Consider the following 55,862-nt stretch of genomic DNA (forward strand, 5'->3'; position numbering starts at 1 on the left):
TCAGCGACTCCTGCCGGTCCCGCTCGGCCCGCAGGGCCCCCTCCAGCCGGTCCAGTCCGGCGGCCAGTCCGGCGCCGCCGTCCACCGACACCCGCCAGCAGGCGGCCATGCCGGCCAGCCCCTCCGCGCCCGGCTCCCGCGCCGCCTGGCGCAGCGCCCCGGGCACGTCCCCGCCGAACGCGGCGGCTGCCAGCACCCCTGCCTCCGCCGCTCCGGGGCCGCCCGGGCCGGCGGCCGACCGCCGCATCGCCGCCGTCAGCGCCTGACCGGGCTGGGCTCCCGCCCTGAGCTCTCCCGCCGTCGCCCCGCACAGGGCCACCACCTCGGTGGCCCGCGCGGCCCGGGCCCGCTCCCGCGACCGCACCCGCAGCCACCGCCGCACCAGCGGCATCGCGGCCGCCCCCGCCACCAGCGGGAGCACGGAACCGCCCAGCGCCGCGACCACCAGCCCGGCCACGAGGCAGGCCCACTCCCGCCGCCGCGCCGCCCGCACCCGCACGGCGATGTACAGGCGCTCCCGCTTTCCCGGTCCGTGTGCGATCTGCGGGCCGCCGCCGGCGAGCACCAGGCGGGCCCGCCGGGAGACCCGGTCACCCCCGGCGAGCCCCCACGCGGCCGCGCCGGCGCACAGCACCCCGGCGAACACCGGCACCGGCAGCGCCGCCACGGCGCTCACCGGGCACCCCGCAGCAGCGGCCGCAGCCTCTCCCAGCCCCGCTCCCGTACGAAGCCCCGAGCGGCCCAGCGCAGCGCCGGTACGGTGACCACCAGGCCGGCGGCGTCCCGTTCCAGCACGTGCACCTCGGCCACCCGGCGCCGCCCTTCCCGGTCCCGGACCAGGTGGAGCACCAGCGTCAGCGCGGCCGCCAACTGGCTGTGCAGGGCCGCCCGGTCGAGCCCCGCGGCCGTTCCGAGGGCCTCCAGCCGGGCCGGGACGTGGGCTGCGGCGTTGGCGTGGACGGTGCCGCAGCCGCCCTCATGCCCGGTGTTGAGGGCGGCGAGGAGGTCGGCCACCTCGGCGCCCCGGACCTCGCCGACCACCAGCCGGTCGGGCCGCATCCGCAGTGCCTGGCGGACCAGATCGGCCAGGGTGACCAGGCCCGCGCCCTCCTGATTGGCCGGCCGGGTCTCCAGCCGCACCACATGCGGATGGTCGGGGCGCAGCTCGGCCGAATCCTCGGCCAGCACGATCCGCTCACCCGGTCCGACCAGCCCCAACAGGGCGCTCAGCAGGGTGGTCTTGCCCGTTCCCGTGCCACCGGAGACGAGGAACGACAGCCGGGCCTCCACCATGTCGCGGAGCAGCCGGTGTCCGCCGGGTGGCAGTGTCCCCGCCGCGACGAGCTCCTCCAGCGTGAAGGCCCGCGGCCGCACCACGCGCAGCGAGAGGCAGGCCGATCCGACCGAGACCGGCGGCAGTACGGCGTGCAGCCGGGTGCCGTCCGGCATCCGGGCGTCCACCCAGGGCCGGGCGTCGTCCAGCCGCCGCCCCGCCACGGCCGCCAACCGCTGGGCCAGCCTGCGCACGGCCTCGGCGTCGGCGAAGGTCACCCCGGTCAGCTCCAGCCCGCCGCCGCGGTCCACCCACACCCGGTCGGGCGCCGCCACCAGCACATCGGTGACCTCGGGATCGGCGAGCAGCGCCTCCAGCGGGCCGGCGCCGACCAACTCGGACCGTAACTCGGCGGCCACACCCAGCACTTCCGCGTCCCCCAGCAGCCTGCCCTGGGCCCGCAGGGCCGCCGCCACCCGCGCCGGGGTCGGTTCCGCCCCGCTCTCGGCCAGTCGTCGGCGCACCGCGTCCAGCAGCACCGCGCTCATGCCGGCACCCCTTGGGCGGGTCCGAGCGCCCGCTGCCAGAAGCCGTCGCAGAACCGGGCCAGCGCGCCCCGCCCCTGCGCTCCCGGCGGTTCCCCCTCGGCCACCCGCCCCGGGAGCCCCACCTCGACCGGCACCTCACCGGCGAGCGGCGCTCCCAACAGCCGGGCCACGGCCTCGGGATCCAGTCCGGCCGGGCAGCGGCCCCGTACGACGACACGCACGTCCCGGGCCACCATGCGCACCCCGGCCGCCACCCGGCCGGCCGCGGCCACCGCCCGAAGCTCGCCCGGCACCACCATGAGCACCAGATCGAGCTGCGCCAGCACTTCGGCCACCGCTTCGTCCACCCGCCGCGGGAGGTCGACCACCACGACCCCGCCTCGGCGGCGCGCGGCGGCCACCACCGACCGGATCGCGGCGGGCGGCACCACGACCCGGTCCCCCCGGTCCCAGCTCAGCACCCGCAGGGCGTGCATCTCGGGGAGGGACTCCTCCAGTGCCCCGGCCCCCACCCTTCCCCGCGAGCCCGCGAAGTCCGGCCAGCGCAGGCCCTCGGCGCTCTCGCCCCCGAGCAGTACGTCCATGCCCCCGCCTAGCGGATCGCCGTCGATGAGGATGGTGCGCTCTCCGGCGCGGGCGGCCCGGACGGCGAGTGCGCAAGCCAGGGTGGAGGCTCCCGCCCCGCCGCTGCCGCCGATCACCCCTACGGCGAGGGCGGGCCGTCCGGCTCCCTCGACGACATCGGCGATGCGGTCGACGAGCCGGCTCTCGGCGTCGGGGAGCCGCAACACCTCCTCCGCGCCGATCTCCACGGCGCGCTGCCATACGAGTGGGTCGTCCAGGTCCCGGCCGACGAGGAACACCCCGGCCCTGCGCGGCGCACCGCGCACCCGCCGCGCGGCGTCGTCCCCGACCAGTACGAGCGGCGCGGACTCCCACCCGACTCCCGCGACATCCCCGGAACTTGCGACGGCCGCACCCCCTGCCCCGCTCTGCTCGGGCAGGCCGTGGTGCACGTGCGGCTCGGCGCCCGCGGCCGCGCACAGCCTCAGCAGGTCGTCGAGCAGCAGCGGATCCTCGGTGATGATCAGGGGCCGCCCGCCACCGGGCGCGGATACGGCCGCCGCCCCGGCCCGGGCCCCCGGGCTGCTTCCGGCCGCCCCGGACCCCGGCGTTTCGCACGACTTCGATCGAGCCATGATCTCCGCCTCCCTCTCCCTGCAAATCCAGCGCCACGGACTTCGCGGCTGGAATCACCGTGCAGCGATCAGGAAAAAGAAGCGGATCTTGCTCGATAACTGTGGACAACCGACCGATTGTGAATAACCCGGTCACCCTCACCGGTGAGTTCCGGAGCGCGGCGGAACCACTACGCAGCGTCACGAGTTGGAGGGGGGTGAGGGCCTTCACCGCGTGGGCCCGCACAAGAGGAAGGGCCGGAGAGATGGTCACGTGGGACCGAAGGCAGGGACGCGAACCGCGTCCGGACATGCGACGACCCCCGCCGGGGGGGAGAGCGGGGGTCGTCCCCACGGTCCGACTCGGGGGGGGAGGAGCCAGACCGGGTTAGCACGGTCGCGAACGATCCGTGACTTCCATGGTGTACCCGATAGCCTTCTCAGGCAAACCCACGCGCCACACCTTACGCCGAATGGTGGGCGCATATGCTCGGGACGTGGAAAATCAGCCCTTGCCGCACTCCTCGCCTCGCACCGCAGCCTTCTTCGACCTTGACAAGACGGTCATTGCGAAGTCGAGCACCTTGACGTTCAGCAAGTCCTTCTACCAAGGCGGCCTGATCAACCGGCGAGCCGTCTTGCGCACCGCGTACACGCAGTTCATCTTCCTGGCCGGCGGCGCCGACCACGATCAGATGGAACGCATGCGGGAGTACCTGTCCGCCCTCTGCAAGGGGTGGAACGTGCAGCAGGTGCGGGAGATCGTCGCGGAAACCCTGCACGACCTCATCGACCCGATCATCTACGACGAGGCCGCGTCCCTGATCGAGGCCCACCACATGGCGGGCCGCGACGTGGTCATCGTGTCGACCTCCGGCGCGGAGGTGGTCGAGCCGATCGGGGAGATGCTCGGTGCGGACCGGGTCGTCGCCACCCGCATGGTCGTGGGCGAGGACGGTTGCTTCACCGGCGAGATCGAGTACTACGCCTACGGACCGACCAAGGCGGAGGCCGTGCGCGAGCTCGCGGAGTCCGAGGGCTACGACCTCGCCCGGTGCTACGCCTACAGCGATTCGGCCACCGACGTCCCGATGCTGGAGGCGGTCGGACACCCGCACGCCGTCAACCCCGACCGGGCACTGCGGCGGGAAGCGGTCGCGCGCGAGTGGCCGGTCCTGGTCTTCAGCCGGCCCGTACGGCTGAAGCAGCGCCTGCCCGGACTGTCGATGCCGACGCGTCCGGCGCTGGTCGCCGCGGCGGCCGTCGGTGCGGCCGCCGCCACGGCCGGGCTGGTCTGGTACGCCAGCCGGCGCCGGGCCAGCGCTTTGGCCGCCGCCGCCACCTCCGCCTGAATGTCCCGACCTGCGGAGATACGGGCTGTCCGGTTCGCCGGACTCGCCCCGATAGTAAAAAGTGGAGCCAGGGGTTTCGCATGGCTCCCAAGCGGAGTACAAATAAAGCAACGGCCCGCGAGACCAAAGAACATCCGAGAGGATCATCTTTAAAACGCAGTAAGGCCCACGGACCGAAGCATGAACGCCTGGCACCCACGCGACGTCGACCCGTCGATTACGGGCCAGCCGCACCAGGTAACGGGCAAAGTCCCCGACCTGATGGGCAACCATCGAGGACGCTTGGTAACCAGGCGTAAATGCCAGCGGCGACACCACAGCAATACGGTGTCGCCGCAACCCATGTCCGGGGCGAAAACGGTCGGAGAACCTCAGGCCGCGCCGCGCTGCAGGGCTTCGCAGACCGCCGTCGACTCGCGGACACCGAGCTCGATCGCCCGTCCGCAGTGGGCGATCCAGGCGCCCATCCCCTCCGGAGTACCGGAGACGTAGCCCTCGAACGCCGCCAGGTACGCCTCGCGTCCCTGTTCCGCGTGGCCGACCTCCGCCGGGCAGATCGCCTTCGGGTCCAGACCGCTGTTGATCAGGACGATGCGCTCGGCCGCGCGGGCGACCAGCCCGTTGTATGAGGCGAACGGGCGCAGGGCCAGCAGTTCGCCGTGGACCACCGCCGCCGTGATCAAGGCCGGGGCGGAACCTCCCGCGATGATCAGGCGAGACAGGCCGTCCAGGCGGCCCGCGACTTCCTCGGCGCTGGGCAGCGGGAGATCCACGAGGGGCTCCACCACCGACTCGCCGGCCAGGCGGGGTCGGCCCACGACGTCCCCCTGGGCCGTCGAGCCCGACGCCACCAGGTGCAGGCGCGCGAGCACCCGCAGCGGCGACTGGCGCCAGATGCTCAGCAGCTGCCCGGCCTCCGCCGTGAGCCGCAGGGCGGCGCCCACCGTCAGCGCTTCCGGCTCCGACCCGAAGTCGGTCCGTCGCCGCACCTCCTCCAGCGCCCAGTCCGCACCGGACAGCGCCGCACTTCCTCGCGCCCCGCGCAGGGCGGCCTCCGAGGTGATCTCGCCGCCGCGGCGGCGCATCACCCGGTGTCCGTAGACCCGGTCCACGGCCTTGCGTACGGAATCCACGGACTCGGCGACACCCGGCAGCCCGGCCAGGGCGACCAACGGGTCAGAAGCGCTACTCATAAGTAGGGAGCCTACGCACTGCACACCCCTGGCACCGACCCCTCCTTGGAGTGGTCTTCTTCACTCGCCTTGACAACACCCAGCTACTGACCCACTACCCTTGGTGAACATGAAGATCGCTTTCGTAGGAAAGGGCGGCAGCGGCAAGACCACGCTGTCCTCCCTCTTCATCCGCCACCTGGCCGCCAATGAGGCCCCCGTCGTCGCGGTGGACGCCGACATCAACCAGCACCTGGGCGCCGCGCTCGGCCTCGGCGAGGACGAGGCCTCCGCACTTCCCGCCCTGGGCGCGCACCTGCCGTTGATCAAGGAGTACCTGCGGGGCTCCAATCCGCGCATCGCGTCCGCCGACACGATGATCAAGACCACGCCGCCCGGCCGGGGATCGCGGCTGCTGCGGGTCACCGAGGACAACCCGGTGTACGAGGCGTGCGCGCGCACGGTGCTGCTCGACGGGGAGCCCGTACGGCTCATGGCCACCGGGCCGTTCACCGAGGCCGACCTGGGCGTGGCCTGCTACCACTCCAAGGTCGGCGCGGTCGAGCTCTGCCTGAACCACCTCGTCGACGGCCCGGACGAGTACGTGGTCGTCGACATGACGGCGGGCTCCGACTCCTTCGCCTCGGGCCTGTTCACCCGCTTCGACGTGACCTTCCTGGTCGCCGAACCGACCCGCAAGGGCGTTTCCGTCTACCGCCAGTACAAGGAGTACGCCCGGGACTTCGGGGTCGCGCTCAAGGTCATCGGCAACAAGGTGCAGGGCCCCGAGGACATCGAGTTCCTCCAGGACGAGGTGGGCGAGGACCTGCTGGTCACCGTCGGACACTCCGATTGGGTACGGGCGATGGAGAAGGGCCGCCCGGCTGCGTTCGAGCTGCTGGAGGCGACCAACCGGCTCGCACTCCAGGAGCTCCAGAACGCCGCCGACGACTCCTACGCGCACCGCGACTGGGTCCGTTACACCGAGCAGATGGTGCGCTTCCACCTCAAGAACGCGGAGAGCTGGGGCAACGCGAAGACCGGGGCCGACCTGGCGGGCCAGGTCGACCCCGATTTCATCCTGCGCGAGGACCGCGAGGACCGCGAGGACGCCGAGGGGGTGAAGGCGGAGACTCTCAGCCCTCGTCCGCGCCTTCAGCAGCCGGCTCCGCAGCCGGCTTGACCCCGGCGGGGGCCGTCGGCGGTGCGGGCGGCGGCCCCGCGGTCAGGAACTTCGTCCAGCCCTCCTTCGGCGCCTCGCCGACGTCGAGCGTGCGCATCCACTCCAGAGTCTTCGGGTCCTGGGCGTCCAGCCAGTCCGCCAGCTCGCGGAACGGCACGCAACGGACCTCCTTCTGGGTGCACATGGCCTTGATCGACTCCTCGACGGCGCGCATGTAGGTGCCGCCGTTCCAGGACTCGAAGTGGTTGCCGATGATCAGTGGTGCGCGGTTGCCCTGGTAGACGCGGTCGAAGGCCTGCCGCAGACCGTCGCGCATCTGGTCGCCCCAGTACTTGTGCTGCGCGGGGTCGCCCTGGGAGGTCGTCCCGGACTGGTTCGTCATGAAGTTGTAGTCCATGCTCAGCGTCTCGAAGGCGCGGCCCGGCACAGGCACCAGTTGCAGCGGGATGTCCCACAGACCGTCCGTCTTCTTGGGCCAGATCTGCTTGCTGATGCCGCTGGAGTCGTAGCGGAAGCCCATGTCCTTCGCCGCCAGCATGAAGTTCTTCTGGCCTTCGAGGCAGGGGGTGCGGGCCCCGACGAGCTCCTTGTCGTAGTCGAAGGGGAGCGCTTCCATGCTCTTCAGGCCGGCGTTGGTCTTCCAGTTCTTGACGAACGCCTTGGCCTGGTTGATCTCGCTCTTCCACTCGGCCACGGACCAGGTTCCGACGCCGCCGTCGGGGCCGCAGAAGTGGCCGTTGAAGTGGGTGCCGATCTCATTGCCCTCCAGCCAGGCGCCTCTGACCTGGGTGGCGGTGTCCTTGATGCCCTGGAGGTCGCCGAAGCCGATGTCGGAGCGGCCGGACTCGTGCTGCGGGGCGGTATAGAGGGAACGTTTCTCCTCCGGGAGCATGTACACGCCGCTGAGGAAGTACGTCATCCGGGCGTTGTACTTCTTGCCGACCTCGCGGAAGTGCGAGAAGAGTTTCTGGCTGTCCTCGCCCGCCCCGTCCCACGAGAACACCACGAACTGCGGCGGCTTTTCTCCGGCCTTGAGCTTCTGCGCCTTCTGTACGTTCGGCTGCGGGCCGGTGTACGCGGTCGAGCCGTCTCCGATGGGCCGGTTGACGCTGCCGGGGGCCTCCGGGGCGGCGGCGCCCTCCTTCGCCTTCGGAGCCCCGGGAGCCGGGGACTTGGCGGGCTCCGGGGCGCCGCACCCGGCGGCCCCCAGGATCAGCGCCGTGGCGGCCAGGCCGCCGGCGATCTTCTTCGTGGCGGCGATCATCCGCCCCACCTCTCCCTCGCAGTTCCAACGCAGGACTTCCGCGCCGCAACGTCCCACGGGGTCCGCCGCGAGAAAGGTGTGACAAGCCGGACAAAATGCTTATTCACTCGTGAGTGCTAATTTATAGGCCGTTTGCCCGCATTGTTCACCACGCGCCTTTACTCTCCATTACCATCCATTTACTGAGTGTTGAGACTCCCGCCGCTTCATCCCTCCCCCGAGGAGACGGGAACCGATGACAGACACCTCCCCCAGGCCCACGACCGGAACGCTCCGCAAGGACTTCCACGCAGATCTCTCCGCCTCGATCGCCGTCTTCCTGATCGCCCTGCCCTTCTCGCTCGGCATCGCCCTGGCCACCGGCGCCCCGCTCCAGGCCGGGCTGGTCGCCGCTGCCGTCGGCGGGATCGTCGCCGGACGGCTCGGCGGCGCCCCGCTCATGGTCAGCGGACCCGCTGCCGGACTCACCGTCGTCAGCGCCGAGTTGATCCAGCACTACGGGTGGCGCACCACCTGCGCCGTCACCGTGCTCGCCGGCCTCTGCCAGCTCGGCCTCGCCGCCCTGCGCACCGCCCGGTCGGCGCTCGTGGTCAGCCCCGCCATCGTGCACGGCATGCTCGCCGGCGTCGGCGTGACCATCGCTCTGGCGCAGCTGCACATCGTGCTAGGCGGCACCCCCCAGAGCTCCGCCCTGGCCAACGTCCGCGGCCTGCCCGACCAGTTGGCCGACCTGCACCCGGTCGCGCTCGGCGTCAGCGCGCTGACCCTGCTCGTCCTGTTCAGCTGGCCGAGGCTGCCCGGCCGGACCGGCCAGGCCCTGCGCAAGGTGCCGGCGGCGCTCGCCGCCGTGGCGACGGCCACCGCGGTCGCCGCCGTGGCCGGCCTCAGCCTGCCCCGGGTTGACCTGCCGTCATGGCGCAGCCACGCCCTGCCCGAGCTCCCCGAGGGCCCGGTCCTCGGCATCATCACCGCCGTCCTGACCGTCACCCTGGTCGGCAGCGTCGAGTCCCTGCTCTCCGCGGTGGCGACCGACAAGCTGATCGTCTCCGACCGCGGTACGGGCAACCGTCCGCCGCGCACCGACCTGAACCGGGAACTGAGGGGCCAGGGCGCGGCGAACATCGTCTCCGGCGCCCTGGGCGGCCTGCCCGTCGCGGGCGGGGCCATCCGCAGCGTGGCCAACGTCAAGTCCGGCGCCGTCAGCAGGCGCTCGGTCATGCTGCACGGCCTGTGGGTCCTTCTCGCGGCGGGACTGCTCGTCCCCGCCCTCGACCTGATCCCGCTGGCCTCGCTGGCCGCGCTGGTGATGGCGGTGGGGGTGCGGATGGTGAGCGCCACGCATCTGCGTACCGTCACCCGGCACGGCGAGGCCGTGGTCTACGGCACGACCATCGTGGGAGTGGTCCTCGGCGGCGTCCTGGAAGGCGTGGCCATCGGCATCGCGGTGGCGGTCGCACTCGCCCTGCACCGGCTCGCCCGGACCCGGATCACGGTGGAGCAGCTGGACGACGGCGTCTTCCGGGTCTGTGCGCGCGGCCAGTTGACCTTCCTGGCCGTGCCGCGGCTGAGCCGGGTGCTGAGCCAGATCCCCCCCGACGCGCGCGCCCTGATCGAGCTGGACGGCTCCTTCATGGACCACGCGGCCTACGAGACGCTGCAGGACTGGCAGGATTCCCACCGTGCCCACGGCGGATCCGTGGAGGTCACCGGCCGCCGGACCGACGGGGCGCACCGCTTCGGCGCACCGGCCCCGCGCAGCCAGCAGCGCGGCGGGCACCAGTGCTGCCGCCCCTGGACGCCGTGGAAGAACCACTGCGACCACCGCACCACGGACACCCACCCCCCTGCGGACACGGTCGCCCCGGCACCCAAGGGCGCCGGCCAATTGGCCAACGGGATCAGTGCCTTCCAGCGCGATACCGCACCCCACGTGCGCGAGGAGCTGGCGCGGCTGGCCCGCGAGGGGCAGCGCCCCTCGCAGCTCTTCCTCACCTGCGCGGACTCCCGTCTGGTGACCAGCATGATCACGGCCAGCGGCCCGGGCGACCTGTTCACGGTCCGCAACGTCGGCAATCTGGTCCCGTTGCCCGGAGCGGAGTCCACGGACGACTCGGTCGCGGCGGCCATCGAGTACGCCGTGGACGTGCTGAAGGTGGACAGCATCACCGTGTGCGGGCACTCGGGCTGCGGGGCCATGCAGGCGCTGCTCAACTCGGCGCCCGGAATCCCGATGACCCCGCTGCGCCGCTGGCTGCGGCACGGGCTGCCCAGCCTGGAGCGGATGGCCAGCCGCCACCATGCCTGGGCCAGGATCTCGGGCCGGCTCCCGGCGGACGCGGTGGAGCAGCTGTGCCTGACCAATGTGGTGCAGCAGCTGGAGCACCTGCGGGCCCACGAGTCGGTGGCGCGGCGGCTCGCCGAGGGCACCTTGGAGCTGCACGGGATGTACTTCCACGTGGGCGAGGCCCAGGCGTATCTGCTGTCCGAGGGCGAGGACTTCTTCGACTGCCGGGTCTTCGACACCGTCGGCCAGAGTGCCTGAGGCGCAGCGCCCCTGAACCGGTAGCCTCCCGTATCCGTGCAACCGTGTGGCCTCTTCCCGCCCCCCTTCAGCGGGAAGGGGCCTTCGCACGCCGTTCCCGGCCCGCCCCGGATCGTGATATAGGTCTAAACCAATTCCCGGCTACCTCTTGTCACCCGGGCCGCCGACTGATGAGCTATGCCCGGGGACACAACGGACACCCTGGGATTGGGAGATGTCGTGAGCAATGAAAGCCTGGCCAATCTGCTCAAGGAGGAGCGGCGGTTCGAACCGCCTGCCGATCTGGCCGCCGCCGCCAACGTGACACAGGCTGCGTACGCACAGGCCGACGCGGACCGGCTGGGCTTCTGGGCCGAGCAGGCCCGCCGGCTGACCTGGGTCACGGAGCCGACGCAGACCCTGGACTGGACGAACCCGCCCTTCGCGAAGTGGTTCGCGGACGGCGAGCTCAACGTCGCCTACAACTGCGTGGACCGCCACGTCGAGGCCGGCAACGGCGACCGCGTCGCCATCCACTTCGAGGGTGAGCCCGGCGACAGCCGCGCCATCACCTACGCCGAGCTCAAGGACGAGGTCTGCAAGGCCGCCAACGCCCTGACCGAGCTGGGCGTCCAGGCCGGCGACCGCGTGGCCGTCTACCTGCCGATGATCCCCGAGGCGGTCGTCGCGATGCTCGCGTGCGCCCGCGTCGGCGCCGCGCACTCCGTGGTCTTCGGCGGCTTCTCCGCCGACGCCGTCGCCTCCCGCATCCAGGATGCCGACGCCAAGCTGGTCATCACCGCCGACGGCGGCTACCGCCGCGGCAAGCCGACCGCCCTGAAGCCCGCCATCGACGAGGCCGTCGCCAAGTGCCCTCAGGTCGAGCACGTGCTCGTCGTACGCCGCACCGGCCAGGACACCGCCTTCAGCGAGGGCCGCGACCTGTGGTGGGACGAGGTCGTCGGCCGCCAGTCCGCCGAGCACACCCCGCAGGCCTTCGGCGCCGAGCACCCGCTCTTCATCCTCTACACCTCGGGGACCACGGGTAAGCCCAAGGGCATCCTGCACACCTCGGGCGGCTACCTCACGCAGACGGCGTACACGCACCACGCCGTCTTCGACCTGAAGCCGGAGACCGACGTCTACTGGTGCACCGCCGACATCGGCTGGGTCACCGGGCACTCCTACATCGTCTACGGGCCGCTCGCCAACGGCGCCACCCAGGTGATGTACGAGGGCACGCCGGACACCCCGCACCAGGGCCGGTTCTGGGAGATCGTGCAGAAGTACGGCGTCACCATCCTCTACACGGCGCCCACGGCCATCCGCACGTTCATGAAGTGGGGCGACGACATCCCCGCGAAGTTCGACCTGTCGAGCCTGCGCGTGCTGGGCTCGGTCGGCGAGCCGATCAACCCCGAGGCCTGGATCTGGTACCGCAAGCACATCGGCGGCGACCGCTGCCCGATCGTGGACACCTGGTGGCAGACCGAGACCGGCGCGATGATGATCTCCCCGCTGCCGGGCGTCACGGCCACCAAGCCGGGCTCCGCCCAGCGCGCGCTGCCCGGCATCTCCGCCACCGTCGTGGACGACGAGGCGAACGAGGTCCCGAACGGCGGAGGCGGCTACCTGGTCCTCACCGAGCCGTGGCCGTCGATGCTGCGCACCATCTGGGGCGACGACCAGCGGTTCATCGACACCTACTGGTCGCGCTTCGAGGGCAAGTACTTCGCGGGCGACGGGGCCAAGAAGGACGACGACGGCGACATCTGGCTGCTCGGCCGGGTGGACGACGTGATGCTGGTGTCCGGCCACAACATCTCGACCACCGAGGTCGAGTCGGCGCTCGTCTCGCACCCCTCGGTCGCCGAGGCGGCCGTGGTCGGCGCGGCCGACGAGACCACCGGCCAGGCCATCGTGGCCTTCGTCATCCTGCGCGGCAGCGCCTCCGAGACGGAGAGCCTGGTCGCGGACCTGCGCAACCACGTGGGCGCCACGCTCGGCCCGATCGCCAAGCCGAAGCGGATCCTGCCGGTCCAGGAGCTCCCGAAGACCCGTTCGGGCAAGATCATGCGCCGCCTGCTGCGCGACGTGGCGGAGAACCGGGCGGTCGGTGACGTCACCACGCTGGCCGATTCCTCGGTCATGGACCTCATCCAGAGCAAGCTTCCGGCCGTCGGCAGCGAGGACTGACAGGACCCGGGGCCGGGACCGCGGACCCGCCAGGAAGGGGCATTCGGCGCGCCGCGCCGGGTGCCCTTTTCGCGCATAAAGTGACGATCGCCGGATACGTCCTCGCGTGCGCCCTGTAAAATATTGAAAGCGTCAATAATGACCACAGGGTGCGCCGGGAAGTCTGGTCGGCAACGAGCTTCGCCATGCCGTCCAACCGACCCCGGAGGTCTCCCCTCGTGGCCGCACCCAGCCCCACCGACCGCCAGAGCGGCACGTTCCTCGGACGGCTCTCGCTTCCCGAGCGCCGCTTCGTCGCCGACGCCCTGCGCACCGAGACGGTCGGCGGCGTGCTGTTGCTCGTGGCCGCCGTCGCCGCCCTGTTGTGGGTGAACGTCCCCGCCGTCTCGGACAGCTACGCCAGCGTCCGGTCCTTCCACATCGGCCCCGCCGCCCTCGGCCTGGACCTCTCGCTCCAGCACTGGGCGGCCGACGGACTCCTCGCCGTCTTCTTCTTCGTCGCGGGCATCGAACTCAAGCGCGAGCTCGTCGCGGGCGATCTGCGCGACGCGAAAGCCGCCGCCCTCCCGGTGATCGCCGCCGTGTCGGGCATGGCCGTCCCCGCGCTGGTCTACGTACTGGTCAACACCTTCGGCAGCGGCTCGGTGGACGGCTGGGCAGTCCCGACCGCCACCGACATCGCCTTCGCGCTGGCCGTGCTCGCCGTCATCGGCACCTCCCTGCCGTCGGCCCTGCGCGCCTTCCTGCTGACCCTCGCGGTGGTCGACGACCTCTTCGCCATCCTGATCATCGCGGTGTTCTTCACCAGCGGGATCGACTTCGTGGCGCTCGGCGGCGCGGTCGTGGGCCTGGTCCTGTTCTGGTTCCTGCTCCGCCGGGGCGTCCGCGGCTGGTACGTCTACCTCCCGCTCGCCCTGGCCATCTGGGGCCTGATGTACAACAGCGGCGTCCACGCCACCATCGCCGGTGTCGCCATGGGCCTGATGCTGCGCTGCACCCGCAAGGACGGCGAGAGCCAGTCCCCCGGCGAGCACATCGAGCACCTGGTCCGGCCCGTCTCGGCCGGTCTCGCCGTGCCCCTCTTCGCGCTGTTCGCCGCCGGGGTCTCGCTCTCCGACGAGTCCCTCGGGCAGGTCTTCACCCGGCCCGAGACCCTCGGTGTGGTCCTCGGCCTCGTCGTCGGCAAGACGGTGGGCATCTTCGGCGGGACCTGGCTGGCCGCCCGCTTCACCAAGGCGGAACTGAACGAGGACCTCGCCTGGCCCGACGTACTGGCCGTGGCCTCCCTCGCGGGCATCGGCTTCACCGTCTCCCTGCTCATCGGCGAACTCGCCTTCACCGGCGACGCGGTCCTCACCGACGAGGTCAAGGCCGCCGTCCTGATGGGCTCGCTCATCGCGGCCGTGATCGCGAGCGTCATGCTCAAGCTCCGCAACCGCAGGTACCGGGCGCTCACCGATGCGGAGGAGCGCGACGACGACCTCGACGGGATCCCCGACATCTACGAGGAGCACAACCCCGAGTACCACCTGCGGATGGCGAAGATCTACGAGGACAGGGCCGCGGAACACCGCCGCAAGGCGGAGAACGCGGCGGCGACGGCCCTGGAAAACACGGCCGGGTCCACCGCCCGGGGCGACCGTCCGGCATGATCTGACACAGGACACAGGACATAGGACACAAGACGCAGCACGCAGGCCGCAGCACGCGGGCCACAGCACGCTGGCCGCAGCGCAGCCGCACGGCAGCAGACGACAAAGGGAGAGAGCGATGAGCGCAGTGGACGACGACGCGGCACGGGGAGCCGAGCGCACGCTCGGCCAACTGGTCGCCTCGGCCACCGCCGAGATGTCCGCCCTGGTGCACGACGAGATCGCCCTCGCCAAGGCGGAGCTGCGCCAGGACGTCAAGCGCGTGGGCGCCGGCAGCGCCTCCCTCGGGGCGGCCGCCGCGCTCGCGCTCTTCTCGCTCCCGGCGCTGACCATGGCCGCGGCCTACGGGATCCACAACCTCGGGCTGGGGCTCGCGTGGTCCTTCCTGATCGTCGGCGGCGCGTTCCTGCTCATCGCGGGGCTGCTCGTGCTGATCGCCGTACGGAAGTTCAAGAAGGTCAAGCCGCCGGAGAAGTCCATCGCCTCCGTCAAGCAGACCGCCGCGCTGGTCGGGACCGTCAAGCCGCACCCGCGGCCGGTGAGTGACCAGGCTGTGGGTGTGGCACGCTCGTCCTCATGACAGCGCCCACGCCGGATTCCAGCATTCCCCCCACAGCGGCCACGGCGGTACGGCTCGACCTCCCCGGCGGGCAGGCGGTCACGCACCGGGACGTCGCCGCCAACGGCGCCCGCTTCCACGTCGCCGAGCTCGGTGACGGGCCGCTGGTGCTGCTGCTCCACGGCTTCCCGCAGTTCTGGTGGACCTGGCGGCACCAGATGGTCGCGCTCGCCGACGCCGGATACCGGGCGGTCGCGATGGACCTGCGCGGGGTGGGCGGCAGCGATCGCACCCCGCGCGGCTACGACCCCGCCAATCTGGCGCTCGACATCACCGGGGTCGTACGGTCCCTCGGCGAGCCGGACGCCGCCCTGGTCGGGCACGACCTGGGCGGGTACCTCGCCTGGACGGCGGCGGTGATGCGGCCCAAGCTGGTGCGCCGGCTCGTCGTCTCCTCCATGCCGCACCCGCGCCGCTGGCGCTCGGCGATGCTGTCGGACTTCGGGCAGACGCGCGCCAGTTCGCACATCTGGGGCTTTCAGCGGCCCTTCGTCCCCGAGCGGCAGCTGGTCGCCGACGGCGGGGCGCTCGTAGGGGATCTGATCCGGGACTGGTCGGGGCCGCGGCTGCCCGAGGAGGAGGACCTCGCCGTGTACCGGCGGGCCATGTGCATTCCGTCCACCGCGCACTGCTCGATCGAGCCGTACCGCTGGATGATGCGGTCGATGGCGCGCCCCGACGGACTTCAGTTCAACCGGCGGATGAAGCGGCCGGTGCGGGTACCGACGCTGCATCTGCACGGCTCGCTCGACCCGGTGATGCGGACGCGCAGTGCGGCCGGCTCGGGCGAGTACGTCGAAGCCCCCTACCGGTGGCGGCTGTTCGACGGGCTCGGGCACTTCCCGCACGAGGAGGACCCCGTGGCCTTCTCCACGGAGCTGGTGAACTGGCTGAAGGATCCGGAGCCGGACCGCTGACCAGCTGCTGATACCACCTGCTGACCAGTCCCTGAAGGGCGGGCAGTTGGCTCATCGGATCGTCTTACGGGCATTCAATTGCCCGGCGCATAGGCCAATTGGCCGCCGCTGACGGGATTACCGACCTTGGGGCCCGGGCAGAGCTCGGAGTATGAGCTGGACGCACGACCACGGTGACACCGCGCACGAACGCCGCTCGGCAGCTACGCCGGGCACCCACGAGAGGGCCGGCCGGCACGGCCACGACCTCCGCCTCGGGATTCCGCGCATCCTGCGCCGCCGCGCCCGCTGGGTCTCGGCGCGCCTGCGCCACCAAAGGACGTAGGGACCCGGCGGTGGCCGCCGGCGGCGGCGGGTGGCTCAGAGCGCGCAGCCCTGGCTCTCGACCCGCCGATCGGCGGCCTTGCCGATCCGGATGTCATCGCGGATCTCGTCCACCGTCAGCGCGTAACCGGTGTTCGGGTCGTCGAGGGACTTCGCGAAGACGACCCCGTACACCTTGCCGTCGGGCGTCAGCAGCGGGCCGCCGGAGTTGCCCTGCCGGACCGTCGCGAAGAGCGAGTAGACGTCCCGTCGGACGGTGCCGCGGTGATAGATGTCCGGGCCGTTGGCGTTGATCCGTCCGCGGACGCGGGCCGAGCGGACGTCGTACGCGCCGTTCTCCGGGAAGCCGGCGACGATCGCGTCGCTGCCGCTCACCGCGTCCTTGTCGGTGAACTCCAGCGGCGGGGCCTTCAGCTTGGGCACGTCCAGGACCGCGATGTCGCGCTCCCAGTCGTAGAGCACGACCTTGCCGTCGTACAGCTTGCCCTCGCCGCCGATCTGCACGGTCGGCTCGCCGACCCCGCCCACGACGTGCGCGTTGGTCATGACCTTGCCGGGCGCGAAGACGAAGCCCGTGCCCTCCAGCACCTTGCTGCAGCTGGGCGCGGTGCCGACGACCTTCACGATCGAGCGCTTGGCCTGATCGGCGACGGGGCTGGTGGCGAGGTCCGGGTCCGGCGCCTGCACCTCGGTGATGGGCTCGTTCGAGAACGGGGTGAACACCTGCGGGAAGCCGTTGCGCGCCAGGGCGGAGCTGAAGTCCGAGAACCAGGTGTTCGCCTGGTCGGGCAGCACCCGGGACACGCCGAGGAGCACCTTGGAGTTGCGCACCTCCTTGCCCAGCGTGGGCAGCGAGGTCCCGGCGAGCGCCGAACCGATCAGCCAGGCCACCAGCAGCATCGCGACCACGTTGACCAGGGCGCCGCCGGTCGCGTCGAGGGCGCGCGCGGGTGACCAGGTGATCTGGCGGCGCACCCGGTTCCCCAGATGGGTGGTCAGGGCCTGGCCGATCGAGGCGCAGACGATGATCACGACGACGGCGACGACCACGAGCGTGGTGGACACCTGGGTGCCGTTGTCCGTCACCCGGTCCCAGATCAGCGGGAGCAGGGACACGGCGACGAGGCCACCGCCGAGGAATCCGATCACCGACAGGATGCCGACGACGAACCCCTGGCGGTAGCCGACGATCGCGAACCACACGGCGGCGAGCAACAACAGGATGTCCAGCACGTTCACGTGGGTCACCGTCTCATGCGCGCCAGTCGAGCGGGACCTGCCGCGACCGGTCCCAGGGGCGCTCCCAGCCCGCGAAGTGCAGGATCCGGTCGATCACTCCGGCGGTGAAACCCCAGACCAGAGCCGATTCGACGGTGAAACCCGGCCCCTGGTGGCCGCCTGGGTGAACGGCCATGACCCGGTGCTCCGGGTCCGTGAGATCGGCCACGGGAACCGTGAAAACGCGGGCCGTCTCGGCCGGGTCCACGGCGCCGACGGGGCTCGGGGTGCGCCACCAGCCGAGGACGGGGGTCACCACGAACTCGCTGACCGGGATGTAGAGCCGCGGCAGCACCCCGAAGAGCTGGACCCCGGAGGGGTCGAGCCCCGTCTCCTCCTCGGCCTCCCGCAGGGCGGCGCGCAGGGGGCCGGTGGTGTGCGGATCGCCGTCCTCCGGATCGAGGGCGCCGCCGGGGAAGGACGGCTGGCCGGCGTGCGAGCGCAGGGTGCCGGCGCGCTCCATGAGCAGCAGCTCGGGGCCACGGGCGCCCTCGCCGAACAGGACGAGCACGGCCGACTGCCGCCCGCGGCCGTCCTCGGGCGGCAGGAACCGGCTCAGCTGGCGCGGCTGGACCGTCTGCGCGAGCGCGACGACGGGGTCGAGCCACCGGGGCAGGCCGTCGGTGGTGACCCTCACGCCCCCGCCCTCGCGGGTGGCCGCCGCCGTCTCGTCCCGGGTACCGCTACCGCGCGTCATAGGCATCCCTGTCCGTGTGCTCCCACACCGCCAAACGCGGTACGGGTACCGATTCGTTCCTACGGCTGCGGCGCCGCCGCCGGGGCCGGGAGGCCCGGGTAGTCCGGGGGCGGGCGCAGCCGCTGGCCCGGTTGGCCGCCCTTCTCGTACTTGAGCAGCTTCCGCGCCTTCTCCGGGTCCGTCTCGCCCTCCCCGTACGCCGGGCAGAGCGGGGCGATCGGGCAGGCCCCGCAGGCCGGCTTGCGCGCATGGCAGATCCGCCGGCCGTGGAAGACGACCCGGTGCGAGAGCATCGTCCACTCGCTCTTGGGGAAGATCGCGCAGATCTCCGCCTCGACCTTCTCGGGATCCTCCTGCTCGGTCCACTTCCAGCGGCGCACCAGCCGTCCGAAATGGGTGTCCACCGTGATCCCGGGGACACCGAACGCATTGCCGAGGACCACGTTCGCCGTCTTGCGGCCCACCCCGGGCAGGGTCACCAGGTCCTCGATCCGGCCCGGCACCTCCCCGCCGAAGTTGTCCCGCAGGGCCTGCGAGAGACCGAGCAGGGCCCTGGACTTGGCCCGGAAGAACCCGGTCGGCCGGATCAGCTCCTCCAGATGCTCGGGATCGGCCGCGGCCATGTCCTCGGGGGTCGGGTAGGCGGCGAAGAGGGCCGGTGTCGTCTGGTTCACCCGCAGGTCGGTGGTCTGCGCGGACAGCACCGTCGCGACGAGCAGCTCGAAGGGATTGCGGAAGTCGAGCTCCGGATGGGCGTACGGATAGATCTCGGCCAGCTCACGGTTGATGCGGCGCGCCCTGCGCACCATGGCCAGACGCGATTCGGCGCGCTGGGCTGCGGGCGCCGCCTTCGGTTTCTTGGCCGAAACTTTGCTCTGGGGGGTGGCCGCGGCCTCCCCGGACGCCTTCAATGGGGCGTGTTCGCCCACGGCTGAATTCTGGGCGTCCGTCACTCCAGCGGACCCCTTGGCCTGTGCTCTCACCGGCTTATTGGACACCCAGCCAGCCTAAGGCCGACCGCTGACACCCGTCCGGACCTCAGGTAACACCACCCCGATTGGCTTCTCGCCGCACAGCACGCCCGTGCGTCCGGCATCCTTGTGATTGATCGCACTGTTTGAGCCGTCCGGCAAAATGGGGACACGGTCCCCTGAGCTGGTCGACATAGGAGAGAGACTCGTGGACGACGTTCTGCGGCGCGCCCCGCTCTTCGCGGCGCTCGATGACGAGCAGGCCGCGGAGCTCCGCGCCTCCATGGGCGAGGTGACCCTCGCACGCGGTGACGCCCTGTTCCACGAGGGCGACCCCGGCGACCGGCTGTATGTCGTGACCGAGGGCAAGGTGAAGCTGCACCGCACCTCCCCCGACGGTCGCGAGAACATGCTGGCCGTCCTCGGTCCCGGTGAGCTGATCGGCGAGCTCTCGCTCTTCGACCCGGGCCCCCGCACCGCCACCGCCACCGCGCTGACCGAGGTCAAGCTCCTCGGCCTCGGCCACGGTGACCTGCAGCCCTGGCTCAACGCCCGGCCCGAGGTCGCGACCGCGCTGCTGCGCGCCGTCGCCCGGCGCCTGCGCAAGACCAACGACCAGATGTCCGACCTGGTCTTCTCCGACGTTCCCGGCCGTGTGGCGCGGGCGCTCCTCGACCTGTCGCGCCGCTTCGGCGTGCAGTCGGAGGAGGGCATCCACGTGGTGCACGACCTCACGCAGGAGGAGCTCGCCCAGCTCGTCGGCGCCTCGCGCGAAACCGTGAACAAGGCCCTGGCGGACTTCGCGGGCCGCGGCTGGCTCCGCCTGGAGGCCCGCGCGGTGATCCTCCTGGACGTGGAGCGCCTCGCGAAGCGGTCCCGCTGACGCTCGTCACAGCCCTTCGAGGGGTCCCGCCCGGTGGGTGGGGCCCCTTTCGGCGTATCGGGGCGGATGCCATTGCGGGCAGCGCCTCGAACGCCGGAGCGACCCGCGCGCGACCCGGAGCGACCGAGAGCCGCACAGTGGACGCATGGAGCGCAGAGGTGTGGACGCGTACGGATACATCGAGCGGGAGGGGTCGCTCGGCCAGGTCCAGAGCGAGTTCAGGGGCGTCGTCGCGGCCGCGCGGGAGCGGATGGCGCAGGCGTACGGACGCCGGCTGCACAGCGCCTACCTGTACGGGTCCGTGCCCCGCGGGACGGCCCGGCCGGGGCGCTCCGACCTCGACCTGCTGCTCGCCCTGCAGCACGAGCCCGGCGGCGACGACCGTGACACGGCCGAGGTGCTGGCGCGCGGGCTCGACGAGGACTTCCCGGAGATCGACGGGGTCGGCATCCTCCTCCACGGCAAGGACACGCTGCTGAGCGAGGCCGAGCGGTACGACCTCGGCTGGTTCCTCGCATGCCTCTGCACCCCGCTGCTGGGCGCGGATCTGGCCGAGCACCTGCCGCGCTACCGCCCCGACGGGCTGCTCGCGCGGGAGACCAACGGGGACCTGGCCGCCCTGCTGCCCCGGTGGCGCGAGCGCGTGCGGCAGGCGTCGACCCCGCAGGAATACCGGAAGCTGGCCCGCGCCTTCGCACGGCACCTGGTGCGCACCGGGTTCACCCTGGTCATGCCCAGGTGGGGCGGCTGGACCAGCGACCTCGCCGAGTCCGCGGAGATCTTCGGCAGGTACTACCCCGACCGCGCGGCCCAGATGCGGGCCGCGGCCTCCGTGGCGCTGGACCCGGTCCCGGACCCCGCCGTGCTGCGCACGTACGTCGAGGACCTCGGCCCCTGGCTGGCGGAGGAGTACGCGGCCCGGCACGGCGTGAAGACGCCCCGCTAGGCCGCTGAGGGCGTCACAGGCCCCCGGGACGCCCTAAGGGGGCGGGAGAGCCGCTACGGCTGCTTGGTGAGCTCCAGGGCCTCGACCGCCAGCTTGGCCTCCGCCAGACCCGCCCCGGTGATCCGGCGGTACTCCTTGATCGCCGAGATCGTCCGGTCGGCCCTGAGCAGGGCGCGCACCTCGTCCATCCCCGCGGGCTCCGGCTCCTCGATGCCGAAGTGGTCCAGCACCAGGGCCAGACGGCGCTCCGTGCGGTCCGCCTTCCGCTGGAGGCTCTGCACCCGGAGCGTCACCGTCGAGGTGATCCAGCCGGCCGTGGCGACCAGCATGACCAGCAGGAAAATGGTGTTCATTCGGGCCCTCCAGGGATCAGTCCGTGATCTTGAAGGTACTCGAGCTGCGCCCGAACGGACCATTCCGCGGCTGGCCACAGGGAGCGGTCCACGTCCGCGTAGACATGGGCCACCACCGCCTCGGGGGTGACGAAGCCGTTCTCGACGGCGGTCTCGACCTGCGCGAGCCGGTGTGCGCGGTGCGCCAGGTAGAACTCGACGGCGCCCTGGGCGTCCTCCAGGACCGGACCGTGGCCCGGCAGGATGGTGTGCACCCCGTCGTCCACGGTGAGCGAGCGCAGTCGGCGCAGGGAGTCCAGGTAGTCCCCCAGGCGGCCGTCGGGGTGGGCCACGACGGTGGTGCCACGTCCGAGGATGGTGTCGCCGGTGATCACGGCCCGGTCGGCGGGCAGGTGGAAGCAGAGCGAGTCGCTGGTGTGGCCCGGGGTCGGGACCACGCGCAGCTCCAGACCACCGGTCCGGATCACGTCCCCCGCGGCCAGCCCCTCGCCGCCGAGGCGCAGGGCCGGGTCCAGGGCGCGTACGTGGGTGCCGGTGAGCTCCGCGAAACGGCCCGCGCCCTCGGCGTGGTCGGGGTGGCCGTGGGTGAGCAGGGTCAGGGCGATCCGCTTGCCCGCCCCTTCGGCGGCGGCGATGACCGCCCGCAGGTGGGCCTCGTCCAGCGGGCCCGGGTCGATCACCACGGCCAGGTCGGAGTCGGGCTCGGAGACCAGCCAGGTGTTGGTGCCGTCCAGGGTCATCGCGGAGGCGTTGGGAGCCAGGACGTTGACCGCGCGGGCGGTCGCGGGCCCGGAGGTGACGACCCCCCGGGGCTGGCCGGGCAGGGCTGCGGCGTCGGTCATGCGGGGCCTCCGGGGCGCACTCGCTTGGTGAACTCGTCGTGGCCCGGCCAGCTGAGCACCAGCTCGCCGTCCTCCAGCGCCGCCCGTGCCAGTACCGGGGCCAGGTCCTGTGCCCCGGCGGCCGCGAGCGCGTCGGCGGCGCTCCCGTACGGCTCCAGGGAGCGCAGGGTGGAGATGGTCGGCGGCATCATCAGCAGCTCGCCCTTGTCATAGCCGGCGGCCGCGTCGGCCGGGCGGATCCACACCGTCCGGTCCGCCTCGGTGGAGGCGTTGCGGGTGCGCTGGCCCTCGGGGAGGGCGGCCACGAAGAACCACGTGTCGTAGCGCCGCGGCTCGAACTCGGGGGTGATCCAGCGCGCCCAGGCGCCCAGCAGGTCGGAGCGCAGCCGCAGGCCGCGGCGGTCGAGGAACTCGGCGAAGGACAGCTCCCGCGCCACCAGCGCCTGCCGGTCGCTCTCCCAGTCGTCGCCCGTGGTGTCGCCCACGACCGTGTCCGGGGCCGGACCGGCGAGCAGGACGCCCGCCTCCTCGAAGGTCTCGCGTACGGCGCCGCAGACGATGGCCTGCGCGGTGAGGGGGTCGGTGCCGAGGCGATCGGCCCAGTCCTCCCGGGACGGCCCCGCCCAGCCGACCAGGTGCTCCTCGTCGCGCGGGTCGACCCCGCCGCCGGGGTAGGCGTACGCGCCTCCGGCGAAGGCCATGGAGGCGCGGCGGCGCAGCATGTGCACGGCGGGTCCGTCGGGGGTGTCGCGCAGCAGCATCACGGTGGCGGCGCGGCGGGGGGCCACCGGGGTGAGCGAGCCGTCCGCGAGCGCGCGGATGCGGGCGGGCCACTCCGGCGGGTACCACTGGCCTCCGGCGGGGGGCTCGGGCTGGGGCTGCTGCTGACCATTCGGCATGGCCGGATGCTACGGCCATCCGGGCCGATGTTCGAGGGGACCCGGGACGACGCCCCGGGCCCCGCGCGTCGAACGCCGACGGGGCTGAAGGATCCAGCCCCGCCCGGAGGGGTCAGGCTCCCGGAACGAGCTCGACCTGGAACTCGACCTCGACCGGCGCGTCCAGCGGCAGGACCGCCACGCCGACCGCGCTGCGGGCGTGGACGCCCTTGTCGCCGAGGACGGCGCCGAGCAGCTCGCTCGCCCCGTTGAGCACGCCCGGCTGGGCCGTGAAGTCGGGGGCCGAGGCGATGAAGCCGACGACCTTCACGACACGCGCGATCTTGTCGAGGTCACCGATGACCGACTTGATGGCGGCCAGGGCGTTCAGCGCGCACGTGGCGGCCAGTTCCTTGGCCTGCTCCGGTGAGACCTCTGCGCCGACCTTGCCGGTGACCGGCAGGCTGCCCTTGATCATCGGGAGCTGGCCGGCGGTGTACACGTACGAGCCGGAGCGCACGGCCGGCTGGTAGGTGGCCAGCGGCGGGACGACCTCGGGCAGGGTCAGGCCGAGTTCGGCCAGCTTGGCCTCGACGACACCGCTCATGCCTTCTCCCGCTTGAGGTAGGCCACGAGCTGCTCGGGGTTGTTCGGGCCGGGCACGACCTGGACGAGCTCCCAGCCGTCCTCGCCCCAGGTGTCCAGGATCTGCTTGGTGGCGTGAACCAGCAGCGGAACCGTCGCGTATTCGAACTTCTTGGTCATGGGAGCGAGGGTAGTGCCTGTCATGCGGGGCTCATGCGCGCCCCGGAATCCGAGTGGTTAGGCTCGGACGCTGTGAGCAGGCTCCAGGTGGTCAGCGGCAAGGGCGGCACCGGCAAGACCACGGTCGCCGCGGCACTCGCGCTTGCCCTCGCACGCGAGGGCAAGCGGACTCTACTGGTGGAGGTCGAGGGCAGGCAGGGGCTCGCGCAGCTCTTCGGCGCCGAGGCGCTCCCGTACGAGGAGCGGAAGATCGCGGTCGCACCCGGCGGGAGCGGTGAGGTCTTCGCGCTCGCCATCGACGCCGAGCGGGCGTTGCTGGACTACCTCCAGATGTTCTACAAGCTCGGCTCGGCGGGCCGCGCGCTCAAGAAGCTCGGCGCGATCGACTTCGCCACGACCATCGCCCCCGGGCTGCGCGACGTGCTGCTGACGGGCAAGGCCTGCGAGGCGGTGCGCCGCAAGGACAAGACGGGCCGCTTCGTCTACGACCACGTGATCATGGACGCGCCGCCGACCGGGCGGATCACCCGGTTCCTGAACGTCAACGACGAGGTGGCGGGCCTGGCCCGGTTCGGGCCGATCCACAACCAGGCGCAGGCCGTCATGAAGGTGCTCAAGTCCCCCGAGACGGCCGTGCACCTGGTCACCCTCCTGGAGGAGATGCCCGTCCAGGAGACCGCGGACGGCGTCGCCGAGCTCCAGGAGGCCGGGCTGCCCGTCGGCCGGGTCGTCGTCAACATGGTGCGGCCGCACCACCTGGACGAGGACACCCTGCGCACCGCCGCCGGCGACCACCGCGCCGGGGTCGCCCGGGCGTTGTCCCGGGCGGGCCTGGGCGGCGCGCGCCGCGGCGGGCTGGCCGAGCGGCTGGTGGACCCGCTGCTCGCGCAGGCCGCCGAGCACGCGAGCCGGGTGGAGCTGGAGCGCGAACAGCGCGCCGTCCTGGCGGGGCTGGACCTGCCGACGTACGAACTCCCGCTGCTCGGAGCGGGGATGGATCTGGCCGGGCTGTACGAGCTGGCCAAGGAACTGCGCAAGCAGACGGTGGCCGAATGAGCGAGGGGGTGGACACCGTGGGCCTCGACACTCCGCCGAAGCTGGCGGTCGACGGGCTGCTGGACGACCCGCAGACCCGGATCATCGTGTGCTGCGGGGCGGGCGGGGTCGGCAAGACCACCACGGCCGCCGCGCTCGGCGTACGGGCGGCCGAGCGCGGGCGCAAGGCGGTCGTGCTCACGATCGACCCGGCGCGACGGCTCGCGCAGTCGATGGGGATCGACTCGCTGGACAACACCCCGCGCAAGGTGGCGACCGTGGGGACGGGCGCCGCGGCGGGCGGCGGCGAACTGCACGCCATGATGCTGGACATGAAGCGGACCTTCGACGAGATCGTCGAGGCGCACGCGGACGCGGAACGGGCCCGGGCGATCCTCGCGAACCCCTTCTACCAGTCGCTGTCGGCCGGCTTCGCCGGCACGCAGGAGTACATGGCGATGGAGAAGCTGGGGCAGCTGCGGGCCCGCGACGACTGGGACCTGATCATCGTGGACACGCCGCCGAGCCGGTCAGCGCTGGACTTCCTGGACGCGCCCAAGCGCCTCGGGTCCTTCCTGGACGGGAAGTTCATCCGGGTGCTGATGGCTCCCGCGAAGGTGGGCGGCCGGGCCGGCATGAAGTTCCTGAATGTCGGCATGTCGATGATGACGGGCACGCTCAGCAAGCTCATGGGGGCCTCGCTGCTGAAGGACGTGCAGACGTTCGTCGCCGCGATGGACACGATGTTCGGGGGCTTTCGCACGCGCGCGGACGCGACCTTCCGGCTGCTCCAGGCTCCCGGCACGGCCTTCCTCGTGGTCGCGGCGCCGGAACCGGACGCCTTGCGCGAGGCGGCGTACTTCGTGGAGCGGCTGGCCGCGGAGCGCATGCCGCTGGCCGGGCTGGTGTTGAACCGGGTGCACACAAGCGGCGCCGACCAGCTGTCGGCCGAACGGGCGTTGGCCGCCGCGGAGAATCTTGAAGAGGGCGGCATTGTCGATCAGGAGTCCGGGAAAGCTGGACTTCGTGACGCGGCCGCAGACTCGCCGGACCACGCGTCCGGTCCTTCGTCCGCTCCTTCGTCCGACCACTACCCCGACCACGACCCCGACGACTCACCCGAGGTGGACGAGATCACGGCAGGACTGCTGCGCCTGCACGCCGAACGGATGCAGGTGATCGCGCGTGAGCAGCGCACACGCGATCGCTTCACCTCACTGCACCCGGAGGTGGCGGTGGCCGAAGTGGCCGCCCTGCCCGGCGATGTACACGACCTCGCCGGGCTGCGGGCCATCGGAGAGCGACTCGCGGCCGGGGTTCCGGCCGGAGCGTAGGCGTTCGTACGACGTGGCGGCCGTGTGATCTACCCGGCTGCCGCGTACGTCTCGTACGGGACGTCGATCTCCGCGTCTGCATCCATGGTGAGGATGTCCGTGCTGCGCTCGTACTCCGTTCGTGCGGTTTCGAGCAGCCGTCGCCACGAGGTGACGGTGGGACGCCGGCGCAGCAGCGCACGTCGTTCCCGCTCGGTCATTCCACCCCACACGCCGAACTCGACACGGTTGTCGAGCGCGTCGGCCAGGCATTCGGTCCGCACCGGACATCCGGTGCACACCGCCTTGGCCCTGTTCTGTGCCGCTCCTTGAACGAACAGTTCATCCGGATCGGTAGTGCGGCAGGCTGCCTGCGCACTCCAGTCGGTAACCCAGCCCATCCCGGCGCCGTCCTCTCCCGAATCGAGGCTCCCCCACGGCGGTAGCGGCATATTCACCGCTGCCAGTTGAGGACGTTACGGAAGGCGGGCACGGTGCAACACCCCCGACGGGCCCAATCTTGAATGGTCCGAACGGACTATGGGTAAGCGGCAGATCACCCGACGGAGTGATCCGGCGACATGCCCGACCATTCCGGCAATTCGGGTGTAATCGGCGGCTCGGCTTCAGCTGAGGGGCGAGATTCGGACATGAGTCCACCCCATTCGGGAAGGGTGAAAATCAAGCCGCGGGGTTGATGTCGCACCACACTGCTGTGACAGTTGGGGACAGCTTAGGCCAAGGCATTCGCGCGTGTCCGGCGAATCAGAACGTAGGCTGCCCTCCATGGGAAAGAAGCGCTCGGGCGGCGGGCTCACGGGGAGCCAGCAGGCCGCCAAGTTCCTCGGTGTGTCCGTTCTCTCCGGAGTTGTGCTGGCTGGCATGGCGATTCCGGCCGCAGGCGCCCTGGGGCTGGCAGCCAAGGGCACGGTCGAGGGATTCGATGAGATCCCGGCCAATCTCAAGACTCCGCCACTGAGCCAGCGGACCACGATTCTGGACGCGGAAGGTGGCCTGATCGCCACCATCTATTCACGCGACCGTCAGGTGGTCCCGCTCACGGCGATCTCCCCGTACATGCAGAAGGCGATCGTCGCGATCGAGGACTCGCGTTTCTACGAGCACGGCGCCGTCGACCTCAAGGGCATCCTGCGCGCGGTCAACCAGAACGCGCAGGAGGGCGGCGCGGCCCAGGGCGCCTCCACGCTCACCCAGCAGTACGTGAAGAACGTGTTCGTCGAAGAGGCCGGCGACGACGAGACCAAGGTGCGCGAGGCCCAGGAGAAGAGCCTCGGGCGAAAGATCCGCGAGCTGAAGTACTCGATCCAGGTCGAGGAGGAGCTCGGGAAGAAGAAAATCCTCGAGAACTACCTCAACATCACCTACTTCGGCCAGCAGGCGTACGGAATCGAATCCGCCGCCCAGCGCTACTTCAGCAAGCCCGCCAAGGACCTGACCCTGGAGGAGTCCGCGCTGCTGGCGGGCGTCGTGCAGTCGCCGAGCCGGTACGACCCGGTGAACGACGCGCAGGAGGCGATGAAGCGCCGCAACGTCGTCCTCCAGCGGATGGCCGACACCAAGGACGTCTCGCAGGCGGAGGCGGACGCGGCGAAGGCGAAGCCGGTCACCCTGAAGGTGACCAAGCCCAAGAACGGCTGCATCACCGCGGTCAAGGGCGCGGGCTTCTTCTGCGACTACGTGCGCAACTCCTTCCTGACCGACCCGGTCTTCGGCAAGACGCGCGAGGAGCGGGCGAAGGTCTGGAACCAGGGCGGTCTGACTGTACGCACCACCCTGGACCCGCAGTCGCAGGACGCGGCCAACGAGTCGATCAAGGACCACGTCTACCAGGAGGACGCGATCGCGACGGCTGTGACCATGGTCCAGCCGGGCACCGGCCGGGTGCTGGCGATGGGTCAGTCCAAGCCGTACGGCTTCGGGAAGAACGAGACGCAGATCAACTACTCCGTGGACAAGCGGATGGGCGGCTCGAACTTCGGCTTCCAGGTCGGCTCGACCTTCAAGCCGTTCATCGCCGCCGCCGCGCTGGAGCGGGGCCTGCCCCCGACGAAGGTGTACGGGGCGCCGAACAAGATGGACTACCCGAGCGGGATCTCCCGCTGTGACGGCACGCAGTACGTCAACACCACGAAGGAATCGGCGGAGAACGAGACCGAGGACGAGATCGGCCCCTACGCGCTGAGGACCGCGATGGAGAAGTCGATCAACACCTACTTCGTCGAGATGATCTCCGAGATCGGCCTGTGCCCGGTGGCGGAGATGACGCAGAAGCTCGGCGTGGTGCCGGCGAGCGGTGCCAAGCTGGCCGACGGTCCCGCCATCGCGCTCGGCGCGGAGGAGATGTCCCCGCTGACGATGGCCAACGCGTACGCGGCCTTCGCCAACCGCGGCGTCTACTGCACCCCCGTCGCCATCGAGTCGATCACTGACTCGCACGGCAAGGCGCTCTCGGTCCCCAAGAGCAAGTGCGACCGGGCGATGTCGGAGACGACCGCCGACACCATCAACACCCTGCTGAGCGGTGTGGTCGACTCCGGCACCGGTGAGCGGGCCGGTCTGACCGACCGGGACAGCGCGGGCAAGACCGGTACGACGGACTCCCGCTACAACGCCTGGTTCGTGGGCTACACCCCGAACATCTCCGGCGCGGTGTGGGTCGGCTCGGGCGGGGCGAAGAAGATCACGATGGAGAACATCGTGATCGGCGGGAAGCCCTTCGAGAAGGTCTTCGGTGGCGGACTGCCCGGCCCGATCTGGAAGGACGCGGTCACCGGTGCGCTGTCCGGCCGTGAGGCCCTGCGCTTCACCACGGTCAGCATCCCGGAACCGAACGTCCCCTCCGGCGGCCCCCGCGGCAACAAGCCCCCCACCAACCCGACCAAGCCCGGCAAGCCCGGTGACGGCAAGCCCGGCGGGCGGCCCGGAGGCCAGACCGCCGGAGCCACGGGCGGCGCGGGCGGCACCGAACCGGAGACCCCCTTCCCCGGGATCACGATCTCCCCGGGCGGCCTGATCGGCGGCCGCGACGACCATTAGCGGTCGGCGCGCGACGCACAGCATGAAGGGAGGGCCCCGGCCGCAAGCGGCCGGGGCCCTCCCTTCATGTGTATACGAGAACTGCTGCGGGCGCTGCTACGAGAGCTGCTGCTTGACGACGGCGGCGACGCGCCCGCCGTCCGCCAGCCCCTGGACCTTCGGGTTCACGATCTTCATGACGGCGCCCATGGCCCGCGGCCCCTCCGCGCCCGCCGCCTTGGCCTCCGCGACGGCCTGCGCCACGATCGCGACGAGCTCGTCGTCGGTGAGCTGCTTGGGCAGGTACGTGTCGAGGAACTCGCCCTCCGCGGTCTCCCGGGCGGCCTGCTCGGGACGCCCGCCCTGGGCGAAGGCCTCCGCGGCCTCGCGGCGCTTCTTCGCCTCCTTGGCGATCACCCGGAGGACTTCCTCGTCGGAGAGCACGCGTGCCTCCTTGCCCGCGACCTCCTGGTTGGTGATGGCGGAGAGGGTCAGACGGAGCGTGGACGAGTGCAGCTCGTTCCGCTCCCTGATCGCGGTCGTGAGGTCTTCCTGGAGCTTGGCCTTGAGCGTGGTCATGCACCTGAGTCTGCCAGGTGCGGGGCCGGTGGCGCCCATCGGTTTTCCGGGTCTGCGACGATGGGTCCATGCGTGCGCGTTACGGAGTACCCCTGAAGGCGGCTGCCGGAATCGCGGCGGTGGGGGCCGCGGGTGTGGCCTATGCCGCCGGTTTCGAGGCCCGGTCCTTCCGCCTGCGCCGGATCACGGTGCCTGTCCTTCCACCCGGGATGCGCCCGCTGCGCGTCCTCCAGGTCTCCGACATCCACATGGTCGGCGGGCAGCGCAAGAAGCAGGCCTGGCTGCAGTCCCTGGCGGGCCTGCGCCCGGACTTCGTCGTGAACACCGGCGACAACCTCTCGGACACCGAGGGCGTCCCCGAGGTGCTCGACGCCCTGGGCCCGCTGATGTCCTTCCCCGGGGTGTACGTCTTCGGGTCGAACGACTACTACGGCCCGCGGCTGCGCAACCCGGCGCGCTACCTGACCGAGAAGGTCCAGGGCCGGCACGGTCTGAACGGCAACAAGCCGGTCGTCGGCGCCGTCCACAATCCGTGGGAGGAGCTGCGGGACGCCTTCGACGCGGCGGGCTGGCAGAACCTCACCAACACCCGGGCGCGGCTGAAGCTGGAGGGCCTGGAGCTGGCCTTCACCGGTCTCGACGACCCGCACATCAAGCGCGACCGCTACGAGCGGGTCGCCGGTGGCCCGGATGCGGACGCGGACTTCTCGATGGCCGTGGTGCACGCCCCGTACCTGCGCGTCCTCGAAGCCTTCACCGCCGACCGGTACCCGCTGATCCTCGCGGGCCACACCCACGGCGGGCAGTTGTGCATCCCCTTCTACGGAGCGCTCGTCACCAACTGCGACCTGGACACCCGGCGGGTGAAGGGCCTGTCCACGCACGAGGCGGGCGGGCACCGCGCGTACCTGCACGTCTCGGCGGGCTGCGGGACCAACCGTTTCACCCCGGTGCGCTTCGCGTGTCCGCCGGAGGCGACGCTCCTCACGCTCACCCCGAAGGCGTAGGGGTCCACCCCGTCCGCCCCGTCCGCCCCGTCTGCCCCGTCCGCACGGTCCTCGCCGTTTCCGCCGTCCGGCGACCGTCCCGCGACCGCTGCGCGAAAACCGGATTTCGTCTCCAGCGAGAGGTCCGCTAAAGTAATCGATGTCGCCAGGGCAGCAACGCTGCAAGGCGGCGATCGGGGTGTAGCGCAGCTTGGCAGCGCGCTTCGTTCGGGACGAAGAGGTCGTGGGTTCAAATCCCGCCACCCCGACTTCGTAAGACCAGGTCAAGGGCTTGATCCGCATCGCGGGTCAGGCCCTTCCTGCGTCTGCGGAGTTCGTTAGGGAGACCTCCGGAGAAGAGCGTGGTCGGCTTCTTCCAGGAGCCCGGGCGGCCTTCGTCTTCGCGTCTTCTCCGCGCGCCCGCCCGCCGGTTGGGGCGTGCCCGAGCCTGAGGTCCGTATCGTCTTGTCCTCCTCCCCTTTCTCCGTGCCCTCGCGCCCGCGCGGCCCGCTTCGGCCCGCGCCGCCCGCCTGGCTGTCGCCGAAGGTGCTGCGCACCGAGGTGCTCGGCGGTCTCGTGGTCGCGCTGGCCCTGATCCCCGAGGCGATCTCGTTCTCGATCATCGCCGGGGTGGATCCCGCGATCGGGCTGTTCGCCTCGTTCACGATGGCCGTCGTGATCGCGGTCGTGGGCGGGCGGCCCGCGATGATCTCCGCCGCCACGGGCGCCGTCGCGCTCGTGATCGCGCCGCTCAACCGCGAGCACGGCCTGGGCTACATGATCGCGGCGGTGATCCTCGCAGGGGTCTTCCAGATCGTGCTCGGGGCGCTCGGTGTCGCGAAGCTGATCCGCTTCATACCCCGTTCGGTGATGGTCGGCTTCGTCAACTCCCTCGCCATCCTGGTCTTCATGGCGCAGGTCCCCGAGATGCGGGACGTGCCGTGGGCCGTCTATCCGCTGCTCGCCGCCGGGCTCGCGCTGATGGTGTTCTTCCCGAGGATCACCAAGGTGGTCCCGGCCCCGCTGGTGTCCATCGTCATCCTCACGGCGGTCACCGTCGCGGCGGGCATCGCGGTGCCGACCGTGGGGGACAAGGGCGCGCTGCCGTCCTCGCTGCCGGTTCCGGGGCTGCCGGACGTGCCGTTCACCCTGGACACCCTGACGCTCATCGCCCCGTACGCCCTGGCCATGGCGGTGGTCGGGCTGATGGAGTCGCTGATGACGGCGAAGCTCGTCGACGAGATCACCGACACGCGGTCCTCGAAGACGCGGGAGTCCGTGGGCCAGGGCGTCGCGAACATCGTCACCGGGTTCTTCGGCGGTATGGGCGGCTGCGCGATGATCGGCCAGACGATGATCAACGTGAAGGTGTCCGGCGCCCGTACCCGGCTGTCGACCTTCCTCGCCGGCGCCTTCCTGATGGTGCTGTGTATCGTCTTCGGGCCGGTCGTCTCCCGGATCCCGATGGCCGCGCTGGTCGCCGTCATGGTGATGGTCTGCTTCGCGACCTTCGACTGGCACTCCATCGCCCCGAAGACCCTCCGGCGCATGCCGGCCGGCGAGATCACCGTCATGGTGCTCACCGTCGGCTGCGTGGTCGCCACCCACAACCTCGCCGTGGGCGTCGTCGCCGGGTCGGTCACGGCGATGGTCATCTTCGCGAAGCGCGTCGCGCACCTCGTGAACGTCACGTCCGTCCTCGATCCGGACGGCGGCCAGGTCGTCTACTGCGTGACCGGCGCGCTGTTCTTCGCCTCGTCCAATGAACTGGTCGGGCAGTTCGACTACGTCGAGGACCCCGACCAGGTCGTCATCGACATGTCGTCCGCGCACATCTGGGACGCGTCCTCGGTCGCCGCCCTGGACGCCGTCGAGACGAAGTACCGGCGACTCGGCAAGAGCGTGGAGATCGTCGGCCTGAACGAGCACAGCGCCCGCCTGCACGGAACACTCAGCGGCGAACTGTCACCAGGTCAGTGAGGGCCCAGGCCCACGGGCTGTTGCATCCAGGCGTCCGGGCCTGGGTCGGTGCCTTCGGCGCGGGACGCGAGGCGGTCGACGTAGTGCTGCCAGCCCTCGGCGTGGACGGCCCTCAGCCAGCCGGAGGGGGGCATCCGATCGCGCCGAAATCGCCGAAGCGGATGCCGGCCGGTCGGATCACCGTCATGCTCGTCACCGTGCGGGGGTGGGGCGGACGGGGTCGTCCCCGAGCGCTGACCGGTGTCTGACCGGCATCTGAGCCGGTGTCCGACCGGCATCCCCGGCCCGTACGGACAGGTGCGTGTCCGCTACGCGCAATCGGGCGGACAGGCCGGTTCAAAGTTGTCCGCTGCGCGACATTGGTCGTCCTCGTACGTCGTTCCCGTCCGCGCGATGGACCCATAGCGTGAACGAGTGCGGCAGCGACCGCACATGGAGGTCTTCACTCCGCAACTGACACCCACGTTCAACCTTCAGGGAGCACTCATGTCCTCGACTGCGACGACGACAAGCACGGCACCACCGGGCGACCAGCAACGCCGGCCTGGGCTGGTGCTGTTCATGGTCTGCGTCGCGATCTTCATGCTGATGCTCGACGCGACGGTCGTCTCCGCCGCGCTCGCCGACATCCGCAAGGACTTCGACGCCTCCATCGACGGCCTCCAGTGGGTCATCGACGCCTACTCGATCCCGCTGGCCGGTGTCCTGCTGACCTTCGCCACGCTCGGTGACCGGTTCGGCCGCCGACGGATGTTCATCCTCGGCATGGCCGGCTTCACCGCCTCCTCGCTGGCCCTGGCCTTCGCCAACACGATCGTGGTGCTCGACGTCCTGCGCGCGGCGCAGGGCTTCGCCGCCGCCATGCTGTTCGCCACCGCGCTGCCGCTGCTGTCGGTCGCGTACCCCGAGAAGGCGGCCCGCGCGAAGGCGATCGGCATCTACGGCGCCGTCATGGCCCTCGCGACCGTCGCCGGCCCGGTCTTCGGTGGCGCGCTCGTCACCCAGTTCGGCTGGCGCTCGATCTTCACCATCAACGTGCCGATCGGCATCGGCATCATGGTGCTGGCCTGGCTGAAGATGCCCGAGTCCGCGAGCAGCCCCGAGCGCCGCGCCGACCTGCTGGGCTCGGTGCTCCTCACCGGCGGCCTCGTGGCCGGCGTGTTCGCCCTGACCCGGAGCAACGCGCTCGGCTGGACGTCGAGCACGGTCATCGGCCTGCTCGTCGCCGCGGTGGTCCTGCTGATCGCCTTCCTGGCGTGGCAGGTCAAGGCCAAGCACCCGCTGTTCGACCTCGCGATGGCGAAGAAGCCCGGCTTCTCCGGTACCGCGATCGTGTCGGTCGCGCACATGGCCACGCTGATGGCCGCGTCCAACTACATCGCACTGTTCCTCATCGGCACGCTCGGCTACTCCCCGCTGCAGATGGGTCTGCGCCTCCTGCCCATCAGCCTCGGCGCGATGATCGCCGCACCGCTGACCGCGATCTTCGCCCGGCGCGTACCGCTCGCGGTCTCGCTCCCCGTCACCATGGCGCTGGTCACCGTGGGCATGTACCTGATGGGCAACTTCGGCCACGACAGCGAGTGGACCCACTTCGTCCCGGGCATGCTCATCGGCGGCCTCGGCCTCGGCGCGATCACCGCGGTCACCCAGGCCGCGTCGCTGACCTTCGCCTCGCAGGAGAACGCGGGCATGGCCAGCGCCACGTTCGGCACGCTGCGCCAGATCGGCATGGCCATGGGCATCGCCGGTCTCGGCGCGATGTTCAGCCGCGTCGCCGAGGACAAGACGGAGACCGGCCTCGCGGCGATCCCCGGGGCCGGCGCGGTGCCGCCGGACCTGAAGGAGCAGTTCATCGAGGGGATCGGCTCCGGAGCCGGTCACCAGGTGATCGAGGGAGTGCCGGCGCAGTTCGCGGACAGCGTGCCCGCCCTGACGCAGGTCGCCGACAGCGCGTCGATCGACGCGATGAACGCCCTGGCGAACCTCGGCGCGGTCATCGGTGCGGTCGCCGTGGTCCTCGCGGTCATCACCTTCGCGATCGACAGCCGCCGGTCCGGCAAGGTCAACGAGAAGACGCGGGAACCAGAGCCGGCGTCGGTGTGACCTCGGAATCGGCACCGCTCCCGCCGAAGTACGCGGCGGGGGTGGTGCCGATTTCCCGTCGGAACGCGGTGATGAAGGCGCTCGCGGTCCTGTAGCCGACGGCGCGGGCCACCCGGGAGATCGGCTGGCCCTCGCCCAGCATCGGGAGCGCGGCGTTGAGGCGTTCGAAGGTCCGCCAGCTCCCGAAGCTGACCCCGGTCTCGGCGCGGAACCGGCGCGAGAGGGTGCGCGGCGACGCCCCCACCTCCCGGCCCCAGTCCGCGAGGTCCCGGGGGTCGGCCGGGTCCTGTCTGATGGCGAGCGCGATCCGCAGGGCCAGCGGATCGGTGGGGAGGATGGTCGGGATGATGGTGACCGACATGGGCTTCATCAGGTCCCACAGCACGTCCACGGCCCGGGCCCGGCGGTCCGGGGCGCGGCCGCCGAGCTCCACGATGTAGGACAGCAGCGGGCCGACCACCCCGGTGGCGTCGATGACGGTCGGGGTCTTCCAGTCCAGCGGACAGTCGCCCGGTTCGAAGTACAGCGAGTGCATGGCGCAGGACGAGTTGGGGATGACGGCGTGGTCCACGCCGCCGGGGATCCACAGGGCGCGCGAGCGCTGAACCACCCAACGGCAGTTGTCCACCGTCATCGTCAGCAGCCCCGACGGCGCCCAGGTCAGCTGGTGCTGCGGGTGGTTGTGGGTGGGCACATCGGTCCCGGCCTCAAGCGGGATGACGATGCTCGAATAGGCCGCATAATCGATCGTGGGGTGCATCTCACTGATGATCACAGGCTCCAATTCTACTGCCACCACCCCCTGTTGAGGCGGTCCGTCGAATTCGGGCCACCGCCGCGCGCAGCCCCCACCATGAGGTCCGGCCCCCCGAAACGTCCGGGTGGACCGGATGGAACGCAGGTCAGGGGCCTGATCCCCGCACTGGATCAGGCCCCTGCGCGGCGTGGGCGTCCGTCTCGGCGTACGGACGCCACCGACTGGATCCGGACGGTCAGACGCCCGGGATCTGGCGTGCCTTGAACGCGGCGCGGACGGCGCCGGCCGCGGAGGTGCCGTACATGCGCTGCGCCGTCGCGATCGTCGTCCGGGCGGCGGCCTCGAAGCTGGTGTCCGGTGCGAAGCCGAACTGCGCGTTCACGATGATGCGGTCGGCGGTACGGGCCCCCAGGGCGCCCCGGATGTCGAAGAGGGCGCGCGACCAGATCTCGCCGTCGGCGTGGACCTCGCCCACCCGGTCCGCGTAGACCTTGTTGCCGTCGATGCGGCGCAGGCAGTGCGGTGCGTCGCTGTAGGAGATCGAGTCCCAGTCCGCGACGCACGCCAGGTCCGCTTTCCGCGGCCATCCGTAGACAGCGTCGGCATGGGCGCCGACCTCCACGGCGAGGTAGTCGCCGAAGGCCTCGCCTATCGCGCCGGCTTCGGGCGAGGTGCCGAAGCCGGGGACCTGCGCGTGGTGCACGGCGTGCCCGTACTCGTGCACGATCACCTCGGCGTCCTCGGCGTCGTCGACGCTGCCCTTTCCGAAGCGTATTTCGGCCTTCTTGTCGGTGAAGAAGGAGTTGTCGGCGCCGAACTGGTTGATGCGGACCGGCTGGACCCGGTCGTTGGCGCCGGGGAGTTCGCTGCCGAAGCCCAGGCCCTGGAGGTACTCCTGTGCCTCGTTGACCCAGAAGTAGGCCATGACCTGCTCGAACTGGTCGTCGGCGCGGTTGTACCGGGTGGCGTCCGCGACCGCCGCGGGCGCGCCCGTCTCCGACTTGACGTACGCCCACTTCCCGGACAGCCCGCCGCTGGCGTCCAGGTTGCGCAGGGCGGCCGTGGTGTAGGCGGACGCGGGCACGGCGCCGGCGGAGTCCTTGGCGTCGAGGAGCGTCTGATCGCCCGAGGACTGCACGGGGTTGACCATGAAGATGCTGCCCTGGGGCAGCGCCGCGGCGGGAGCGGAGGCGGGCGCGGGCGCCGACGCCGAGGCCGGTGCGGCCAGGGTGAGCAGAGCCGCGGCGGCGGTGGCCGCAGCGGTCAGGCCGCGGGGGGAACGGCGGGACATGGACATCCTCCTGTGATGGATGTGGCGCGCCGGAGATTTCACGGGTGGCGCGGTGCGGACGCGATCTTTGCTCAACCGGGCCGTCTTTGGCCAGACCTCGTACCCCCCTGCGTTCCACGAAGTGCCGCATCATGTCCCGCGTGCACAGTGCGGAGGAGTTCGGTGAGGCCGGCAGCGGAGCGCGGATCCCGGGGGCGGTGCGGGACCCGGGAGCCGGGGCAGACATGTCCGGCGTGCTCGCGGCGGCGCGACGGGGAGACGACGCGGCCTTCCTGGCACTGTTCCGGGCGGTGCAGCCGGGGCTGTTGCGGTATCTGACCCTGCTGGCCGGCGAGGAGGCCGGGGAGGTGGCGTCCGAGACGTGGCTGCGGATCGCGCGCGAGCTGGGGTCGTTCAGCGGGGACTACGACGCGTTCCGCGGCTGGGTTTCGGCCGTCGGGCGCAGCCGGGCGATGGAACTGCCGCGCCGTCGGCGGAGCGGGCTGCGGCGGGCGGCGGCCGGGCAGCGGGGCGTGGGCGTGGCGGGCGAGGGCATACCCGCCCAGGGTCCGCCGGGCGTGGGCATACCGGTCGTGGGCATACCGGTTGAAGGCCCCCTGGTCGAAGGGCCGCCCGACCGGCTGGGGTCCGGGGACGGCGAGGGCGCGGCGCCTGTCTGCGTCGCCACCGCCGAGGCGCTCGCCCTGATGGCCGCGCTGCCCCGCGTACAGGCGGAGGCGGTGCTCCTGCGGGTGGTGATGGACCTGGACGCGCAGAGCGCGGCCCGGGTGCTGGGCAAGCGGGCCGGTGCGGTGCGCAGGGCGGCGCACCGAGGCCTGCGCACGCTGGCCCAGCTGCTCGAACAGCAGGCGGCGAGCCGGCCGGGGGGTACGGGTGGGGCGGGTGCGCCTCGGCCACGCGGAAGGAATTTCCGTCGAGGAGTGACACCAGCGGCGGCTTCGACGCTGAAGGACACGAGATGAGCACCCACCGATCCCGCCGCATCGACCACGACACGGCCGAGCAGCTGCTCGACGGTGCACGAGCCGATCTCGCTCCCGGCCACGAAGCCCTCGCGGGGCTTCTCGCCGCCCTCTCGGCGCCGACGGCCGACGGCGAGCAGGCCGGCGAGGAGCAGGCCGTGGCGATGTTCCGGGCGGCTCGTCTCCACCCCGCTCCGGCCCCGGCCCCGGCATTCCGCCGATGGCGATCCCGGTCCACGCGGTCCGTGCGGTCCACGCGGTCCCTGCGCACGCCGGCGATGCTCCTGAGCGTGAAGGTCGCCGCCGCACTGGCCGCCGCCGCGGTCGGCGGTGTCGCCGTCGCGGCCGGTACGGGTCATCTGCCCGCCGCCCTCGGGGGCGGCCCCGCGAGTGGCGGACCGACGCCCTCCGCCTCGGCCTCCGCCAGGAAGCCCGGGGAATCCTCCGCGGGACTCCTGTCCCGTCCCGCGACCCCGGTCACACCCGATCTGGCCGACCTGTGCCGCGCCTACGTCGCGGCCGACGGCGCGCAGCCCGCCGTGGTGCTGGCCGACCACCGGTTCGCCCCCCTGGTTGCGGCCGCGGGAGGGCAGGGCGCCGTACCGGAGTACTGCGGCCCCGTCGTCGGCGTCCAGGACGCGGGACCCGACCGCTCGCCGGCCCCGCAGCCCACGGACGGCACGCGCGGCGCCGAGCCCACGAAGCCCGGCGGGCGGGACGCGGGCAGGAAGCCCGACAAGCCGGGCCCGGGAGCCACCCGCACCCCGGACACCCGGGACACCCCGGACACCAAGGGCGGCCACCCGACCGCCCCCGCGACCACCGAACCGTCCCCGCCCCGCCATCCCGCCCCGACCGGTCACCCCACCTCGGTGCCCGGGGCGGCCCCCTAGGAACCTGGCCACCGATGCAACCACCCACGGGTTACGCGGACGACGACACGATGCCGCTCCCCCGCCTCTACGCGGCCTCCCCGGGCCCGGCGGAACCGGACCCCGGGCACACAGCCGCGCCCGCGCCGGTCTTCGTGGACTCCTCGGGCCGACGCCAGCGCCGGGTCCGCCGCCTGGGGTGGCTGCTGGTCGTGCCCGCCGCCGCCTACGTCGTCCTCCTGCTCAGCTCGCTGTTCGGCGGACCCACCGTCCGCTCCCCCTTCCTGCCCGCACCGCGCACTCCGGACGCCGCCCCGAGCCGGCCCCCCGCCGCCGAGGGCAAGCCCGCTGCCTCCGCCCCACCGAAGCGCACCGCCTCCTCCACCGGCAGCGCTCCGCAGGCCTCCCCCACCGGCCCCACCGGCCCCACCCACCCCGGCGGCCCCATCGCCCCGCCCGGTACGGCCACGACCGGACCGGCCCCCTCCGCCACCACCGGGCCCGCCCCCACCCAGGCGAACGGCCAGAGCGGCCGCGGCAAGCCGACCTCGGCACCCGGACAGGGCGGCAAGCCCACCGTCCGCCCCTGACCTCCCGGCTCGCTCACCACAGGCAGAAAGCTCGTCCCCTTGTCGAAGAACCGACGCCGCCTCCCCCGCGGCCGGCACAGCACGGTGCGCAACGTCCCGCTGCGCACCCACTGGCTGCTGCTGACCGTGCTCGTCGTCACCCTCTCGGCCGCGCTGCTCCTCCAGGGCTACGCCAAGCACATGTTCGACTCCACGGCCGACGGCGCGGCCCGTACGCCCGGCTCCTCCACGTCCGTGCCGGAGGCCATCCGCTCCGGAGGGCCGGTCGTCGAGGGCGCCGCCGGGCGGACGGCCCGTCCCGCGCCCCGCACGATCGCGCTGACCTTCGACGACGGCCCTGACCCGGTCTGGACCCCGAAGGTCCTGGACGTACTGCGCCGCAACGACGTGCGCGCCACGTTCTTCACCGTCGGCGCCCAGGTGTCCGCCCATCCCGAACTGGCCCGGCGGATCGTCGCGGACGGCCACCAGATCGGCGTCCACACCTTCACCCACACCGACCTCGGCGCAGCCTCCGACTGGCGGCGCTCCCTGGAACTGCGCGAGAGCCAGCTCGTCATCGCCGGCGCCACCGGCATCACCACCCCGCTGCTGCGCCCGCCCTACTCCTCCACCAACGAGGCGCTGGACGACGCCGGCTGGAACACCGTCGTCCAGGCGGGCCTGGACGGCTACCTCACCGTCCTGACCACCCAGGACAGCGAGGACTGGCGCCGCCCGGGCGTCGCCGGGATCGTCGCCAACTCCACCCCGCAGGGCACGGACGGCCAGGTCGTGCTGATGCACGACGCGGGTGGCGACCGCTCGCAGACGGTCGCCGCACTGGAGCAGCTGATCCCCCGCCTCAAGGCGGGCGGCTTCCGATTCACCACGGTCAGCGAGGCCGTCGGCCTTCCCGCGCCCACCCGGCCGGCCTCGGCCGTCGACCGGTGGCAGGGAACCGCCCTGATCAACGCGCTGCGCGCCAGCGACTGGGTCCTCGAAGCGCTCTCCTGGCTGCTGTGGGCGGCCGGCGCGATCAGCGTGCTGCGCGCCGTGGCGGTGTTCGTCGCCGCGCGCCGGCACGTACGGACGCGCCGCAAGCCGTGGGGCCGGGTGGTCACCGAACCCGTCAGCATCATCGTGCCCGCCTACAACGAGAGCGCCGGCATCGAAGCCGCCGTCCGCTCCCTGCTGGCGTCGGACCATCCGGTGGAGATCATCGTGGTCGACGACGGCTCCACCGACGGCACCGCGGACATCGTGGAGGCCCTGCGGCTGCCCGGCGTACGCGTCATCCGCCAGGAGAACGCCGGGAAGCCAGCCGCGCTCAACACCGGCATCGCCGCGGCCTCGTACGACCTGCTCGTCATGGTCGACGGCGACACCGTCTTCGAGCCGGACGCGGTACGCATGATCGTCCAGCCCTTCGCCCAGCGGCGCGTCGGCGCCGTCTCGGGCAATGCGAAGGTCGTCAACCGCGGCGGGCTGCTCGGCCGCTGGCAGCACATCGAGTACGTCGTCGGCTTCAACCTGGACCGGCGCCTGTTCGACCTCGCCGAATGCATGCCCACCGTGCCGGGCGCGGTCGGCGCGTTCCGGCGCGAGGCCCTGCTGCGCGTCGGCGGCGTCAGCGACACCACCCTCGCCGAGGACACCGACCTCACCATGGCACTGTGCCGCGACGGCTGGCGCGTGGTCTACGAGGAGCGTGCCATCGCCTGGACCGAGGCCCCCGCCTCGCTCGGCGCCCTGTGGAAACAGCGCTACCGCTGGTGCTACGGAACCCTCCAGGCCATGTGGAAGCACCGCGGCGCCCTCGCCCAGCGGGGCCAGGCCGGAAAGCTCGGCCGCCGCGGGCTGCTCTACCTGCTCATGTTCCAGGTGCTGCTGCCGCTGCTCGCGCCCGTCGTGGACATCATCGCCGTCTTCGGGCTGGTCTTCCTGGACCCGGTCCGCATCCTCGGCCTGTGGTGCGCGTTCCTCCTGCTCCAGGTCCTGATGGGGCTCTACGCCTTCCACCTCGACAAGGAACGGCCCGGGGCCCTGTGGAGCCTGCCGCTCCAGCAGTTCGTGTACCGCCAGCTGATGTACCTGGTCGTCATCCAGTCCGTGTTCACGGCCATCGCCGGATCGCGCCTGCGCTGGCAGCGCATGGAGCGCTACGGCAGCCTCCGCATGCCGGCCGCCGCACCGGCGCCCGGGCCCGCACGCGCACCGACGCCCGTACCGGCGCCCGCGCCCGTCCCGGCTCCCGTACCGGCGCCCCTGGCATACGACCCAGTCCAGCCCTGGTACCCGCAGGACGCGCACGAGGTGGCACCGTGGCCGCCGCAGCACTGACCGTCAGGGCCACCGCCCGCTAGTCCTGCGCCCCTGCCAGCGCGGCGAGTTCGGCGCGGGTCAGGGCCAGGAAGTCCGGGGAGGGACCGGCCTGCACGGCGCGTTCGGCGGCCATCGCGTCGAGGTGGTCGAGGACCGCGCTCACCGTCGGGAAGGGGCCGACCGGGCGGAGCAGCCAGAGGCGGCCGCGGGGCCGGGGCGGCAGGCCGAGGGCGGCGAGGGCCGCGTCGGCCTCCTGGTCGAGTTCGCGCAGGTCGGGTTCGGGGAGCGGGGCGCACTCGACGCCGGTGATGTGGCCGTGGCCGTCGAGCGCGGTGTCCACCGCCCAGTGGGTGGAGCGGTCCGGGATCCAGGTGCGGGCCGCCGGGGGCCAGACGTACGGGAGGAACACCCAGCGCAGGTCCTCGGGCGCGGGCTCCCAGCCCAGCACCTCCAGCTCGCGGATCTCGGGCAGCCGGTCCGGCTCCAGCTCGCTGCGGCCGGTGCGGCGCAGCGCCAGCGGGTGGGGTGTTCCGTCCTCGTCCCACGACATGCGGGCACGCTATCCGACGCGGTGGCGGATGTGCGTGACCTGGCGCAGGTCCGTGCCGACGCCGTGGGTCCGCCGCCGGGACGCGGCGGCGGACCATCGGCCGCGGCTCCGCGGGCTACGCGCCGTCACGCGTCCAGCGGGTTCGCCGCGATGCGGGTGGCCGCGCCGCCCGCGACGTAGGCGGCTGCCGCGCAGTCGGGCTTGCGGGCCGCCTGGTCCTCGACCAGGGCCAGGAAGGACGGGCCGAAGCCCGCACGGGGGTGGGCCTTGAGCAGGGCTTCGGTGAAGGCGGGGTCGAACGCGCTCACGCGCAGGCCCGAGACGTCGGCGCTCGTGCCGACCTGGAGCAGGTGGCTCTCCACGTCCTCGGCCGCCGTCACGTCGTCCCGCATGTGCAGGACGATGATCTCTTCGGCGCGGGCCCGGCGGGCCGCCGGCCAGCCCAGCCCGGCCGTCAGGACGCGCGCGACGTGGCCGCCCGCCTCCTCGAACGGGAGCGTGTGGCTGTCGAACGGCGCGGTCAGGCCCAGGTCGTGGAGCAGCGCGCTGACGTAGAAGAGCTCGGCGTCGTACTCCAGGCCGTGCTGGTCGGCGTACTGCGCCCCGAAGGCGTAGGAACGGACCGAGTGGTTCAGGAGCGCCGTGTCCGCGTACTCGGACGCGATCTCGTAGGCGGCGCGGGCTGATCGGGTGTCAAGGCTCCATGTCATGGGGCGTCAGCGTAGGCGGCGTGCGAAGTCCACCTCCGACGGGGGCTCCCCCGGCCAGTTCAGCCGCGTCGGGGCCGGGGCCGTCTCGGCGAGGACCGAGCCGTGCGAGACGACGTACCGGGGGCGGACCTGTCGGCGCACGGCCTCCTCGGGCGACGGTACGGGCAACAGGACGAAGGAGGCGGGCGCGCCCGCGGTGATGCCGTACTCCGCCGCGGACAGGCCCAGTACGCGCGCCGCGCGGTCCGTCACCATAGAGAAGGCCACCGGGATCTCGTCCGCGCCGGTGAGCTGGGCGGCGTACAGCCCGACGAGGGCGGTCTGGAGCGGGTTGGCGGTCCCCAGCGCGTTCCAGGGGTCCATCACGTCGTCGTGGCCGAAGGCCACGTTGACCCCCGCGGCCAGCATCTCCTTGACCTGGGTGAGGCCGCGCCGCTTGGGGTAGTCGTCGAAGCGCCCCTGGAGGCCGAGGTTGGCGAAGGGGTTGGAGACCAGGTTGATTCCGGAACGGGCCAGCAGCCGCTGCAGTTTGTAGCTGTACGCGCCGTTGTAGGAGCCCATGGCCGTCGTGTGCGAGGCCGTGGCCCGCTCGCGCAGCCCCGAGCGCAGGGCCAGGGTGGCCAGAACCTCCACGAAACGGGACTGCTCGTCGTCGATCTCGTCGCAGTGCGCGTCCACCCGCAGGCCGTGCTCCTCGGCCAGCGCGAAGACCGTGTGCAGCGAGGCCACCCCGTCCTCGCGGGTGTCCTCGAAGTGCGGGATCGCGCCGACCACGTCCGCCCCGCGGGCCACCGCCTCGCGCAGCAGCTCCTCGCCCCCGGGGAAGGAGACGATGCCCTCCTGCGGGAACGCCACGATCTGCAGCGTCATGACGTCCCGTACCCGGTCGCGCACCTCCAGCAGCGCGTCGAGCGCGGTGAGGGACGGGTCGGTGATGTCGCAGTGGGTGCGGACGTGCAGCACGCCCTGGGCCGCCTGCCAGCGCAGCACCTCGCTCGCCCGCGCGATCACGTCCTCGCGGGTCAGGGTCCGCTTGCGCTCGCTCCAGCAGGCGATGCCCTCCCAGAGGGTGCCGGAGGCGTTGGGGCGCGGTTCGCCGACGGTCAGCGCCGTGTCGAGATGGATGTGGGGCTCGACGAAGGGGGCGCAGAGCAGGCCGCCGTGGGCCTCGATGAGGACGCCGGTGGCCGGTGGTTCCTTCTGGTCGTCGTACGGGATCACGCGCGCGATCCGGCCGTCCTCCCCGACCTCGACGTCGGACAGGCCGGTGGACGGGCCGGTGGACGGGCCGGTGGTGTGGAGCAGCCGGGCGCCCCGGACGATCATCCGCATGGCGCCAGATAAGCACGCCGCCCGCCCGTGCGCGCGCCGTTACGCCCCGGCCGCCGTGGTCAGCCGCGCTTCGCCTGCGCCTTCTGCTGCATGCCCCGGGTCTTCGCGGAGAGCGACTGCGCGTCCCTGGCGGCGGCCTTCGCACGCGCTTCGGCAGCCGTGTTCTTCGCGATCGCGCGCTCGGAGTCCTGGTGGAGGTGATGGCCGCCACGGGCCTTCTTGGCCATGATCACTCCTCCTCGGAGCGGAATTCAGGCGTACGGGTTCACTGTGCGCCCGTTCGGGGCATTCGGCATCCCGGGGGCCGCTGCGGCCACAATGGGGCGCATGACCAGCGACAGCGAGATCACCCCCGAGATGCCCGACTGGGAGAAGCGGTTCCGGGCACCGCGCGTGGGCCTGCCCGAGTGGGCCGAGGACGCCCCCGACCGTGCGCTCTTCGTCTCCAACGCGACCGGCACCTTCGAGCTCTACGCCTGGGACCGTGCCACCGGCGCACAGCGCCAGGCCACCGACCGGCCCAACGGCACCACCGACGGTGCGCTCTCGCCCGACGGGGAGTGGATCTGGTGGTTCTCCGACACGGACGGCGACGAGTTCGGCACCTGGGTGCGCCAGCCCTTCGCGGGCGGCCCCGACGAACCGGCCACCCCCGGCCTGGAGCCCTCGTACCCCGCCGGCCTGGCCATCGGCCGCGACGGGACGACGGTCGTGGGACGCTCCACCGACGAGGACGGCTCGACCGTGCACGTGGTCCGGCCGGACGGATCCGCGCCCACGGTGATCTACCGGCACCGGGAGTCGGCCGGCGTCGGCGACCTGTCCCGCGACGGGACGCTCGTGGCCGTCGAGCACACCGAGCACGGTGACGCCATGCACGCGGCCCTGCGCGTGCTCACCCTCGACGGGACCACCGTCGCCGAACTGGACGACACCCGGGGCGGCACCGAGGAGCTGGGCCTGGACGTGCTGGGCTTCGCCCCGGTCGCCGGCGACACCCGGCTGCTCGTGGGCCACCAGCGCCGCGGCCGCTGGGAACCGATGGTGTGGGACGTGGCGACCGGCGCCGAGCAGGAGCTCGCGGTCGACCTGCCGGGCGACGTCAGCGCCGAGTGGTATCCCGACGGCTCCGCGCTGCTGGTCGTGCACAGCTTCGAGGCCCGCAGCGAGCTGTGGCGCTACGACCTGGCCGGGCGCGACCTCGTACGGGTGGACACGCCGCCGGGGACGGTCTCGGGAGCGACCGCGCGGCCCGACGGGTCGGTGGAGTACCTGTGGTCGTCGGCCGCCGAGCCCTCGTCCGTACGGTCCACCGCGGGCGGGTGCGTCCTGGACCCGCCCGGTTTCCGGCCGCCCGGCTCGGTGCCGGTCGAGGACGTGTGGGTGGAGGGCCCCGGCGGGCGGATCCACGCGCTGGCGCAGCGGCCGGCCGGCCGCGGCGACGGCCCCTTCCCGACGGTCTTCGAGATCCACGGCGGGCCGACCTGGCACGACCACGACGCCTTCGCGGCAGCCCCGGCGGCCTGGCTGGACCACGGCTTCGCCGTGGTGCGGGTCAACTACCGCGGCTCGACGGGCTACGGCCGCGCGTGGACGGACGCCCTCAAGCATCGCGTCGGCCTGATCGAGCTGGAGGACATCGCGGCGGTCCGCGAGTGGGCGGTCTCCTGCGGCCTCGCGGACCCGGCGCGCCTCGTGCTGTCGGGCGGCTCCTGGGGCGGGTACCTGACGCTGCTGGGCCTGGGCACGCAGCCGGAGGCCTGGGCCGTGGGGCTGGCCGCCGTACCGGTCGCGGACTACGTGACGGCCTACCACGACGAGATGGAGGCGCTGAAGGCCCTGGACCGCACTCTCTTCGGCGGTACGCCGGAGGAGGTTCCGGACCGCTTCGAGGCGTCCTCGCCGCTCACCTACGTCGACGCGGTGAAGGCGCCCGTGCACATCGCGGCCGGCGTCAACGACCCGCGCTGTCCCATCCGGCAGATCGACAACTACGTGGACCGGCTCGCCGCGCGCGGGGCGGTGCACGAGGTGTACCGGTACGACGCCGGGCACGGCTCGCTGGTGGTGGAGGAGCGGATCAAGCAGGTCCGGATGGAGATCGAGTTCGCGCTGAAGCACCTGCCCCGCTAAGGGAGGTCCGGTGCGCCCCCCGTACGGTGGTGGGGTGCACCGGTTTCTCCTGACCCCGCGCTGGTGGGGGATCAACGTCTTCGTCGCTCTCGCCGTTCCCTTCTGCCTGTTCATGGGGTCCTGGCAGCTCGGCCGGTTCGAGGACCGCGTGGACAGTCACCGGGAGGCGACCGCCGAGCGGCCCGCCGACCAGGCCGTCACCCCCCTGGACCTGCTGCTCCCGGTGGACAAGAAGACCTCCGGGCGGCTGGCTTCCGCGTCCGGGGAGTACGGCGAACAGCTGCTCGTGCCCGAGCGGCGGCTCGACGGCGCGTCCGGCTTCTACGTCCTGACCCTGCTGAAGACCGACTCCGGCAAGGCCGTCCCGGTGGTCCGGGGCTGGCTGCCGGGGGTGGCCGACCCGGCGAAGGCGCCGGCCGCGCCGACCGGCCGCGTCGAGGTCACCGGGGCGCTGCAGGCCTCGGAGAACTCCGGCACCAAGGGGGCCCACTCCCAGGGCGGCCTCCCGGCCGGGCAGCTCGGGGTGATCGGGGCGGCCTCGCTGGTCAACCTCGTCCCGTACGACCTGTACGACGCCTGGCTGACCGTGCAGAGCCCGGCGGACGGCATGCTCCCGGTGCCCGCGCAGGCGCCGGTCAACAGCGGGCTGGACCTGAAGGCCTTCCAGAACCTCGGCTACACCGGCGAGTGGTTCGTCTTCGTCGCCTTCGTGCTCTTCATGTGGTTCCGGCTCTACCGGCGCGAGGTGGAGACCCTGCGCGACGCCGAGGCGGGCCTGCTGGAGGCCGAGGCCGCCTCCTGACCGGGGGCCGCTCGGTGACCGGGGCCGCTCGGTGACCGGGGCTACTCGGTGACCGGGATCGCGCCCGTGCGGTAGACCGTGCCGCCGCAGGCCTGCGGGATCGTCGTCTGCGTCGTGGGGGAACCCGCCGACGGGGTGTGCGAGACCGCGACCCCGCTCGGCGGGGCCGGGGGCGTGGCGCCCGTCTGCGTGCGCGCACCCGTCCCGCTGCCGTCCGGCCCCGTGCCCTTCGCCGTGTCGGCAGGCGGCTTCGGGTCGCCGCCCGAGGTCGCCGCGGGGCAGGGGTCCCCCGACGGGACCCAGGCGAACCGGACCTCGTAGGCCGTGTTCGGCGAGAGCATCAGCACCGGTTCCTGGGCCCGCGGATCCGGCAGACCGCTGGCCGGATCGCCCGCCGTATGGCCGACGACGGGGACCCCGGCGGCGCCCTGGCCCGTCGCCACGCCCGCCGCCGTCACGGTGTCCGCGCCGGTGACGGCGCAGCCCTGCGCCGAGACGTTGGTGACCTTGAAGCTGCCGTACACCTTGCCGTCGGCCTGGGGCGCGCGGGCCGAGCCCACCACCCCCAGCTGCGCGGCCCCGCACACCGGCACTCCCGGCGCGGCCACCGGCGGCATCGCGCCCGAGGCCACGGCCGCGCCGGCCGCCCCCGCGAAGCCGCCCGAGGCGCCCGGGTCCGTCCCGCCCGCCGTCGCACCGCCGGCCGGGGAACCGTCTGCGGTGGCGTCCGGCTGCCCGGTGACGCCGCCGGCGTCCGGGACGCCGCCGAAGGAACCGCTGGACTTCGGCTGGGCCCCCGCGCCGTTCTGGTGCGGGTCGGACGGGACCGCGCCCGGCTTGTCACCGGAGTGCGCGCCGTGCCCCGCCATGGCCGGGTGGTCCGTGGGCGTGCCCTCGCCGCCCGTCAGGTGCAGGGCGGCCGGGATCGCGGTTCCGGCGAGCAGCACGACCGCGGCCGCGCCCACGAGGGCCTGGCGCCGCAGGGTCCGGCGCGCGGGGACGGCGTACCGCAGCCGCTCCAGTGCGCCGGCGGAGGGCTCCAGGCCCTCGACGGCCCCGTGCAGCAGCCCCCGCAGGGCCTCTTCCTCGCTCGCCCCGCCCGGCGGAGTGTGGTCGTCCCTCATGACTGCGCAGCCTCCATCGCCACCCTCAGCGCGGCAATGCCCCGCGATCCGTACGCCTTCACCGAGCCGAGCGATACCCCGAGCGTCTCGGCGACCTGGGCTTCCGTCATGTCCGCGAAGTAGCGCAGCACCAGCACCTCGCGCTGGCGGCGCTGCAGTCCGCGCATCGCCTTGATCAGATCGTCCCGCTCCAGCTGGTCGTAGGCGCCCTCTTCGGCGCTCGCCATGTCCGGCATCGGCTTCGACAGCAGCTTCAGGCCCAGGATGCGGCGGCGCAGGGCGGACCGTGAGAGGTTCACGACGGTCTGGCGCAGGTACGCCAGGGTCTTCTCCCGGTCGCGCACCCGGCTGCGCGCCGAGTGCACGCGGATGAACGCCTCCTGGACCACGTCCTCGCAGGAGGCGGTGTCGTCGAGGAGCAGAGCGGCCAGGCCGAGCAGCGAGCGGTAGTGCGCCTGATAGGTGGCAGTGAGGTGGTCGACGGTGGTGCCGGCCACCACCTCGGCCGTCTCGCCCTTGCCGCTCGTGCCCGACTCAGCGCTTTCGCGCGGTGCGGGCACGAGACCGCCCCGGATCGGTACGGCGGTCCGTACGGGCGCCTCGGAGGTCCCCGTCTGTGGGACGGGCACGATCACGGGAAAACCGCCGCCGGGCGCACGCGGCCCCCGGCGCGACGGGATGATCCCGGTGCGCGCCGGTAGGACGGCCCATTCGAGAAGTGCCTCTGCCACGCCTGTAGGACACGCGTCCCCCCGTCAGGGTTGTACGCGTGAGGCACCCTCAGCGAGATCCCTGTTGCCCTCATGCGTACCCGCTCTTCCCGATTGCCCCGTCTTATCGAGACGGCGGTCGGGCCATCACCTTGATCAAGGGATCAGGACCGATCCTACAAAGCGAATTACGCAAATTCACCCGCGATCAGTTCCGCGATCTGCGTGGCATTCAGGGCAGCGCCCTTGCGGAGATTGTCGGCGCACACGAAGAACTCCAGGGCGTGACGGTCGTCGAGCGAGGCCCGCACCCGCCCCACCCAGGCCGGATCCGTCCCGGCGGCGTCCGCGGGGGTGGGGAACTCCCCGGCCGCGGGGTCGTCCACGAGCACCACACCGGGCGCGGCCTCCAGGATCTCGCGGGCGCGCCGGACCTCCACCTCGTTCTCGAACCGGGCCCGCACGGTCAGCGAGTGCCCGGTCAGCACCGGCACCTGTACGCAGGTCACCGCCACCGGGAGCTGCTCCAGCTCCAGGATCCGGCGGGTCTGCGCCCGTACGGCCAGCTCGTGCGAGGACCAGCCGTCCGCGCGCAGCTCGCCGGACCACGGCACGACGTTGAGGGCGAGCGGAGCCGCGAAGGGGCCGGTGTCCTCGCCCACGGCCCGGCGTACGTCACCGGTCTGCTCGCCCAGGGCGGTCCCGGCGACCAACGCGAGCTGGCGGCGCAGCGCCCCGGTTCCGGCCCGGCCCGCGGCGCTCGCGGCCTGGTACGAGGAGACCACCAGGTCGGCGAGGGAGTACTCGGCGTGCAGCGCGCCCAGGGCCGCGATCATGGCGGCGGTCACGCATTCCGGCCCGGCGACGATCCCGCGCGGCCGGATCCGCGCGGCGTGCCCGTTGACCTCGGGCACCACCAGCGGGACCTCGGGGTCCTCACGGAAGGCGGCGGACTGGTCGACGACGACGGCACCGCGCGCGGTGACGAGCGGAGCCCACCGGGCCGAGACCGCTGCCGGGGTCAGGAAGACGGCGACGTCACCCGGACCGAGGCCGTCGAAGGCGTCCTCGGTCAGGGCGAACACCTCGGTCTCCTCCGCGCGGACGGCCAGCATGCGGCCGGCCGAGCGCGCGGAGGCGATCAGGCGGATGTCGCCCCAGACGTCCGCCCGCTGGGACAGGATCTGGAGCAGGACACCGCCCACCGCTCCGGTCGCCCCGACCACGGCGAGTGCCGGGGCGGAGGACCGGACCCGGGTCATCGTCCTGTGCCTCCGTAGACGACGGCCTCGTCGCTGTCGGAGTCGAGGCCGAAGGCCGTGTGCACGGCGCGGACGGCTTCGTTGACGTCGTCCTGGCGGGTCACGACCGAGATCCGGATCTCCGAGGTGGAGATCAGCTCGATGTTGACGCCCGCGTCGGACAGCGCCTGGAAGAAGGAGGCGGTGACGCCCGGGTTCGTCTTCATGCCGGCGCCGACCAGGGAGATCTTGCCGATCTGGTCGTCGTAGCGCAGGGAGTCGAAGCCGATCGCGCCCTTCGCCTTCTCCAGGGCGTCGATGGCCTTGTGGCCCTCGGTCTTGGGGAGGGTGAAGGAGATGTCGGTGAGGCCCGTGGAGGCCGCGGAGACGTTCTGCACGATCATGTCGATGTTGATCTCGGCGTCCGCGATGGCGCGGAAGATCGCCGCGGCCTCACCCGGCTTGTCCGGGACGCCGACGACCGTGATCTTGGCTTCGGAGACGTCGTGAGCGACTCCGGAGATGATGGCGTGCTCCACCTGCTCGTCCCCTTGCGGCTGTTCGTTGCTGACCCAGGTACCGCGCAGTCCCGAGAAGGACGAGCGGACGTGGATCGGGATGTTGTATCGGCGTGCGTATTCGACACAGCGGTGCAGCAGCACCTTGGAACCGGAGGCTGCCAGCTCCAGCATGTCCTCGGAGGAGATCCAGTCGATCTTCCGGGCCTTCTTCACGACGCGGGGGTCCGCGGTGAAGACGCCGTCGACGTCGGTGTAGATCTCGCAGACCTCGGCGTCCAGCGCCGCGGCGAGCGCCACGGCGGTGGTGTCCGAGCCGCCGCGGCCCAGGGTGGTGATGTCCTTGGAGTCCGCGGACACGCCCTGGAAACCGGCGACGATGGCGATGTTGCCCTCGTCCAGCGCGGTGCGGATACGGCCCGGCGTGACATCGATGATGCGCGCTTTGTTGTGGACCGAGTCGGTGATCACGCCTGCCTGGCTGCCCGTGAACGACTGGGCCTCGTGGCCCAGGTTTTTGATCGCCATGGCCAGCAGGGCCATGGAGATCCGCTCTCCGGCGGTCAGCAGCATGTCGAATTCACGGCCGGCAGGCATCGGGGAAACCTGCTCGGCGAGATCGATCAGCTCGTCCGTCGTGTCGCCCATCGCGGACACCACGACGACCACTTGGTGGCCGTTCTTCTTGGCGTCCACGATCCGCTTGGCGACACGCTTGATGCCCTCGGCATCGGCTACGGAGGAGCCTCCGTACTTCTGCACGACAAGGCCCACGTGCGCTCCTCGCTCAGTCCGTCTCATTGCTGGGGCAGTCTAACGACCGACCGCGATCCGACTGCTTCGTACCACATCATGAGACGAAAGGATCAAAGAATCGGTTCCCGCAGGGCGTCACGGACCGTCACGTGTGGCCGTAGCCGCCGAGCTCCTCGGCCATCACCTGTCCGGCCTGCTCCGCGAGGTCGTCCTCGGCCAGGTCCTCGTCCGTGTCCAGCCCGTCCAGGGCCGCCAGCGGCTGGTCCAGACGTACGTGGGCCACCAGCGACTGCAGGGCCCGCAGGGTCGCCGAGGCCGTCGGACCCCAGTTGGTGAAGTACGAGAACTGCCACCACCACAGCGCCTCGGTGGTCCGGCCCGCCCGGTAGTGCGCCAGCCCGTGCCGCAGGTCCGCCACCACGTCGGCCACGTCGTCGGAGATCCGGTGCGCGACCGGGGTCTTGCGCGGTTCGTAGGGGTCGAAGACCTCCGAGTACACGTCGACCGGCTCCAGCATGTACGCGAACCGCTCGCGCAGCTCGTCCACGTCCGGTTCCGGGCCGAGGTCGGGCTCGTAGCGCTCGTCGGGCAGCACGTCCTGGTACGCGCCCAGCCGGCCGCCCGCCAGCAGCAGCTGGGACACCTCCAGGAGGAGGAAGGGCACTGCGCTGTCCGGGTCCTCGCCCTTGGCCACCTCGGTGACCGCGACGATGAAGGACTCGATCTGGTCTGCGATCTGGACGGCGAAGTCGTCCGGATCCTGGCCCAGGGCGTGCAGCGTTGCGTCAGACATCGAGAAGTCGCCTTCCTTCAAAGGCCCGCCCGAGCGTGACCTCGTCCGCGTACTCCAGATCTCCCCCGACGGGGAGCCCGCTGGCCAGGCGGGTGACCTTCAGGCCCATGGGCTTGATCATGCGGGCGAGGTAGGTGGCGGTGGCCTCCCCCTCCAGGTTCGGGTCGGTGGCGAGGATCAGCTCGGTCACCTCGCCGTCCGCCAGGCGCGTCAGCAGCTCGCGGATCCGCAGGTCGTCCGGGCCGACGCCCTCGATCGGGCTGATGGCCCCGCCGAGGACGTGGTACTTGCCCCGGAACTCGCGGGTCCGCTCGATGGCGACGACGTCCTTGGGCTCCTCGACGACACAGATCACCGTGGTGTCACGGCGCGGATCGCGGCAGATGCCGCACCGCTCCTCCTGCGCCACGTTCCCGCACACCGCGCAGAACCGGACCTTGTCCTTGACCTCCAGCAGCGCGTGCGCGAGGCGGCGGACGTCGGTGGGCTCGGCCTGCAGGATGTGGAAGGCGATCCGCTGCGCGCTCTTGGGCCCGACGCCGGGCAGCCTGCCCAGTTCGTCGATCAGGTCCTGAACCACGCCTTCGTACAACGGACTGCCTTCTTTCGTTCTTCGTTCGCGGTGCGGGTGCGGTGCGGGTGCGGGTGGGGGTACGGCTGGGACTAGAACGGAAGGCCGGGGATACCGCTGCCGCCGCCCAGCCCCTGGGCCAGCGGCCCCAGCTTCTGCTGCTGGAGGGCCTGGGCGTTCTCATTGGCGGCCTGGACCGCCGCGACCACCAGATCGGCGAGCGTCTCCGTGTCGGCCGGGTCCACGGCCTTCGGGTCGATCACCAGGGCGCGCAGCTCACCGGAGCCGGTCACGGTCGCCTTGACCAGACCGCCGCCGGCCTGGCCCTCGACCTCGGTCCGCCCGAGCTCCTCCTGGGCAGCCGCGAGATCCTGCTGCATCTTCTGTGCCTGCTGGAGCAGCTGCTGCATGTTGGGCTGGCCACCACCGGGAATCACGGGGACTCACTCCATACTGTCGGGACGCTTGGTCAATCTGAGCCTACGTGCTCCCCGGGCGCCGCGCCCTACGCCGAGAGGACCAACTCTTTCGAGTGAGAGACAGGGCGTGCGCGTACCTGATGGAGACCTCCTTGCGGGCGGAAAACCCGGGAATCGTCGCCCATCGCGCGTCATTCGAAGGTAGGAAGAACCTGCGCATCATTGCGCACACGCGCACCACCACACGTCAGCGCAGGCAGAGGGAGTGCCGGGTGAGCCAGCCGGAGATGCAGCCCGAGGGGCCACCCCGGGATCCCCGGGAGGAAGGCGGCGGACCGATGGCGGCGGGCGATCTGACCGGCCGGCCGTTCCCTCTCGGGGACTGGGGCGAGCCCGCCGAGCGGCTCGACGAGCTCTACCGGCGGGTCGAGGCCGACGCGCTGCGCACCGCCGAGTGGTACCTGTCCGACCGGGCCTGGAAGCGCCGGGGCGCGCGCGTCCTGCGCGTCGGCGCGGCCGCGGGTGCGGTCGTGGGCGCCGCGATGCCGCTGCTGGAACTGACGGGCTCGGCGCCGGGCGCCACCACGTACGGCTACCTGTCCCTCCTGCTGGCCGCGGCCTGCCTGGCGTGCGACCGGTTCTTCGGGCTCACCTCGGGCTGGATGCGGGACGTGGCCACCGCGCAGGCGGTGCAGCGCCGCCTCCAGACGCTCCAGTTCGACTGGGCGACGGAGAACGTACGGGAGGTGCTCGGCCCGACGGAGGGCACGGCGAGCGAGGCGGCGGAGCGCTGCCTCACCGTGCTGCGGCGCTTCTCGGAGGACGTGACGGAGCTCGTACGGTCCGAGACCGCGGAGTGGATGGTGGAGTTCAGCTCGGGCCCCGCGCCGCTGGTCATGCAGTCGCTGGGCGCCAACGGCGCCCGTCCGGACGCGAACCTCCCCCCGGCCCGCTTCCCCCTCCCCCCGGGCACCCGCCCGAACATGCCCCGCCAACGCCCCCCGGAACAACCCCGCTGACCCCTGCACCTCCAGCCGTTTGAGGCGCACTTTCAGCCCCGCCGGCGTTTGAGGCGCGGGTCCGGGCAGAGCCCGGGAAACGGAGAAAGGGCGGGGCGGGGAGAAGCTCCGCGCAGCGGCACCCCCGCACCCACCCCCACCCCGGCCCCACCGCACCGACCCCCCGGCGTCAGCTGAAGATGATCATCGACCCCTGCCCCAGACTCCGCGTAGCCGCCGCATGCAGCCCCAGCCACACGTGCCGCTCCCGCGCGAACGGACTGTCGTCATGGGGAATCGGCCCCGCCGGCTCCTCCAGCGACGTCGGCCGCCCCGGCGGCGCCGGCGCCGCCGGCGGATTCCCCGGGTCTATCCCGATCGCCGGCCCCACGAAGGCCAGCTCCCGCAGCAGCCCCTGCGCGGACCCCAGCGGCCCGCCCCCGGCCAACAGCTCCTCGTTCGCCAGCGGAGCCGCGAAGTCCACCGGGACGTACGCCCCCGCGTGGTCGTAGTGCCACACCAGGTGCGACTGCTGCGCCGTGGGTTCGAACATCTCCAGCAGCTGCTCGTAGTCCCCGCCCAGCTCGTCCACCGGGGTGACCGGCAGCCCGCAGACCTGGAGCAGGTACGCCCGCCTGAGGAAGTGCAGGGCGTCGTAGTCGAAGCCGGCGACCGGGGCGACGTCCCCGCTCAGGCCCGGCATGTACGCGAACACCGGCACGGACGGCAGTCCGGCCTCTCCCAGCGCCTTGTCGTACGAGGCGATCTCCTCCGCGAACGGGTTGTCGGGGCTGTGGCACAGCACGTCGACAAGAGGGACCAGCCACAGGTCACAGGCCACGCGGGCTCCGATCAGTCGTTGCCGCCGATCGAGCCAGCGTAGTGCTCCGAACACACTCCGCGAAGAGCTGCGCAGAACCTCGGGCCCGCCTGCTCCCCACTAGATGCGCGCAGCCCACTCCAGCGCGTGCTGGTTGTACCCCGCCACGATGCGCCGTACCGCGTCCGCGTCCGCCAGCGTCACCGCGTCCACCAGCTCGCTGTGCCCGTCCCACAGGTCCGCCCGCAGCCGCGGCTCGCGCTGGAGGTGGGGCACGGCGAAGACCCAGCACTGGACGCGGATGCGGTGCAGGAAATCGGAGATGTAGGTGTTGGCGACGAGCCCGCTGAGCTCGCGCCAGAAGCGCAGGTCGTAGCCGATCAGCACTTCGAGCGAACCGCTCTGGGCGGCCCGTCGTGCCTCCTCCGCCCGGCGGCGCACCGACACCAGCATCTCGCCGGAGCCGGGGGTGGTGCCGCGCGCGGCGAGGCGCCGGAAGATCCCGTCCACGACGAGCGACCGGGCCTCGATCATTCCCCGGAAGTCGTCCACGGTGAAGATCCGCACCCGGAAGCCCCGGTGCTGGACCAGTTCGAGCAGCCCTTGGGCGGAGAGGTCCACCAGCGCCTCGCGCACGGGGGTCGCGGAGACCTCGTACTGCTCGGCGATCTGCTTGACGGTGAACTCGGTCCCCGGAGGCAGGCGTCCCGCGAGCACCTCGTCCCGCAGCGCGTCCGCGATCTGCTGGCGAAGTGTGTTGCG

Annotated in this window: 53 protein-coding genes and 1 tRNA gene (2 of these 54 only partly in view); 24 read left to right on the forward strand and 30 right to left on the reverse strand. The window is 71.9% G+C overall.

What is annotated here, in order from left to right:
- The 3 genes in view from AC07DU_RS21540 to ssd are tightly spaced (each overlapping or abutting the next) and all read right to left on the reverse strand, a layout consistent with a single transcriptional unit that may run on beyond the window.
- Positions 1-676 carry the 5' portion of a type II secretion system F family protein gene (locus AC07DU_RS21540; protein ID WP_479112944.1) on the reverse strand. It extends 209 nt beyond the left edge of the window, so 676 of the gene's 885 nt are visible here — the first part of the coding sequence; the start codon lies at positions 674-676; its stop codon lies off the left edge, out of view.
- Entirely contained in the window at positions 673-1,821 is a 1,149-nt protein-coding gene (locus AC07DU_RS21545; RefSeq protein WP_453371361.1) for a TadA family conjugal transfer-associated ATPase, read from the reverse strand. The genes AC07DU_RS21540 and AC07DU_RS21545 overlap by 4 nt, the downstream gene beginning before the upstream one ends.
- Positions 1,818-3,020, reverse strand: coding sequence for a septum site-determining protein Ssd (gene ssd, locus AC07DU_RS21550; RefSeq protein ID WP_360895070.1), 1,203 nt, complete (start codon positions 3,018-3,020; stop codon positions 1,818-1,820). The genes AC07DU_RS21545 and ssd overlap by 4 nt, the downstream gene beginning before the upstream one ends.
- A gap of 452 nt (positions 3,021-3,472) precedes the next feature.
- On the opposite strand from ssd, the gene AC07DU_RS21555 reads away from it, so the two are divergent.
- Positions 3,473-4,351 carry an HAD family hydrolase gene (locus tag AC07DU_RS21555; protein ID WP_479036093.1) on the forward strand — a complete coding sequence of 293 codons (879 nt, stop codon included), beginning with the start codon at positions 3,473-3,475 and terminating at the stop codon, positions 4,349-4,351.
- 371 nt (positions 4,352-4,722) lie between these two features.
- Here the strand turns inward: AC07DU_RS21555 and AC07DU_RS21560 are convergent, their stop codons facing one another.
- Positions 4,723-5,544, reverse strand: a complete 822-nt coding sequence (locus AC07DU_RS21560; protein WP_479112946.1) for a Fic family protein — start codon at positions 5,542-5,544, stop codon at positions 4,723-4,725.
- Positions 5,545-5,653: 109 nt separating this feature from the next.
- Here AC07DU_RS21560 and AC07DU_RS21565 point away from each other — a divergent pair, with 109 nt between their 5' ends.
- On the forward strand, positions 5,654-6,706 hold the full coding sequence (locus tag AC07DU_RS21565) for an ATP-binding protein (protein WP_479112948.1): 1,053 nt from the start codon (positions 5,654-5,656) through the stop codon (positions 6,704-6,706).
- On the opposite strand, the gene AC07DU_RS21570 is transcribed toward AC07DU_RS21565, so the two are convergent.
- The gene (locus tag AC07DU_RS21570; RefSeq protein WP_479036101.1) at positions 6,660-7,970 is read right to left on the reverse strand and encodes a polysaccharide deacetylase family protein; all 1,311 of its coding nucleotides are present in this window, start codon (positions 7,968-7,970) and stop codon (positions 6,660-6,662) included. The two genes, AC07DU_RS21565 and AC07DU_RS21570, sit on opposite strands and share 47 nt — an antisense overlap.
- A gap of 235 nt (positions 7,971-8,205) precedes the next feature.
- Here AC07DU_RS21570 and AC07DU_RS21575 point away from each other — a divergent pair, with 235 nt between their 5' ends.
- The 6 genes from AC07DU_RS21575 (at position 8,206) to AC07DU_RS21600 (ending at position 16,200) form a co-directional block, all read left to right on the forward strand.
- Positions 8,206-10,512 (forward strand): SulP family inorganic anion transporter, encoded by a 2,307-nt coding sequence (locus tag AC07DU_RS21575; RefSeq protein ID WP_479036104.1) that lies wholly within the window; start codon positions 8,206-8,208, stop codon positions 10,510-10,512.
- 177 nt (positions 10,513-10,689) lie between these two features.
- Entirely contained in the window at positions 10,690-12,687 is a 1,998-nt protein-coding gene (gene acs / locus AC07DU_RS21580) for an acetate--CoA ligase (RefSeq protein WP_479112950.1), read from the forward strand.
- Between the two features lie 218 nt (positions 12,688-12,905).
- The gene (gene nhaA / locus AC07DU_RS21585; RefSeq protein ID WP_479112952.1) at positions 12,906-14,339 is read left to right on the forward strand and encodes a Na+/H+ antiporter NhaA; all 1,434 of its coding nucleotides are present in this window, start codon (positions 12,906-12,908) and stop codon (positions 14,337-14,339) included.
- Between the two features lie 118 nt (positions 14,340-14,457).
- Positions 14,458-14,919: a phage holin family protein gene (locus AC07DU_RS21590; RefSeq protein ID WP_360895094.1), complete on the forward strand. Its 462-nt coding sequence runs from the start codon at positions 14,458-14,460 to the stop codon at positions 14,917-14,919.
- A complete protein-coding gene (locus tag AC07DU_RS21595) occupies positions 14,916-15,875 on the forward strand; it encodes an alpha/beta fold hydrolase (RefSeq protein ID WP_360895097.1) in 960 nt (319 codons plus the stop codon). The genes AC07DU_RS21590 and AC07DU_RS21595 overlap by 4 nt, the downstream gene beginning before the upstream one ends.
- A 151-nt stretch (positions 15,876-16,026) precedes the next feature.
- Positions 16,027-16,200 carry a hypothetical protein gene (locus AC07DU_RS21600; protein ID WP_360895100.1) on the forward strand — a complete coding sequence of 58 codons (174 nt, stop codon included), beginning with the start codon at positions 16,027-16,029 and terminating at the stop codon, positions 16,198-16,200.
- Positions 16,201-16,235: 35 nt separating this feature from the next.
- Here AC07DU_RS21600 and AC07DU_RS21605 read toward each other — a convergent pair whose 3' ends face one another.
- From AC07DU_RS21605 to nth, 3 genes are read right to left on the reverse strand one after another with little or no spacing between them, the layout of a single operon-like run.
- Entirely contained in the window at positions 16,236-17,438 is a 1,203-nt protein-coding gene (locus tag AC07DU_RS21605; protein ID WP_360895103.1) for a MarP family serine protease, read from the reverse strand.
- Between the two features lie 13 nt (positions 17,439-17,451).
- Positions 17,452-18,174 (reverse strand): NUDIX hydrolase, encoded by a 723-nt coding sequence (locus AC07DU_RS21610; RefSeq protein WP_479112954.1) that lies wholly within the window; start codon positions 18,172-18,174, stop codon positions 17,452-17,454.
- A gap of 59 nt (positions 18,175-18,233) precedes the next feature.
- On the reverse strand, positions 18,234-19,103 hold the full coding sequence (gene nth, locus AC07DU_RS21615) for an endonuclease III (RefSeq protein WP_479112956.1): 870 nt from the start codon (positions 19,101-19,103) through the stop codon (positions 18,234-18,236).
- A gap of 250 nt (positions 19,104-19,353) precedes the next feature.
- Between nth and AC07DU_RS21620 the strand changes: the two genes are divergently transcribed.
- Together AC07DU_RS21620 and AC07DU_RS21625 are read left to right on the forward strand one after the other, a co-directional pair.
- Positions 19,354-20,028, forward strand: coding sequence for a Crp/Fnr family transcriptional regulator (locus AC07DU_RS21620; protein ID WP_003981529.1), 675 nt, complete (start codon positions 19,354-19,356; stop codon positions 20,026-20,028).
- Positions 20,029-20,173: 145 nt separating this feature from the next.
- On the forward strand, positions 20,174-20,974 hold the full coding sequence (locus AC07DU_RS21625; RefSeq protein ID WP_479112958.1) for a nucleotidyltransferase domain-containing protein: 801 nt from the start codon (positions 20,174-20,176) through the stop codon (positions 20,972-20,974).
- A gap of 53 nt (positions 20,975-21,027) precedes the next feature.
- Here the strand turns inward: AC07DU_RS21625 and AC07DU_RS21630 are convergent, their stop codons facing one another.
- From AC07DU_RS21630 to AC07DU_RS21650, 5 genes are all read right to left on the reverse strand, one after another.
- Entirely contained in the window at positions 21,028-21,327 is a 300-nt protein-coding gene (locus AC07DU_RS21630; RefSeq protein ID WP_479112960.1) for a hypothetical protein, read from the reverse strand.
- Complete coding sequence (locus tag AC07DU_RS21635) at positions 21,324-22,169, reverse strand: MBL fold metallo-hydrolase (RefSeq protein ID WP_360895119.1); 846 nt, start codon at positions 22,167-22,169, stop codon at positions 21,324-21,326. The genes AC07DU_RS21630 and AC07DU_RS21635 overlap by 4 nt, the downstream gene beginning before the upstream one ends.
- On the reverse strand, positions 22,166-23,068 hold the full coding sequence (locus tag AC07DU_RS21640) for an NUDIX hydrolase (protein WP_361942428.1): 903 nt from the start codon (positions 23,066-23,068) through the stop codon (positions 22,166-22,168). Before AC07DU_RS21640 ends, AC07DU_RS21635 begins: the two co-directional genes overlap by 4 nt.
- A 112-nt stretch (positions 23,069-23,180) precedes the next feature.
- Positions 23,181-23,654 (reverse strand): RidA family protein, encoded by a 474-nt coding sequence (locus AC07DU_RS21645; RefSeq protein WP_479036128.1) that lies wholly within the window; start codon positions 23,652-23,654, stop codon positions 23,181-23,183.
- Entirely contained in the window at positions 23,651-23,812 is a 162-nt protein-coding gene (locus AC07DU_RS21650) for a Sp36 family protein (protein WP_007264966.1), read from the reverse strand. The genes AC07DU_RS21645 and AC07DU_RS21650 overlap by 4 nt, the downstream gene beginning before the upstream one ends.
- A 72-nt stretch (positions 23,813-23,884) precedes the next feature.
- Between AC07DU_RS21650 and bagA the strand changes: the two genes are divergently transcribed.
- Entirely contained in the window at positions 23,885-24,868 is a 984-nt protein-coding gene (gene bagA, locus AC07DU_RS21655; RefSeq protein WP_360895129.1) for an ATPase BagA, read from the forward strand.
- Positions 24,865-26,181, forward strand: a complete 1,317-nt coding sequence (gene bagB / locus AC07DU_RS21660; RefSeq protein WP_360895132.1) for an ATPase BagB — start codon at positions 24,865-24,867, stop codon at positions 26,179-26,181. The genes bagA and bagB overlap by 4 nt, the downstream gene beginning before the upstream one ends.
- Before the next feature lie 29 nt (positions 26,182-26,210).
- On the opposite strand, the gene AC07DU_RS21665 is transcribed toward bagB, so the two are convergent.
- Positions 26,211-26,561 (reverse strand): WhiB family transcriptional regulator, encoded by a 351-nt coding sequence (locus tag AC07DU_RS21665; RefSeq protein ID WP_360895135.1) that lies wholly within the window; start codon positions 26,559-26,561, stop codon positions 26,211-26,213.
- A gap of 385 nt (positions 26,562-26,946) precedes the next feature.
- Here AC07DU_RS21665 and AC07DU_RS21670 point away from each other — a divergent pair, with 385 nt between their 5' ends.
- Positions 26,947-29,217, forward strand: a complete 2,271-nt coding sequence (locus tag AC07DU_RS21670; RefSeq protein WP_479112964.1) for a transglycosylase domain-containing protein — start codon at positions 26,947-26,949, stop codon at positions 29,215-29,217.
- Positions 29,218-29,313: 96 nt separating this feature from the next.
- On the opposite strand, the gene AC07DU_RS21675 is transcribed toward AC07DU_RS21670, so the two are convergent.
- Entirely contained in the window at positions 29,314-29,775 is a 462-nt protein-coding gene (locus AC07DU_RS21675; RefSeq protein ID WP_360895141.1) for a GatB/YqeY domain-containing protein, read from the reverse strand.
- A gap of 68 nt (positions 29,776-29,843) precedes the next feature.
- Between AC07DU_RS21675 and AC07DU_RS21680 the strand changes: the two genes are divergently transcribed.
- The 4 genes from AC07DU_RS21680 (at position 29,844) to AC07DU_RS21695 (ending at position 34,847) form a co-directional block, all read left to right on the forward strand.
- Positions 29,844-30,782 carry a metallophosphoesterase gene (locus AC07DU_RS21680; RefSeq protein ID WP_360895144.1) on the forward strand — a complete coding sequence of 313 codons (939 nt, stop codon included), beginning with the start codon at positions 29,844-29,846 and terminating at the stop codon, positions 30,780-30,782.
- A gap of 174 nt (positions 30,783-30,956) precedes the next feature.
- Positions 30,957-31,030: transfer RNA gene (locus tag AC07DU_RS21685), tRNA-Pro, on the forward strand.
- Positions 31,031-31,247: 217 nt separating this feature from the next.
- Positions 31,248-32,741, forward strand: a complete 1,494-nt coding sequence (locus tag AC07DU_RS21690) for a SulP family inorganic anion transporter (protein ID WP_479112967.1) — start codon at positions 31,248-31,250, stop codon at positions 32,739-32,741.
- Positions 32,742-33,227: 486 nt separating this feature from the next.
- Positions 33,228-34,847 (forward strand): MFS transporter, encoded by a 1,620-nt coding sequence (locus AC07DU_RS21695; RefSeq protein ID WP_453371385.1) that lies wholly within the window; start codon positions 33,228-33,230, stop codon positions 34,845-34,847.
- Here the strand turns inward: AC07DU_RS21695 and AC07DU_RS21700 are convergent.
- Together AC07DU_RS21700 and AC07DU_RS21705 are read right to left on the reverse strand one after the other, a co-directional pair.
- The gene (locus AC07DU_RS21700) at positions 34,807-35,622 is read right to left on the reverse strand and encodes a helix-turn-helix domain-containing protein (protein WP_360900655.1); all 816 of its coding nucleotides are present in this window, start codon (positions 35,620-35,622) and stop codon (positions 34,807-34,809) included. The two genes, AC07DU_RS21695 and AC07DU_RS21700, sit on opposite strands and share 41 nt — an antisense overlap.
- A 217-nt stretch (positions 35,623-35,839) precedes the next feature.
- On the reverse strand, positions 35,840-36,895 hold the full coding sequence (locus AC07DU_RS21705; protein ID WP_479112969.1) for a M4 family metallopeptidase: 1,056 nt from the start codon (positions 36,893-36,895) through the stop codon (positions 35,840-35,842).
- Between the two features lie 140 nt (positions 36,896-37,035).
- Between AC07DU_RS21705 and AC07DU_RS21710 the strand changes: the two genes are divergently transcribed.
- The 4 genes from AC07DU_RS21710 to AC07DU_RS21725 are packed head-to-tail and all read left to right on the forward strand — an operon-like array spanning position 37,036 to position 41,641.
- Positions 37,036-37,857, forward strand: coding sequence for an RNA polymerase sigma factor (locus tag AC07DU_RS21710; protein WP_479112971.1), 822 nt, complete (start codon positions 37,036-37,038; stop codon positions 37,855-37,857).
- Positions 37,854-38,750, forward strand: coding sequence for a hypothetical protein (locus AC07DU_RS21715; RefSeq protein ID WP_479112973.1), 897 nt, complete (start codon positions 37,854-37,856; stop codon positions 38,748-38,750). Before AC07DU_RS21710 ends, AC07DU_RS21715 begins: the two co-directional genes overlap by 4 nt.
- Positions 38,751-38,764: 14 nt before the next feature.
- Positions 38,765-39,319, forward strand: a complete 555-nt coding sequence (locus AC07DU_RS21720; protein ID WP_479112975.1) for a hypothetical protein — start codon at positions 38,765-38,767, stop codon at positions 39,317-39,319.
- A gap of 39 nt (positions 39,320-39,358) precedes the next feature.
- Entirely contained in the window at positions 39,359-41,641 is a 2,283-nt protein-coding gene (locus AC07DU_RS21725; protein WP_479112977.1) for a bifunctional polysaccharide deacetylase/glycosyltransferase family 2 protein, read from the forward strand.
- A 19-nt stretch (positions 41,642-41,660) separates the two neighbouring features.
- Here AC07DU_RS21725 and AC07DU_RS21730 read toward each other — a convergent pair whose 3' ends face one another.
- The 4 genes from AC07DU_RS21730 to AC07DU_RS21745 all read right to left on the reverse strand — a co-directional run bounded on the left by AC07DU_RS21730 (position 41,661) and on the right by AC07DU_RS21745 (position 44,442).
- Complete coding sequence (locus AC07DU_RS21730) at positions 41,661-42,173, reverse strand: DUF5956 family protein (RefSeq protein WP_360900637.1); 513 nt, start codon at positions 42,171-42,173, stop codon at positions 41,661-41,663.
- A 125-nt stretch (positions 42,174-42,298) separates the two neighbouring features.
- On the reverse strand, positions 42,299-42,883 hold the full coding sequence (locus AC07DU_RS21735) for an HD domain-containing protein (protein ID WP_360900634.1): 585 nt from the start codon (positions 42,881-42,883) through the stop codon (positions 42,299-42,301).
- 6 nt (positions 42,884-42,889) lie between these two features.
- The gene (codA, locus tag AC07DU_RS21740; protein ID WP_479112980.1) at positions 42,890-44,215 is read right to left on the reverse strand and encodes a cytosine deaminase; all 1,326 of its coding nucleotides are present in this window, start codon (positions 44,213-44,215) and stop codon (positions 42,890-42,892) included.
- Positions 44,216-44,274: 59 nt separating this feature from the next.
- Positions 44,275-44,442: a hypothetical protein gene (locus AC07DU_RS21745; RefSeq protein WP_360900627.1), complete on the reverse strand. Its 168-nt coding sequence runs from the start codon at positions 44,440-44,442 to the stop codon at positions 44,275-44,277.
- A gap of 100 nt (positions 44,443-44,542) precedes the next feature.
- Between AC07DU_RS21745 and AC07DU_RS21750 the strand changes: the two genes are divergently transcribed.
- Together AC07DU_RS21750 and AC07DU_RS21755 are read left to right on the forward strand one after the other, a co-directional pair.
- On the forward strand, positions 44,543-46,348 hold the full coding sequence (locus AC07DU_RS21750; RefSeq protein ID WP_479112982.1) for a S9 family peptidase: 1,806 nt from the start codon (positions 44,543-44,545) through the stop codon (positions 46,346-46,348).
- A 34-nt stretch (positions 46,349-46,382) separates the two neighbouring features.
- The gene (locus tag AC07DU_RS21755) at positions 46,383-47,150 is read left to right on the forward strand and encodes an SURF1 family protein (RefSeq protein WP_479112984.1); all 768 of its coding nucleotides are present in this window, start codon (positions 46,383-46,385) and stop codon (positions 47,148-47,150) included.
- A 41-nt stretch (positions 47,151-47,191) separates the two neighbouring features.
- Here AC07DU_RS21755 and AC07DU_RS21760 read toward each other — a convergent pair whose 3' ends face one another.
- From AC07DU_RS21760 to AC07DU_RS21790, 7 genes are all read right to left on the reverse strand, one after another.
- Positions 47,192-48,274: a hypothetical protein gene (locus AC07DU_RS21760; protein ID WP_479112986.1), complete on the reverse strand. Its 1,083-nt coding sequence runs from the start codon at positions 48,272-48,274 to the stop codon at positions 47,192-47,194.
- Complete coding sequence (locus AC07DU_RS21765; protein WP_479036188.1) at positions 48,271-49,005, reverse strand: SigE family RNA polymerase sigma factor; 735 nt, start codon at positions 49,003-49,005, stop codon at positions 48,271-48,273. The genes AC07DU_RS21760 and AC07DU_RS21765 overlap by 4 nt, the downstream gene beginning before the upstream one ends.
- A 167-nt stretch (positions 49,006-49,172) precedes the next feature.
- Positions 49,173-50,246, reverse strand: a complete 1,074-nt coding sequence (locus AC07DU_RS21770) for an aspartate-semialdehyde dehydrogenase (RefSeq protein WP_479112988.1) — start codon at positions 50,244-50,246, stop codon at positions 49,173-49,175.
- Complete coding sequence (locus tag AC07DU_RS21775; RefSeq protein WP_360900612.1) at positions 50,243-51,517, reverse strand: aspartate kinase; 1,275 nt, start codon at positions 51,515-51,517, stop codon at positions 50,243-50,245. The genes AC07DU_RS21770 and AC07DU_RS21775 overlap by 4 nt, the downstream gene beginning before the upstream one ends.
- 127 nt (positions 51,518-51,644) lie before the next feature.
- Positions 51,645-52,292: a DUF5063 domain-containing protein gene (locus tag AC07DU_RS21780; protein WP_479036192.1), complete on the reverse strand. Its 648-nt coding sequence runs from the start codon at positions 52,290-52,292 to the stop codon at positions 51,645-51,647.
- Entirely contained in the window at positions 52,285-52,884 is a 600-nt protein-coding gene (gene recR / locus AC07DU_RS21785; RefSeq protein ID WP_073917308.1) for a recombination mediator RecR, read from the reverse strand. Before recR ends, AC07DU_RS21780 begins: the two co-directional genes overlap by 8 nt.
- Before the next feature lie 71 nt (positions 52,885-52,955).
- The gene (locus AC07DU_RS21790; protein WP_360900606.1) at positions 52,956-53,300 is read right to left on the reverse strand and encodes a YbaB/EbfC family nucleoid-associated protein; all 345 of its coding nucleotides are present in this window, start codon (positions 53,298-53,300) and stop codon (positions 52,956-52,958) included.
- Between the two features lie 254 nt (positions 53,301-53,554).
- Between AC07DU_RS21790 and AC07DU_RS21795 the strand changes: the two genes are divergently transcribed.
- Positions 53,555-54,301 carry an SLATT domain-containing protein gene (locus AC07DU_RS21795; RefSeq protein WP_360900603.1) on the forward strand — a complete coding sequence of 249 codons (747 nt, stop codon included), beginning with the start codon at positions 53,555-53,557 and terminating at the stop codon, positions 54,299-54,301.
- A 169-nt stretch (positions 54,302-54,470) separates the two neighbouring features.
- Here the strand turns inward: AC07DU_RS21795 and AC07DU_RS21800 are convergent, their stop codons facing one another.
- A complete protein-coding gene (locus AC07DU_RS21800) occupies positions 54,471-55,121 on the reverse strand; it encodes a hypothetical protein (RefSeq protein WP_453375077.1) in 651 nt (216 codons plus the stop codon).
- A 99-nt stretch (positions 55,122-55,220) separates the two neighbouring features.
- A protein-coding gene (locus tag AC07DU_RS21805) for a GntR family transcriptional regulator (RefSeq protein ID WP_479036197.1) crosses the window boundary here: on the reverse strand, positions 55,221-55,862 show its 3' portion. It continues 24 nt past the right edge of the window; 642 of the gene's 666 nt are visible here — the last part of the coding sequence; its start codon lies beyond the right edge, outside the window; it ends in the stop codon at positions 55,221-55,223.

This window comes from Streptomyces sp. NPDC045695 (genome assembly GCF_056432025.1).

What these genes read in the sequence shown, in the direction of transcription:
- AC07DU_RS21545 (WP_453371361.1), bottom strand. Translation starts at nt 1,821, where the DNA reads ATGAGCGCGGTGCTGCTGGACGCGGTGCGCCGACGACTGGCCGAGAGC.
- ssd (WP_360895070.1), bottom strand. Translation starts at nt 3,020, where the DNA reads ATGGCTCGATCGAAGTCGTGCGAAACGCCGGGGTCCGGGGCGGCCGGA.
- AC07DU_RS21555 (WP_479036093.1), top strand. Translation starts at nt 3,473, where the DNA reads ATGGTGGGCGCATATGCTCGGGACGTGGAAAATCAGCCCTTGCCGCAC.
- AC07DU_RS21560 (WP_479112946.1), bottom strand. Translation starts at nt 5,544, where the DNA reads ATGAGTAGCGCTTCTGACCCGTTGGTCGCCCTGGCCGGGCTGCCGGGT.
- AC07DU_RS21565 (WP_479112948.1), top strand. Translation starts at nt 5,654, where the DNA reads ATGAAGATCGCTTTCGTAGGAAAGGGCGGCAGCGGCAAGACCACGCTG.
- AC07DU_RS21570 (WP_479036101.1), bottom strand. Translation starts at nt 7,970, where the DNA reads ATGATCGCCGCCACGAAGAAGATCGCCGGCGGCCTGGCCGCCACGGCG.
- AC07DU_RS21575 (WP_479036104.1), top strand. Translation starts at nt 8,206, where the DNA reads ATGACAGACACCTCCCCCAGGCCCACGACCGGAACGCTCCGCAAGGAC.
- acs (WP_479112950.1), top strand. Translation starts at nt 10,690, where the DNA reads ATGCCCGGGGACACAACGGACACCCTGGGATTGGGAGATGTCGTGAGC.
- AC07DU_RS21590 (WP_360895094.1), top strand. Translation starts at nt 14,458, where the DNA reads ATGAGCGCAGTGGACGACGACGCGGCACGGGGAGCCGAGCGCACGCTC.
- AC07DU_RS21595 (WP_360895097.1), top strand. Translation starts at nt 14,916, where the DNA reads ATGACAGCGCCCACGCCGGATTCCAGCATTCCCCCCACAGCGGCCACG.
- AC07DU_RS21600 (WP_360895100.1), top strand. Translation starts at nt 16,027, where the DNA reads ATGAGCTGGACGCACGACCACGGTGACACCGCGCACGAACGCCGCTCG.
- AC07DU_RS21610 (WP_479112954.1), bottom strand. Translation starts at nt 18,174, where the DNA reads ATGACGCGCGGTAGCGGTACCCGGGACGAGACGGCGGCGGCCACCCGC.
- AC07DU_RS21625 (WP_479112958.1), top strand. Translation starts at nt 20,174, where the DNA reads ATGGAGCGCAGAGGTGTGGACGCGTACGGATACATCGAGCGGGAGGGG.
- AC07DU_RS21630 (WP_479112960.1), bottom strand. Translation starts at nt 21,327, where the DNA reads ATGAACACCATTTTCCTGCTGGTCATGCTGGTCGCCACGGCCGGCTGG.
- AC07DU_RS21635 (WP_360895119.1), bottom strand. Translation starts at nt 22,169, where the DNA reads ATGACCGACGCCGCAGCCCTGCCCGGCCAGCCCCGGGGGGTCGTCACC.
- AC07DU_RS21640 (WP_361942428.1), bottom strand. Translation starts at nt 23,068, where the DNA reads ATGCCGAATGGTCAGCAGCAGCCCCAGCCCGAGCCCCCCGCCGGAGGC.
- AC07DU_RS21645 (WP_479036128.1), bottom strand. Translation starts at nt 23,654, where the DNA reads ATGAGCGGTGTCGTCGAGGCCAAGCTGGCCGAACTCGGCCTGACCCTG.
- AC07DU_RS21650 (WP_007264966.1), bottom strand. Translation starts at nt 23,812, where the DNA reads ATGACCAAGAAGTTCGAATACGCGACGGTTCCGCTGCTGGTTCACGCC.
- bagB (WP_360895132.1), top strand. Translation starts at nt 24,865, where the DNA reads ATGAGCGAGGGGGTGGACACCGTGGGCCTCGACACTCCGCCGAAGCTG.
- AC07DU_RS21665 (WP_360895135.1), bottom strand. Translation starts at nt 26,561, where the DNA reads ATGGGCTGGGTTACCGACTGGAGTGCGCAGGCAGCCTGCCGCACTACC.
- AC07DU_RS21670 (WP_479112964.1), top strand. Translation starts at nt 26,947, where the DNA reads ATGGGAAAGAAGCGCTCGGGCGGCGGGCTCACGGGGAGCCAGCAGGCC.
- AC07DU_RS21675 (WP_360895141.1), bottom strand. Translation starts at nt 29,775, where the DNA reads ATGACCACGCTCAAGGCCAAGCTCCAGGAAGACCTCACGACCGCGATC.
- AC07DU_RS21680 (WP_360895144.1), top strand. Translation starts at nt 29,844, where the DNA reads ATGCGTGCGCGTTACGGAGTACCCCTGAAGGCGGCTGCCGGAATCGCG.
- AC07DU_RS21695 (WP_453371385.1), top strand. Translation starts at nt 33,228, where the DNA reads ATGTCCTCGACTGCGACGACGACAAGCACGGCACCACCGGGCGACCAG.
- AC07DU_RS21705 (WP_479112969.1), bottom strand. Translation starts at nt 36,895, where the DNA reads ATGTCCCGCCGTTCCCCCCGCGGCCTGACCGCTGCGGCCACCGCCGCC.
- AC07DU_RS21715 (WP_479112973.1), top strand. Translation starts at nt 37,854, where the DNA reads ATGAGCACCCACCGATCCCGCCGCATCGACCACGACACGGCCGAGCAG.
- AC07DU_RS21720 (WP_479112975.1), top strand. Translation starts at nt 38,765, where the DNA reads ATGCAACCACCCACGGGTTACGCGGACGACGACACGATGCCGCTCCCC.
- AC07DU_RS21730 (WP_360900637.1), bottom strand. Translation starts at nt 42,173, where the DNA reads ATGTCGTGGGACGAGGACGGAACACCCCACCCGCTGGCGCTGCGCCGC.
- AC07DU_RS21735 (WP_360900634.1), bottom strand. Translation starts at nt 42,883, where the DNA reads ATGACATGGAGCCTTGACACCCGATCAGCCCGCGCCGCCTACGAGATC.
- codA (WP_479112980.1), bottom strand. Translation starts at nt 44,215, where the DNA reads ATGCGGATGATCGTCCGGGGCGCCCGGCTGCTCCACACCACCGGCCCG.
- AC07DU_RS21745 (WP_360900627.1), bottom strand. Translation starts at nt 44,442, where the DNA reads ATGGCCAAGAAGGCCCGTGGCGGCCATCACCTCCACCAGGACTCCGAG.
- AC07DU_RS21750 (WP_479112982.1), top strand. Translation starts at nt 44,543, where the DNA reads ATGACCAGCGACAGCGAGATCACCCCCGAGATGCCCGACTGGGAGAAG.
- AC07DU_RS21760 (WP_479112986.1), bottom strand. Translation starts at nt 48,274, where the DNA reads ATGAGGGACGACCACACTCCGCCGGGCGGGGCGAGCGAGGAAGAGGCC.
- AC07DU_RS21770 (WP_479112988.1), bottom strand. Translation starts at nt 50,246, where the DNA reads ATGACCCGGGTCCGGTCCTCCGCCCCGGCACTCGCCGTGGTCGGGGCG.
- AC07DU_RS21780 (WP_479036192.1), bottom strand. Translation starts at nt 52,292, where the DNA reads ATGTCTGACGCAACGCTGCACGCCCTGGGCCAGGATCCGGACGACTTC.